This is a genomic window from Tannerella sp., assembly GCF_052170195.1.
Taxonomy (GTDB): domain Bacteria; phylum Bacteroidota; class Bacteroidia; order Bacteroidales; family Tannerellaceae; genus Tannerella.
The window spans coordinates 1-51,458 of record NZ_JBQNAZ010000020.1 but is presented as its reverse complement, the minus strand read 5'-3'; the positions used below and the strand labels follow the sequence as shown (position 1 = coordinate 51,458).

The window sequence follows — 51,458 nt, the reverse complement described above, 5'->3', positions numbered from 1 at the left end:
GGATTGAACAGCAATCTAAGCAAACTCACAAAATACGTTTTAGAGGAAAGGTAGTTATTTTTTTAGGTTCATACTTGGAATGAAGCCATGAAAAACCGGTCCGGCGCTTGGACAGCCACAAAACTCTTCCTATCTTTACCGAGTATTAATCTTTTCATGATAAATAACAATGAAACAAACATTCCTTCTTGTAGCGCTTTGTTTATCCGGAGCGCTTTGTTCCGCACAAACACCTTATCCGTTGAACGAATACAACGAACTGACTGATCTCCGTCCACCTGTCGATGAAGGGCTTTGGTCGAAAGTGCCTATCATTCCTCCTCTGCGTTGGGGAAGTACGGATATACGTTACACGAAACACGACGTCCCTGCTATTCCACATCTTCCGATCTGGAAAGCTACAGCATGGAAAGGCGAACGTGTCAATGCGCAAGCTGTTTTATGGACGAGAAACTTTCACAAGGACGTCAGATTGGGAGTAAGTGAATTACGCAACGGAAGCTCGATCATTCCCACCGAAGCCATACAGCCGGCTTTCGTCCGTTATGTGATGACCGACGAATTGAACAAAGACGGCAAAAGCGGATGCAGCCAACGCCCCGACAAAGCTGAGTGGGATTCCTCGCTCGTGGCCGATGTGCTGGACCCTGCCGCACGCCTTTGTATCGATGCCTGTACCACACAGCCCATTTGGCTCACCATCAGCATTCCTTCGGATGCACGTCCGGGCGTCTACAAAGGCACGTTGACCGTCTCGACCGACGATATGACGGCACAACAACTGCCGTTCGAAATCAACGTGATCGACCGTAGACTTCCCGCAGCCAAAGACTGGGCGTTCCATCTCGACCTGTGGCAGAATCCCTATTCTGTAGCACGATATTATCAGGTGCCTCTCTGGAGTCAGGCACACTTCGATGCCATGCGCCCCGTCATGAAACTGCTGGCTGACGCCGGACAGAAGGTCATCACCGCCTCCATCATGCACAAGCCTTGGAACGGACAGACAGAAGATGCCTTCGACAGTATGATCGCTAAGATAAAGAAAATCGACGGCACATGGTCATACGACTATACGGTCTTCGACAAATGGGTGGAATTTATGATGAACGAAATCGGCATCGACCGCCAGATCAATTGCTACACCATGATACCGTGGGCGCTCCGTTTTGATTACTTCGATCAGGCTACCGGGCGGATTCTGTTCATTGAAGCCCAACCGGGCGAACCGGCTTACAACGAATATTGGGGGGCTTTTTTGCAAGATTTCGCCACGCACCTGCGCACCAAAGGATGGTTCGAAAAGACCACCATCGCCATGGACGAACGTGGTCTCGACGCGATGCAGGAAGCTATCAAGGTGATCCGCAAGGCAGATCCGGACTACAAAATCTCTCTGGCAGGCAATTACCATAGCGAAATAGAACATGAGCTGCACGATCTTTGCCTGGCTTATACGCACCCCTTCCCTGCCGAAGTTAAAACCGCACGGCAAAAGGCCGGCAAGGTGAGCACCGTCTACACCTGCTGCGCCGAAGCACGTCCCAATACGTTCACGTTTTCTCCACCCTACGAAGCGACATGGATCGGATGGCATGTCATGGCCGGAAACTACGACGGCTACCTGCGCTGGGCATACAACAGCTGGACAGCCGACCCGTTGCGCGACTCGCGTTTCCGCTCATGGGCCGCGGGCGACTGCTACCTGATCTATCCGGAAGCACGCAGCAGCATCCGCATGGAACGGCTGATCGAAGGTATTCAGGACGCGGAAAAAATACGCCTCTTGCGCGAGGAGTTTACACGCAAGAAAGCCAGCGGAAAACTACAGAAACTGAATCGTATTGTGTCGGAGTTCTCCTCCGAAGGCATGTTACGACCCGATCCGGCAGCTCGATTAAAAAATGCCCGAGAAGCGCTGAACAAATTCTAAGCTTATTTCTCCCGGATAAATACCTGAATCGGTGTACCCAGAAAATCCCAGTGCTCGCGTAGTTTATTTTCGAGAAAACGCTTGTAAGGCTCTTTTACCCACTGCGGCAGATTGCAGAAAAACGCAAACGACGGGACACTGCCTGCCGGCAGTTGGGTAACATATTTAATTTTGATGTATTTCCCTTTCCACGCGGGAGGAGGTGTCTTTTCAATAATCGGAAGCATCGTCTCGTTCAGCTTGCGGGTCGGTACACGCCGACGACGATTGTCATACACGGCCTTAGCCGTCTCGAGCACTTTCAAGATACGTTGTTTCGTCAGCGCAGAAATAAACAAAATGGGGAAATCGGTAAACGGCGCCATCCGCTCGCGAATCGCACGTTCATACGTCTTGATGACAGCCGTACTCTTATCCTCCACAAGATCCCACTTGTTTACACAAACAATCAGCCCTTTCTTATTCTTTTGGATTATGGAGAAAATATTCAAGTCCTGACTCTCGACACCGCGTGTCGCATCAAGCATTAAAACACAGACGTCGGAATTTTCGATGGCACGGATGGAACGAATCACCGAATAATATTCAAGGTCTTCATTCACTTTTCCTCTCTTACGGATACCGGCCGTATCGACCAGATAGAAGTCGAGGCCAAACTTATTGTATCGCGTATAAATCGAATCGCGTGTCGTGCCCGCTATATCGGTGACGATATGACGCTCCTCGCCGATAAACGCATTGATCAGCGATGATTTTCCCGCATTCGGACGTCCCACGACGGCAATTCGGGGTAACGCCTCCTCGAGCATCTCCGGAGCTTCTGAGGGTAGCAACTCAATGATATGATCCAACAAATCGCCCGTGTACGAACCGTTCATCGCCGAAATACAATACGGGTCGCCCAGTCCGAAACGGTAAAACTCGGCTGCCACCGCATGCCAGTCGTAAGTGTCGGCCTTATTGGGCACAAGCACCACCGGCTTCTTGCTGCGACGCAGGATATGAGCGACCTCATCGTCGAGATCGGTCACGCCATTTTGCACATCGACCACGAAAAGAATCACATCCGCCTCTTCGATCGCGATCTGCACCTGCTTGTTAATCTCTCCTTCAAAGACGTCTTCGGAATTGACAACCCAGCCCCCCGTGTCGATAATCGAAAATTCGCGCCCTGTCCATTCTACTTTCCCGTACTGACGGTCACGTGTCGTTCCCGCCTCCTCATTGACGATGGCCTGACGCGACTGCGTCAAGCGGTTAAATAGGGTGGACTTGCCGACATTCGGCCGTCCGACGATTGCTACCACATTTCCCATATCCTTTTTTGATTTACATGTTTCATCTTACGAACCGGAAGAAACAAAGGAACGCATCTGCTGCGCCCCATAAAGTTAATCCAGCTTATAGCCAAATGATTTCAGCAAATTGTCGCGGTTGCGCCAGTCCGATACCACCTTGACAAACAACTCGAGAAAAATCTTCTTCTCGAAAAATCGCTCCATATCCTTGCGCGCCATCATACCGACCTTCTTCAGCGCTTGCCCGCCATGTCCGATGATGATGCCTTTCTGCGTTTCACGCTCGACAATGATCAGCGCCTTGATATGCACGCGCGTCGGCTCTTCGATAAACTGCTCTACAACGACCTCCGTAGCATACGGAATCTCTTTCTGATAGTAAAGCAAGATCTTTTCACGAATAATCTCCGTGACAAAAAAACGCGCCGGACGGTCGGTCAACGCATCTTTCTCAAAATATGGCGGCGAGTCGGGAATCAGCTCCCGGATACGCTTCTTCAACGGCTCGATATTGAATTTCGACGTAGCCGATATCGGGATAATCTCCGCCTCGGGCAACAACGCATGCCATTCCTCGACCAAGGTCTCCAGCTTCGGCTGGTCGGCCAAATCAATTTTATTAATCAGGAGCAGGACAGGACATTTCGCCTGTCGTACCCGTTGCAGGAAATCGTCGTTCTTATCTGTCTTCTCGATTACATCAGTCACATAAAGCAAAACATCCGCATCGCCCAAGGCTGATTCCGACGATTCCCGCATCGTCTCCTGCAATTTATAGTTAGGACGCAATACTCCGGGCGTATCCGAATAGACAATCTGCATATCGTCGGTATTGACGATCCCCAAAATACGATGACGCGTTGTTTGCGCCTTCGATGTGATGATCGATATGCGTTCACCCACCAACTGATTCATCAGGGTGGATTTGCCAACATTCGGATTTCCGATGATATTGACAAAGCCGGACTTATGCTTCCGATCCGTCATAGGCCCACTTCACATAGTTGGCGCCCCATGTCCAACCGGCTCCAAAAGCAGCCATGACGATGTTGTCCCCCTTTTTCAGTTTCTTCTCCCATTCCCAGAGGCATAACGGGATCGTTGCCGAACTGGTATTTCCATATTTCCGAATGTTCACCATCACCTTCGAGTCGCCGACTCCCAAACGTCGAGCCGCCGCGTCAATGATGCGAAGATTGGCCTGATGGGGAACAATCCAGTCGATTTCATCTTTTGTCAGGCCATTGCGTCTCACGATCTCTTCTGCTGCATCGGCCATATCAATGACGGCTCGTTTGAATACGGCCTGTCCCTCCTGATACACAAAATGCTCACGCTTATCAATCGTCTCGTACGAAGGCATTCGAACAGCCCCGCCGGCCTTCATGATCAAATGTGATTTTCCGGTACCTTCAGCACGAAGAATCGTGTCCATAACCCCATAATCTTCACAGGTTGGCTCTAAAAGAGCAACCCCGCAACCATCGCCGAAAAGGGGACACGTCGACCGGTCCTGATAGTCGGTGATCGCCGACATTTTCTCACTTGAGACAACAAGCATCCGCTTATAACGTCCCGAACGAATAAAATTAGACGCAGTTTCCAATGCATAGATAAATCCTGCACAGGCAGCCTGTATATCAAAGGCAAATGCGTTCTTGCAACCTGCTTCATACGCAATAATAGAGGCTGTACTCGGAAAATGATAGTCGGCCGTCGACGTCGAACATATAATTCCGTCTATCGTTTCCGGGTCAATTCCTTTCTTGCGGACGAGTCGGCCGACAGCTTGCGCCCCCATATAAGCAGCCCCTAATTCAGGGTCTTTCAAGATACGTCTTTCCTTAATCCCGACCCGTGTCATAATCCATTCATCAGTCGTATCGACCATCTTTGACAAATCGGCATTTGTCAATACATCGTCCGGAACATATCCGTCGACCCCCGTAATCACTGCATTTATCTTGTCCATAATCGCGGTTCTTTAAAAAAATAGCCCTTAAAGATTCAGGGCTATCTTTCTTCGTTTTTACATCAAATTTGGTCCGAAGTGTTTCTATTAAAGGGCAGCTTCTTTTTCAATGGCCAGCTTACCTCGATAATATCCGCATTCGTTACAAACGGTGTGATACACATGCCATGCACCGCAATTCGGGCAGATGGCCATTGTCGGAGTCACTGCATGATCATGCGATCTTCTCTTGGCAGTTCTCGCGCTTCCTTGTCTTCTTTTAGGATGTGCCATAATCTTATTTTTATTTTAAATTCATTCTTCATTCTTCAGTTTTTTCAGAGCATCCCAACGAGGGTCTGTCGCAGTATCCTCATACTCATCCGACAGTATGTTATCGTCGTCCTCCACCTCATCCTCCGCATTATCGCTTTCATCAGAGCGATGCGCAGAGTGTTTGCGTAATCGGGCCGACATCGCCTTGTTACATTTTCCCGGCGCGTGCACATGCTTCATCGGAATGTTCAATGCGACAAACTCGTAAAGGAACCATGCCAGATTTACACGACCTTCATCTTCCGAGATAACCAATATTTCATCGCTTTCCTCGGCATATTCTTTACCAAACTTCACCATCAAGCGATTATCCGAAGCAATCACTTGTTCCATGTCGTCCAGACACCGGTCGCACGATACGATCACCATACCGGATAAATGAAACGTCATCTCAAATGAAGACACTTTACGCTCCACTTTCAACGAAACATTTACTTTTCCGCGCTGAACTTCGGCACCGTCAATATCCGTAAAAAACTGATTATCCAAAAAGTATTCGTATGTACGAACTTCTTCCGGATTCATATTTTTCAAATCAACCCAATATGCACCGAATTTGCCCAAAGCCTATAATCTCCAAAAAAACGCTGCAAAGGTATATTTTTTTTGTATAGAAAAAGAATTATTCCTTATATTTTTCAGCAACAATCAAATTATAACCATCTTACAAAGCTATGTTGTCCGACAGAATAAATTTGTTTTATTTCATTCATTATCCTCACTGCGTCATTGAATACGGTTTTTCGTAGGCCGACGATTTTTTATTCGGACGAGCGCACATCTCGAATTCGATCTCACCGCCACCAAGGATATCGGCATGAGTGATATAAGCTTTTCGGTATGGCCGGCCGTTAAGCGTAATCGATTTGACATAGACGTTCTTCGGCGAAGCATACCTGGTCTTCACGGTAAACGTCTTGCCGTTTTCGAGTTGCACAACCGCCTCTTTCACAAAAGGCGAACCGATAACGTACTGGTCCGTTCCGGGACAGACAGGATAAAATCCGAGCGCCGAAAAGATGTACCATGCCGACATCTGTCCGCAGTCGTCGTTACCCGACAATCCATCGATCCGGTTGCGGTACATCCTGCGCATAATCTCGTGAAGACGCGCTTCCGATTTCCAAGGTTTGTCCGTCCATTTATACAGATAAGGCACATGATGGCTCGGTTCGTTACCGTGCACGTAGTTGCCCATCAGCCCTTCTTCGTTTATATCTTCCGTATGTTCAAAATATTTGGCAGGCAGGTGCATCGTAAAGAGCGAGTCGAGACGACGCACAAACCGTTTCTCTCCGCCCATCAGACGCATCAATTCGTTGACATCGTGCGGTACGAAGAACGAATAGTTCCACGAATTGCCTTCGATAAAACCCTGTCCGTGCGTATCGAGCAAGTCAAAACCTTTTTTGAACGTCTCGTCCTGATGTTTCGGGCGGGCAAAACCCAGCGACGGATCAAAAATATTGCGATAACTGCACGCACGTTTCGCATATTCTTCCTCTACATACTGAACCTTCATCCGCTTAGCCAGCTCACTGATTGCCCAATCGTCGTAACTGTATTCGAGCGTGACCGAAGCTGCCGAACCGCTGCGTTCGAGCGGTACATAACCCAGCTTCTTATATTCGGCAATACCATCGTAGTAATCCAGATTCGAACTGTTTATACAAGCATCCAGTGCAAGTTTTTTATCCACCTCCAACCCTTTCGTGAAGGCATCGGCCACGACCGAAACGGAGTGATACCCGATCATACACCAGTTTTCATTGCCCATGTGCGACCAAACCGGCAAGGCACGGTGTACACTCTGTCGGTAATGATTGAGCATGGAGTGAACGAACTGCACGCTGCGCGACGGTTTAATCAGGTTCATCAGTGGATGCTGGGCGCGAAACGTATCCCAAACGGAAAAGACCGTATAGTTGGTTTGCCCTTCGGCCGCCTGATGGATATTGTGGTCAACGCCGCGATAACGCCCGTCTACGTCCTGATATACGGAAGGATTGATCATCGTATGATACAAGGCCGTGTAGAATACGGCTTTCGTATCGTCGTCAGCTTCTATACGGATGCAGCTCAACTCCTTCTCCCACTTCGCCTGCGTAGCCTTCCGAACTTCATCGAATGACTTCCCTCCCGTTTCGGCCTCCAGATTCTTTCGTGCGCCCAGACAATCGACCGGCGAGAGAGCGACCTGCACCTCGAGCGGACGGCCATCGGAGAAATCAAATTCAAAATAAGCCGTAAGGCGTTTGCCGAACATCTCCGGGAAATTCTTCGTCATGTCGAACCTGCGCCAGAATCCTTTATAAAGCACCTCTTCGTTATTGCGACAGCCGTAAGCGGTAATCGGCTTCGAAAACTTCACGGCAAAATGAGTGTAATTCATCCGAGACCAGCCACGGGTGATACGGTAGCCGGTAAGCGTACACGAATCCTCCACACGAACATTGGCCATCAGCACCTTACCATCGTAGTGATAAATGCCGTAATCGAGGTCGAGTACGATGTGCCCTGCCTGAGTACCTTTCGGAAAGGTGTAACGATGCACACCAACCCGTTCCGTAGCGGTCATCTCGGCACGGATGCCGTAATCTTCGAGCAACACAGAATAATATCCGGCTTCGGCCTTTTCGTGCTCGTGGCTGAAGCGTGAACGATAGCCACTTTCGGGATGTTCTGCCGTACCTTTGTCGAGTTTTACCTCACCTGTTGCAGGCATAACTAAAATATCGCCCAAATCGGAGTGCCCCGTGCCGTTGAAATGGGTATGACTGAACCCGACAATCGTTTTATCATCATACTGATAACCTGTGCAATACCGATAAGCATCGGGTTGATAGACTCCGCCGATGTTGTGCGGAACCATTTCCGTATCAGGACTTAACTGCACCAGACCGAACGGAGCGCAGGCTCCGGGGAACGTATGTCCCATGCTTTTTGTTCCTACCATCGGGTTAACGTATGGCAGCAAATCGCCCGCCGATGCGTTAAATATTTCAGTGACTGCTAGATAACCGATCACGATTCCGATTTTTATATGTATGTTCATACTGCGTATTTTTTCTTCTTCATAATCATGGTTCAACATGTATCCCCGACGAGCGGTGACGTACGATTTCGTCTTTATGCGCCGACTCCGGAATGGAAATCTTCATCTTTTTAAAGACAGCATTGTGTACATCGTCGAGCACGACGGCCGGGCGATAGTCCGCTTTCTGGGCGACAAACGTCACATTATTAAACCGGATGTCCTTAGCATGCCGGATATAAAAGCCCCATGCCGGGAGCTCCTTAAACATCGAAAATTCCGGATACTTATTCTCCATCTCGGGAACACTGTCCAACTCCTCCAATCCCACTTTGGCATACAGTGCATTGCCCCCTCCGGGATACCGGATTTCGATATTTTCCAACGTCACGTTTTCGATGGGGATAGACGGAATACCGGCGATGATGCAGGGAGAGATGTTGCGCGGCAAATCTTCAATCGGCCCTTCGTAGCGATAACCGGCATCGGGCTTGGTGGCCGGCACTTCGGCATAGACATTGGATATCCTGATATTTCGCAGACAAGGCCTGTTACGCACCGTGCGAGTTCCTGTACGAAGAAAAATCACATTGCCCGTGTTGATCGAAACAAGACTATCCACCGTCACATTGTCTATTACCGCTCCATCGACGGAGGCAAAGGTGATGGCTGAACGATATGTATTGAAGACCGTGTTTTTGATGATACGGATATTGCGAAACCCTCCGGCTGAAGCAGTGCCAAATTTGATGCCGCTGGCACTTGTGCGCACCGTATTGTTGTAAATGTAAATATTGCTGCATTCGTGGTCGGCGCTATGCGACTTCAGGCAGATACCGTCGTCAGCCGCATCGAAGTAAGAATTTCGGATAATCACGCTATCGCAATCCACAATATCGATTCCGTCGTTGTTCCAATACGCTTTGCTGTCGGTCGTAATTTCTTCGACAAGCATGTTGCGACACTGTTCGTACTGTTGATTCCAGCTTGCCGGATCTTTCAGCAGAATACCCTGTATATGAATATCCCGGCATTTTTTGAAATAAATATTCTGCGGACGGCGAAATTCGCGAGGACGATCGAGCAACAACGCATCTTCAAAGATTCCATTATTAATCAGCGAAATCAGATTGTTGGCCACCTCGTACCCCCTTCCGTCGATCACGCCTTGACCTGTAATGCCGATATGGTGCTGCTCGTGCGCTACCACAAGCGCCGTCCAGTTCCAGTTCTCACCGATGTCGTAATCGAGCGGATTGGTAGAGCCCAGCAGTACGGCACCTTCTTTCAGGTGAAGCGTAACGTTCGATTTCAGATAAATCGTTCCCGTAAGGTAACGTCCGACAGAGAAAACAAGCCTGCCGCCTCCCTTGTCGTGGATATGGTCGATGGCCTTTTGAATGGAGCGTGTGTTGAGCGTTGCTCCGTCGGACCGGATACCGAACAATGAAGCGTTGTAATCTTTTGCGACGAGTTGATTGCACAGCACAGCCGAGAAACAGAAAATAATTGATTTCAGAATTTTCATTGGAAGTATATTTTAAAAATTTATGAATGGATATACATGGTAACCGGCCCTACCAGTCCCATCGACCGAATCGGCTGATCTTTCGATTTAAGAACGGTAAATTTTTGCGCCGTAAGGTTTTCCTTGAGCGTTTTCATATAATTCCCCATCGTAGTAACGACATGTACTTCGAGTCGGTTGATACCTTTTTTCAGGAACGGACCGAGGGCGTAAATCCGCCGACCGTACCACTTCACGCCGCACGATTGTCCGTTGAGAAACACTTCGCAGACACCATGCACCTTACCGAGATTCAGGCACACGTCCTTTCGGCCGTCCGCCTCAAATGTCCGGCGATAGACCGCTATTCCCGTGAAATTGACCCACTCGGTTTCTTTGAGGTCTTTCAGGGTCTCCATCGGGTAAGTTTTCACCCATCCTTCGCGACTGTGGCGTAGCTCGACCTCCCAGGCGCCGTCAAGCGTACGTTTTTCCTTTCCGCTTGTCGGAAGGGGATGCCACGGCTTGCCGTGTTTATCGCGGCTCCATACGATCAGGCATGTTTCCGCCGGCCCCAATTCGAGGGTAATGGTATTTCCTTCAGGATGTATGCGATAACGTTCACCCGTTTCGGCATCCCACACCCACGGGAATCGCCGGGCAGTTATTTCGGCGGCGAAAGTGATATTCGTCGTATAGGACTGATTACGATGCGTATTCGCAAAGAAGAACAGTTCATCGTGTGTGTCGCTGCGATAGCGGTTTTGCGTCACAAAACGGTCAGGATATTCAATATCAAGATAATGAGAAATTCGGTATTGTTGCATCACCTCACGGTACCATTCAAGGAAACGATCGTCTTCGGGCTTGCGAAGCAGGATAAAACGATCGGGGAATTGCTTCAGTTTCTCCACCCATTGCTCCACCAGCTGGTCTCTTTCGCGAAAATCCTGCAAACCAAGCGATTTTTCCGGATATTTCTCTATGCAGAAAATCCGTCCGCCATCAGCTACAAAAGCATATAATTTGGCCAATACTTCCGGATTGATTCCGCTCACCTCGACTAAGAAAAGTGTACCGTAAGCCTTGGAACCGTAGCAGAGCTTTCCGTTCCTGACCGTCGATTCGCGGAGGACAATCTCCGAGGTGTAGTCCGCCCCGCCGCCGTTCTTATGAATGGCCTCCCATACAAGCGAGGTGTAGGGAACGTTCAGCTTTTCAGGGAACGGATCGGTCTGCACGCCCATTTCGCTCCATAAATCGTACGTAGCCGGGAGGATGGCGATATCGGTGTACATATCGGCATTTGTCAGTACCGACGAGAGACGCGCTTTATAACGGTTCAGGTACTTGACGTAAGGCCACCAGTTATTGTTTTCGTTATGATATGTACCGTATTGCACCCAGCCGGGAAAAGGTGCGTCGGGCGGGGAATAATTAAAACCGTGCCAGACGGAATGGGTCACGCCCGACATGATGCTGTGATCGGAGCCGATCTTCAACAGTTCCAATGTGGCGTTAAAAACATCGTAGGTATTTGTCATCTCTTCGCAGCTCACCACTCGCTTACCGGTGAGGTGAGCGGCCGAAGAGACGAATTTATTGATCATCGTGTAAGCTCGTCCTCGGCGATAATCTTCGTCCGGCATCTCTTCGCCCGGCCGATGTTTGAGCCAATTCGTTGTCCACGATTCACCCTCGGGGATGTCGAATTTCAGGCTGCTTTCGAGCGGAAAGAAGCCGCGTCCGTAAGCCTGCGCCCTCGATTGCACGCCCTGCTCCCTGCACCATTGCAGATATGTTTCGGTAAATCGCTCCCGCAGCAACTCAGCTTTGGTCAGTTCGAAATCGAACCGCACGCGATTCAGTATGTCTGCAAACCCGGGTGTTTTCTCCGCCCCATATGTATCATCCACGACCGCCCCCAACCGTCCGACCTTGAACAGGATAAACGGAAGGTAAGGCATCAGATCGTAGCCACGACGTTGCCGAAAAGTTTCCGCCAAATCGTCAGTCCAGTTACATCCTTCCAGCTCCATCGAATCACAGAAGAACGCACGCAGATGTTTTGAGAGCGCACCGGTTTTTTTCCGTATCGTGTCGGACATGCGGTCGAGGTAACTGCGCACAGCCTCCCGATTCATATGATTGAGTATATGTCCTGCTGCACCCGGAGCACCATTGATAACGGATGCAAAGGAATCGACCTTCACCAGTGCATAAAGCACATGTCTGCCTTCGGGGATCTCGATACGGACAACCTGGTCCCTGCACCGGTCGGAGAAGTCGACGACTTGTTCCAGCCCGCTCATCGGATCGGGAACAACCTGCAGAGAAAGGAGTTCGAACGTACGTGACGGATCAGGTACGGTCACACTGGGATCAACCGCCTTGAAAAGGTGAAACCGTGACGCTTCGTACATCATCGGACCTTCGAGTTTCTCGGCATAAACGAGCACCACCTGTGCCCGCTCGGCACCTTGTAATGTCTCAGCACCAAACGGCCACCCCGACCCGACAATCAAATCGCATGTCATTCCGAGACGTTTGGCCTCATCGAAAGCCACTTGCAACATGTCGATCCATTCATCGCCCAACCACGTAAGCGACTTCTTGCCCAAATCATCGCCCGACGAAGGAAAAGCGATCGGGTTGATCTCCACGCCGCCCACGCCGGCATCTTTCAGCAGACGAAGCTCCCGGACAATCTCCGACGCCTCAACCTTATTGCCGTTCCACCACCAACGCACAAACGGCGCATAACGTGAAGCGGGATGTTGAAATAAAGCAAACAGTCCGGACGGCCTCTGAAGATGCTCAACCAATGCCATCCCCTCTTCTATGGAAGCCGACACCTTGTCGGCCACCATCCCGGCAGGAATCCACACCCCCTGACGGATAAATGTTCTACGGTTCATAAAAAGATCTCAATCTTTTACAATATATAAGGCGGTGTGTCATAACGGGCGAACTGCTTCGTTGCTTGCATTTCACCCATGCTTACACACCCAAAGAGGGTGTGCCCAAACATTGCGTTTTGACACACCTTCTTGTTTTTTATTTACTGTTATCGTAGGTACCGCCGTCGTATCCTGTATTTTGAGGAATCACACTTCCTGTATTCGCTTGAATAAATCCAATTGGTAATGGAAACACATATTGATGATCTCCGATATTGGGTCGTGTAATACCGTCTGTTGCATTCGGATAATCCCACCCGTACTTTTTCACGCGGTTAACCAACACATTTCCTTTATTCAGATGATTGTTTCCTGCCAAGTTGGGATTATTGGACAAACGAGAAAGGGTCACCCAACGATGTTCTTCTGCAAACAATTCACGAGCACGCTCATCAAGAATATAGTCCAGATTCACATCTGCCGCCGAACAGGCCTTCGCTCCCACACGAGCACGAACTTCATTGATATCAGTTGCGGCGGCGGCAAGATTGCCCTTACCCAAATATGCCTCAGCACGGAGCAAAAACGTCTCCGAAAGACGGATGATATACCAGTCCACATCATATTGTTGCCAACTATCTCCGGCAGTACTGGTGCCACGTTTGTCGGTAGAAAGCTTCCACAGACGCGGCCAGATTCCTACGGTATCGGCAGCCGTTGCTACTTTTGGATATTTTTGAAACGCTTCTTTAATCGCCTGAGGCCACGTCTTATTTCCATAGATTAAATACGTATTCCTCTGAATCATTGCTTCGGAACCTCGAAAATCATTCTTATCGTCCTTCCACACGTTATACAAAAAATAATTTGTGGGACGTAATGCAGGCCCATATACTCCTATGGTGCCCAAAGAGTCAGGGCGAAGCCCACTCGATGATACTCTTTCACCGTCTTCCCAAATGTAGATCGCGGAGTCACCATATAGATTAAATGGTTTTCCATTATTATAGGCTGCATTCGTTTTTTGCCTATTCTGGTAACGAATGTTGGAATTAAAAGCAGCTTCGGCCTGATTATACCGGCAACGCCACCACGAATTTCCCCCTCCACCGATACTGTAGGTACCATAATTATACTGACATACCCATATCGCTTCTTTATTTCCGGATGATGCATAGTTCTGATTCCCTATCTGAAACAAATCCCAATACGGGTTCAATGTGTGCCCATAACGATCTGCGGCTTCTGAAGATCGAGAGCCAAAACGTGTTTTCATCAAATGATAATCACCGTCTGTACCATCAATCACACGAGTTGCAGCAGCAATAGCCCCATCAAAATCACCCAAACTATTACATATTTCTGCCAACAAATGATCTGCTGCAGCTCTAACTGCGCGCCCGGGATGTTCCGTCGTCTTAGGCAAATGAGCGGCCGCATACTCCAAATCCTTTCTTATCATTTGCCAACATTCTGAGCGTGTACTACGTGGAAAGTCGATCGGAATACCATCGGAAACTTCTGTAACCATCGGTACACCTCCAAAAAGCCCCACTAAGTTCCGATAGAACCAGGCACGCAAGAAAAGAGCCTCCGCCCGATATTCTTGTTTTTGGGTCTCAGTCGTCCATACGATATTTTTCGTATCAATAGCCTGAACAACTTTGTTTATATCATAAATGACATAGTATTGGTTCCTAAACCAATGATCCACAAAACCATCCGAAGAAGTTAATCCTTGGACAAAATTAGTACTCCCTATACCATTCTGACCGGTTCCGTTAAAAGTATCCAACCCGGCCCCCATGAGCAGCCAGGAACAATTGTTATGCATTACACCCATCAACATATACTGAATTCTTGCATAACCATAGTTCAATGCCATCTCAATATCAGCAGGACTATTATAAAAAGTAGAAGTATTTAACGTATATGATTTTTCTTCAAGGAATCTGTCATCACTCTCACAGCCTGTAACTCCCGCCAGAATAACAGCAGCTGTTACGGTCCCGAATATATATTTTCTTACATCCATCTTATTACTTGTTTAAAAAGTTATATTTACACCTAAAGATACGGTTTTATATGTTGGGGTCATCCCGTAGCGTGTACTCGACATATTAGCCGCCGTAGTACCTCCATCTTCGGGATCAAGCCCCGACCACCCCGTGATCGTGAATAAGTCCGTTGAAGCGACATACAATTGCAACGCCTGAATTTTAGCCTTCTCCAGCAATGCTTTATCAACGTTATAAGCAAGAGATAGATCCTTCAACTTTAAAAAGGTCCGAGAATTCCAGAAATTGTAATTCAACGAATTGTTATATCCGTAACGCGGATATTTATCCGTATGATTATCTTTTGTCCAAGGTTCGATATTTAACTGGTTATTGGATGCATCAATCTGGAAACCATTGGGATCATAGCCTAAGAAATGCGTATCACTCCCCTGCATCCATCGAAAACTGAAATAGAGCGATAAATTTTTCCAAGACAATGTATTCCCAAAGTTCACAGTGAAGAGAGGATCCATATCTCCAATCCAATGTCTGTCATTCGTATTAATTTTTCCATCTTGGTTATAATCTAAGAATTTCAGATCTCCGGGCTTAGCATTCGGTTGAATAAGTTTCCCATCAGCACTTCTATAATTGTCGATTTCTTCCTGGCTTTGGAAAATACCCAGTTTTTTATAATCATAAGCAGATGTAATAGAATAGCCAACCATTAAAGCATAGTAAGAATCATATCCATAAGTAGTAACAGATGAATAATCATCGTTGTTATTATCATCGAACAATTTCTTTATCTTATTACGATTTAAATCGAATATCAGATTAGACTCCCAACGTAGCGTTTGATTACCATCACCTTGCACATTCACCGTATTTAAACTCAACTCCACACCTTTATTGGTAACCTTACCGGCATTTGCATCGACTTTCGGAAAACCGGCAACATAAGGGATCGAACGATTGAGCACCATATCTGTTGTAGCAGATGTATAGAAATCCAAACTACCATTGATCCGATTGTTTATAAATGCAAAATCAAGGCCGACATTCCATTTAGAAGTAGTGGCCCACGTAAGATTTCTATTTGTCAACGATTTCACATACAATGCGTATGCATTCTTATCACCAAACCAAGTATATGTCTTGTTCATGGCTGCAATGGTAGAATAGGCACCGATACCTCCACGTGAGCCGTTCTGTCCCCACGACAAACGCAGCTTCATGAAATCAAGCCAATCTTTCGTTCTTTCCATAAAGTTTTCCGACGAGATAACCCAGGCTCCAGATACTCCAAAGAAGTTACCCCATTTATGTCCTTCGGCAAAAGCTGAGAATCCATCTCGACGAAAATTCCCTGTTAAATAATAACGGTTGGCAAAATGATAATTCAAACGGGCAAGATATGCCACAGATTGCGTACTCATGCGCTGACGAGCAGCAAGAAGATTATCGGCATTTGATAAATCCAATCCATAAGTCCCGAGCGTCGTGGCAGCAGGAATATCGAATCCTTTAAAATCAATACGAATATGTTCCGAATTATAGGCCTCACGTGTATAGCCTAACAAAGCGTCAACGTGATGTTTACCAATGTCGGTCGTATAAGTCAACAAATTATCTGCATTCCAATTAGAAACATGATAATCTCGCACATAGCCGGTCACATTCCCTATTTTACTGTACGGATTCTTTAAATCCGCCAATGTGCGGGTATCTACCCATAACTGCGAGTTATTAATCAGATCAGTCTGAGAAGTATTCCGCTGAGCATTCAACGTAAACTTATATGTTAAACCTTTTAAGAACGGGAAATCAATTTGAGCATAAGCTATACCACCAACATTATAGTCAACCGTCTTGGTGTCAGTCCACAAATAACTTGCATTTTCACGTCCCCACAATGGATTTATCTGCCCGTCCGCACCAGTAGGATATTCTTCTATCCAGTGTGTGTAACCATCAAAACGGACATTTCTATAGGCAAAAGGACTCATCCATGTTGCTGCCTGCATCGAGGGTTTAGCGCCCCAACCTTTTGCACCGAGATAACTGCCTTTTAATCCGACTTTAAGCCATGAATTGATTTTACTATCCATCTTTACCATCACCGTATATTTTTCATAGTCGTCGCCTTTTAACACACCTTTTGTACGATCATAGCCTGTCGATGCATAATAAGATATCATTTTGGACTTACCGGACACATTCACTCCATAAGTCTGTGAAGGAGCCTTTTGCGACACTTCATCCAGCCAATCGATCCAGCCTCCGGCATTATATACCTCCAATTCTTCCGCCGTCAGGTCTGCCGCAGGATCAACAGGGGTGCCTTCAGCCAACGACCCTCCGGCTATCTTGGCCAAATGACGATGTTCCAAAAATTTATCCTTATCCGTCTGCAGATTCGGCTTCCTTGCCCAAGAATTCCATTTATAACTTGCATTAAAATTAACTACCGGCTTTTCAGAGACACCATTCTTCGTCGTAATGATAATCACTCCGTTTGCAGCACGAGAGCCGTATATAGCTGCAGAAGAAGCGTCTTTCATTACATCAATATTCTGAATGTCAGAATTCTGAATTTCGGAAATAGATCCATAAAAGATGGAACCATCCACAATAATTAATGGCGCATTTACCCCCTGTTTATCATCGGATGATGCCTCGGGAATGGAATTCCGGCCACGAAGAGACATGGTAGACAAGTTATTTCCACTCGACGACTTCGTAGGCAAATAATGTAAACCGGCCACTTTACTGCTTAAAGCTGCAAAGGCATTGGGGTTTGGTAATGTTGCAATCGGGGTTTCCGTAAATTTCACATTCGAAACGGCACCCGACAAATCTTTTTTACGTACAGTTCCATAGCCAATCACTACGACTTCTTCCAAAGCCTGCGTGTCTTCCCGCAGGGTGATATTCACGGAAGTTTTTCCGGAAACCTGAACCTCTTCGTCTAAATACCCGATATACGATATATGCAGTACGCCGTTCGGCGCTACGGACAACGAGAAACGGCCGTCGGCATCCGTTACCGTACCGTTTGTCGTTCCTTTTTCAACGACATTGGCGCCGATCACCGGCTCGCCCTGCTCGTCGACGATCCGGCCGCTCACGGTTTTCTGTTGCTGAATCTCTTTCGCTCCCGACCTTGCCGAAGCACGCATACTCATGGGAGAAAGCACGATTTGTGTACCTTTAACCTCATAATCCACGTCGCCCGAAGCAAATAAATCCTCCAGAATCGCAGCTACCGGCTTGTTCTTCGCACGCACGTTCACCTTACGCTCTACATTGATCAACCGACTGTTGTACAGAAAATAATAATCCGACTTCTCCTCGATAGACTGTAAAACTTCTTCGATGGTGACATCGCTCATATCCATCGATATCTTCTGTTTCTGAGGATCGGCCTGCAGCTTCGGCAACGAAATGGCCAGCAGACATAACAAGAGCGACATGCCCCTGAATAGACGGGGAAGTTTACGGAATACGACACATTCCCCAAGTGCCTTTTTCATTGAATCATCCATATTTCACACGCTTATTAGATTGTATGTAAGTATTTTTTCACCGCCTTTTCCTGTCTGTTTTTCGCGCCGGCAGCAATGCACGAAAAAAAAGACTGTCCTTCTACCTGTTTCTGCTTTTCTTTCCTCCTCCTATTATTACTTGATTGATTATGACGGTTTGTTTTAATACATCGTCTTTATGGAGACCGTCCGCCGGGTGTACGTATGATTACCGAGCTGTCGCTGTCCCGAAATCGTATATGTCAGAGGCGCCGAGCGTTTGAGCAGATCGAGGATATCTTCGAGCGATTCGTCCGTAAACGTAGCCGTGTACACATAGTCTTTCAACTTATCGTCTTCAAGGCGGATCGTTACCCCGAACTTGCGCGAGAGCTTCTCGGCAATATGATCGAGATGCCGACGGCGGAATACCATCTTCCCGTCTTTCCATGCCGTATCGGCATACGTATCGGCCGGCTGTTTCGACATCGTCCCGCTTTCAGGGCGGAACAATGCTTTCTGTCCCGCATCCAGCGTGACCATACCCTGCGAGCCGACGGCCGATACGTCTACATTTCCGCGTGCCAATGTTACTTCATAACACGAATCTCCGGGATGAGCATAAACATTAAACTCCGTCCCGTATGCACTCACCTTCATCTGTCCGCCGGGAGTAAGCACATCGAAGCGATTCTTCCGGTCTGATGTGACCTTGAAATACGCCTCTCCGGTCAGCCTGACTGTCCGCTCCCGACCGGCAAAGCGACTCGGGTATGAAAGCGAGCTGCCGGCATTGAGCCACACCTGACTGCCGTCGGGGAGGGTCGTTCGTACCACCATCCCGGGTACCGCTGTGATGGTTACGATCTCTTCGGGACGTGAACGCTCCTGCCACGGAATCCATACATATTGATAAATCAGCCATAATGGCAGTAAAACAGCGGCAGCTGTACGAGCGAGGTTCCACGCCTTGCCCAAAAATAAAGAACGAGCGACCTTGCGCGACACGATTCGCCAAGCCGCAGGCGTATCGATGTTTCGTTGTTCGTTGCGCAGACCGGACAAATGCCATAACCGACTCAGGTCGGCAACCGTTTGTTGCAGATCGGACGAGACGCTCATCTGCTGCTCGAACACCCGCCGTTCCTCATCCGGTAATTTGCCCTCAATATACATTATTATATATGATTCGTCTATATTGACTGTTTCTTCCACTTTCTACTTTTTTTCCTATTTGACGCTTAATCCAGCAAACACCCTATGATAAATTTATTTTTTAAAACTATTTCCTTAGAAATCGCCTACATTTCAGGTCGCTGAATTGCTATCGCTTTCTCACCGTTAAGTCTGATAAAAAGCGGTTCAATTTTTCCCATCCATGTTTTTGCCTTGTGTCGCGTCTTTTTTTCGGGATGAAACATGGCTTATTCAAAATCTCAACGGATATTGCCCGTCCCGATAAATGATCAGAATGACTTTCAGCAAGAAAACAAACAAAGAATCAAAAACTTACCAAACAGCATCCCATAGATATAAAGAGGAATCGTGCCTGATCACATCATCAAGAAAACGAAAACACTCACGATAAAACCGGCGGTTATTATCTATCCCTTTAATGCCATGTCCCAACCCTTCAAATTCTACATAGCGGTGCGGCAGTTTCAGATGCGTGAGCATACGATGCATCAGGCGTGAACCTTCGACATGGACTCGGTTGTCATGATTGCCATGCAGTAACAACAGTGGCCCTGTGAGGTTCGCCGCATGATACAGAGGAGAGCGCTCGATGAGCCGTGCAGCCTCCTTCTGCGGGTCGCCGGCCTCAAGCATGGTCCAGTCCGGAATATTAGAATGTGTATGCTGATAGATAATATCACAAAAACCGGCCGTTTCGATTCCAAAACCAAAACGAAAAGAGCCCTTATGTCCATTCACTTCACCGGGAAAAGTCAACAGGCGCATCGTCGCATAACCTCCATGACTCATCCCAAAGACCCCGATACGTTCAGACGGAATATTCCTTTTTTCGGATATATACGACGCACAATAAATAATGTCAAGAATCTCATTGCCTCCGAGATCTTTGTCATTCATTGCTGCAAAATCGCGTCCGAAGCCTGTGCTTCCTCTCGGCGAAGGACTGAGCACGGTAATACCTGCCGCATTGAGAATTTGATACTCTGCATTGTATCGATTATCACCACCATAAAAGGATTCGATCATCAGCAACTCCTTTCCCTCAGGAAGCGGGTGCTTCGGTTTATAAAGATAAGCATGCAGCGTACGTGTTTTGCCCGTGTTCGGATCAACATCAAATGTCGGAATGGAAAGTCGCTCCACATCCGAATGAATTAGTCTGGCATTCAATTCGTCTGAAAGCTCGAGCACTTCAGAAAGCACCATTTCCTTTTGACCGACCCGAGCGTCAATAATCCGAAAGACCACAGATGCCGCATTCGCAAGCAAACGTACGCGGTCACCCTGTACGGCACCGATGGATAATGACAAATCCGAGGAATGTTTATACAGGATTTTTCCGGTTGCGATATCCATCAGCATCAATGACGTTTCTACGGGATTGCTTTGCAGAAGAAACAGATATTTCTTCTTACCCACCGTCACGAAACGTGCATCGTCTATATCCGATGTGAAACGTGTTACTTGTTCCGTTTTCATCGTCCGACGGTCGAAACGATAGAGGTTCTTATACCCGTCCTGATCGGAGAAAAAGAAACATACGTCATCCGAGAACCATCGCTCCATGACTGAAGTCCCGGCATAACTACCCGGTTTGGAAGGATCGGTAAGCACCGTAGTCTGCTTCGTTTCAGTATCAACATAAATAATGTTTGCGTACGTACGGTCGGCATCTTTCAGCGCCAACAACATCAACCCTTTACCTTGAGGTTGCCAACTGATATCGCCCCAGGTGTAACGGAAATCCGGTTTATCCTGACAGACCAGCGTGTCTCTTCCGGTTCGCAGATCAAGCATCCGCAATTCATCCAACCGTTTTTCGTTTTGAGCCAATCGAGCGACATAAGCAATGCGCGTTCTGTCAGGACTGAAATCCCAAGCATAAATATAAGGCACATCGGTAAGTTTTTCGACTCCAGGTGCGAGAAGATTGCAACGGTAAATGTTGATAATCTCCTCGTTCCTTTCGTCTCCGATCCAATACACGCAACCATCTTTCTCATTGTAGATGGGTTGCCAGCAATTACGTTTCGAAAAGTCGAGATCAACCGCATCGGTAGCCTTCGAGAAATCTTTTTCTTTCGTAATATCAAGCCATTGCAATTTATTCTGTTCGGAAGTCTTAAAGAAGAATAACTTCTCCCCATCCTCACTGAGAGAGAATTGCGAATAAGGGAAATCCTCGAAGAACGGAGCTATATCGACATGGCGTTCCTGAAATTTCAGGAGCAGATCAGACCTTTTGTGTTGAGCTGACGAGGCCACGCAGACCATCGTCAGCATCATGATAATCCATCGTTTTGTCTTCATCCTTTCGTTTCTTTGCTAATTTCTCCAATATTCATTCTGATCTTCAGCGGTCAACTGTTTATTATAAAGCATCTCGGTTTCCGGTATCGGCAGCATGAACCGCGGACTGTTTGCCGGCAATTCTTTCACCCCTGCCCATTGATCTTTACCGGTTCGTTTCAGTGACATGCTCAAACGTTTGATATCATTTAGGGCAAACCCTTCGCCATAAAGTTCCTTCCGTCTCTCTTTCCAAATCAACTCCACGGTTGCTTCCGTAGGAGTTGCTCCACGGGCTTTCTGCAATATATTCAACACTTTCTTCGCTTCGGCGGCGTTACCCAACCCAAGCTCAGCCTCCGCCTTGATCAAATAACCTTCGGCTATACGGCAGAATGGCGATTCGGCATCGCCGATGTTTTTACGATGTCCGAATTTGCTGATGAAGAAACCGTCTTCTTCATAGGCATAACCGGGGAAGAGTTTACGGCAATCCGAATCTTCAAACATGTCGCGGAACGAAGCACTGGCACGTACCGTACTGTATCCTTTAAGAATATTCTTAGCCTTACCCTCGATATCTTGTGAGGCTATTTTCGCTCCGTACGGATAGCCTTCGAATGAAGAGCAATACCAATAGAATGAAGGAATCGAAGCATACAGATTACATGTATTGGGAGTAAAGTTAAAGAACCAGAGCCACTCTTTGTTTCGGTCTTTGAAACCGGCACGGTATTCGTCCTTCGTCATGAGATTGCTTCCATCATATAAGCCGACAGCATCCGTCGCATATTTAACGGCATTGGCATAATCTCCCATATTCAAATAAGTACGCGCAAGCAACAACGCGGCTCCCCGCCGGTTCACAAACTGAGCATCTTCTCCCGAACAATGCTCGTAAGCATACATCAGATCGGAGAGGATTTGTTTGTAAGCTTCGCGTACGGATGTTCGGGGCACATTACGAGATTCGTCGTTCGAACCCGGTTCGAGGCGCAACAAGATACCTTTCGAATCCGGCTGATCGGTATAAGCCCTCGCAAAGAGCTGTGTTAAAAGCAAAAAGTTATAGGCTCGCAGTCCGTAAGCCTGTGCAATCAGATCTTCCTTTTCAGCGCCTTCGGGCTTTAGCGCCTTGGCATTGACGATAATCGTATTAGCCTGGTCAATGGACTTATACGCATAACGCCAGATATAATTGGCATACCCCGTCCACCACGGACTTATCACAGGTGTTTGGGCATACTGATACGAAAAGACGAGCCAGTTATACGTAGAAAAACCATAGGCTCCACTGGTCATGGTCAAATCTTGCCCCATCACATCGGAAGTAATCGTTGCCAATGTATGATAACGATAATCTCCTAATTGGGCATACGCTCCCATAAGAGCTGTCCTTGCAGCAACCACCTCCGTCATGATTTGTTCGTCGGAGACGGAGGTCGACGGTTTCTGATTCAACAGATCGTCCGAACAGGAAAAGCATATCGGGAGAGCCAGGAAAAGTAACAGATATTTTATTTTCATCTCGTTTGAATTTAAATGTTTATATGATCAAAAAGTCAGATTAAAACCCATCGTTAATGTCGTGGGCACAGGGATTGCCGTTAAGGTATTGTATCCTCCGATCCCGAAAATATCGATATCGGAATACCCTTTCCAGTCGTCCTTAAACCAAGTAAACAGATTGTCGGCACTGACAAATATTCTCGCTCCTTTCAACACATCCGATACCGGTTTCAGGCCGGATGGAAGCGTATAAGACAAGGTGACGTTCTTGAGCTTGATATTGGTCGCATCGTAAAGAAAACGAGTGGAGACACCATCCGAAGCATTCGTGTTGTTATTGACATATTTCGGTACATTCGTATTCGTGCTCGACGATGTCCAAGCCTTCAGTTCATCTTTATGCATCTGTGCACCGGCCTGATTACCGTCATGCATAATCTGCGCGTATAACGCATCATAGACCAGCCCTCCCCAACTGTAAGCAAACAATACGGACAAGTCAAATCCCCGGTAAGAAAGATTCGTACTCAAGCCCCCATAGAAATCCGGGGTGGCACGTCCCTGTTTCTCATAAGTGGCCTGACTGTAAACATTCGTCGTACCACGACTCCCTGAAGCATCGATTTTTACCCACTGCGGGTCTCCGTTAGTAGGATTTACCCCGGCCCAAGTCGGCATGTAGAATTCATACTGACTATATCCTTTCGACCATATCTTCTTTGTGTTCGAAATGATTTGATCGTCTCCCACAAGGTCTTTAATCTCATCACGTATAGCCGACAAATTAAAATCGATATTCCACTTAAGGGGGGTGTCACGCAAAACATGGGCGCCTAAGGTTAATTCCACACCGTAATTGGCGACCTTCGCCATATTCATCATGATCGATTCAAAACCATTCGATGCAGCAAGCGGATATTTATAAAGCAAATCTTTCGAGCTTTTATAAAAATATTCGGCCGATCCGTAGAAACGATTCAGGAAACGAAAGTCGACACCGACGTTAAACATAGCCTGCTTTTCCCATTTCAAATGCGGATTCGCCAGTTGCGTATGTCCCGTACCGGACGACGTCCCGTAGATGTAGTCGGAGCTGCTATCCCACAACCCTAACGATTGATAACGATCCAGCCCCTGATTATTTCCGGAGGTACCGTAGCTTAAGCGCAGCTTGAGCTGATCGAGCCAGTCAAGAGACTTCATCAAGTTTTCCTGTTCGATTCTCCAGGATGCTCCCGCGCTCCAGAACGTTCCCCATTTGTTATCAACACCAAAAATCGATGAACCGTCGCTACGCAGACTGACCGAGAAATTATAACGGTCGCTATGCGTATATTCAACACGTCCGAAATAAGAGATCAGGGTCTCTTTCGTCGATTTGGACTGAGGACTCAGCGCTGAAGCCCCGGAACTTAACTCATGCATATTATTCAGAGGAAACGTGGTTACCCCTGCCTCTACTCTCTCATAATCACTCTGCCAATACTCGAAACCTGCCATTGCATTAAAGAGATGTCGTTCCGCAAAACGATTCGTATAGTTCAGCGTATTGGTGAACGTATACACCAGATCGGTCGTATGATAACGGTCTGCACGTCCGTTATAAGCAGGTCCGTTACCATGTTCTTTATTCCAGTATCTCGACTCCGAGTAATGAATATAATCGGGAGCAAAAACAGTCTTGAAGTTTAAGCCCTCATACAGTTTGAAATCAAGAAACGCAGAGGCCAGAAAACGGTAGTTTTTACTGCGATTCAAATCCATCTGAGGTATAGCTATCGGATTAAAATCCAACGAGGTAGGATTCGTAAAATTATATTGTTTGTTCCCGGATGAATCGAGGATCGGATTCCCGTCTCTGTCTGTCAGATAAACCGGCACCCCGTTGGGAAACAGTAAAGCGTTGTACAGCGGACTCGCTCCGGCACCTCCTCCTACTTCGGAATGCTGTATCGAATGAGAAAACGTGATGTTCATTCCGGCTTTCAACCACGGGACAACATCTGTCGATATCGTTCCTTTTCCGGAATATCGTTTGTACAAAGCCGAAGGCGTCACTCCCTCCTGGTCGTAATAACCGGCCGAGAAAAAATAATTCGTCTTCTCATTCCCTCCATGAACATTTACATTGTAATCTTGCGTCAGCGCCGTTTTAAATATCTCATCCTGCCAGTCTGTATCGACAATGATCCGCGCGCCGTTTACCAAATTCCCGTTGGCATCGATCGGCTGATCCACATTATACGGATTAAACGTGATGGCCCCTTGAGCAAACGCATTGGCAGAAACGGCTGCTTTTTCAGGACTCTCACCGGCTTCACGTTTCTGTTCATAATGCGAAAGCCATTTCATCCGATAGAATTCGGCCGAACTCATCATATCGTAAGCTTTGGGAACAGACGCCAATCCGAATTGGGTATGAAACGAAACGGAAGCCTTGCCCAGCTTTCCGTTTTTCGTGGTTATCAATACCACGCCGTTGGCCGCACGCGAACCGTATAAAGAGGCGGCCGAAGCATCCTTCAAGACCGTAACAGACTCGATATCTTGCGGGTTCAACGTAGCCAGAATACTGGATGAGTTGCTGTTATCCTCGGCTAATTTACTGTATTTTGTGTTGGCCGAGATCGGTACGCCGTCCACAACATACAACGGTTCATTCGAAGCATTCAACGAGCCCGAGCCACGAATACGAAACGACGAGGTAGAGCCCGGCTGTCCGGAAGCAGACATCACCTGCAATCCGGCTACCTGTCCTTGTAACGATTTATCGAACGAAGCATTGGGACTCTGCAGTTTGGTATGGTCTACACTCGCCGCTGAGCCTGTGAATACCGACCTCTTACTCGTACCGTACGCAACCACTACCACCTCTTCCAGCGATTTCGTGTCTTCCCGCAAGGTGATATTCACGGAAGTTCTTCCGGAGATCTGAACCTCTTCGTCTAAATACCCGATATACGACACATGCAATACACAGTTCGACGCCACAGACAGTGAAAAACGACCGTCGGCATCCGTTACCGTACCGTTTGTCGTTCCCTTTTCAACGACATTGGCGCCGATCACCGGATCACCCTGCTCGTCGACGATCCGGCCGCTGACGGTTTTCTGTTGCTGAATCTCCTTCGCTCCCGACCTTGTCGTTCCATGCATATTCATGGACGAGAACACGATTTTTTCTCCGGGAACCATGTCCCCCATTTCCATCGATATCTTCTGTTTCCAGGGATCGGCCTGCCCCTCCGGCAACGAAATGGCCAGCAAACATAACAAGAGCGACATGCCCCTGATCAAATGGGGAAGTTTACGGAATACGACACATTCCCCAAGTGCCTTTTTCATTGAATCATCCATATTTCACACGCTTATTAGATTGTATGTAAGTATTTTTTCACCGCCTTTTCCTGTCTGTTTTTCATGCCGGCAGCACTGCACGAAAAAAAAATCATCCTTCTACTTGTTCCTGTTTTTCTTCCCTCCTATCGTTACATTGTTCATTTATGACGGTTTATTTAACGCATTGCCTTTATGGTGACCGCACTTCGGGCACACGCATCGCCCTCAAACTTCCGCTATCCGAAAATAAGACAGAAAAAATGCATCGAACATTTTTTCACTTTTATCTACTTGACGTACATTTCGCCAAACACCCTCTCCGAAAATTTATTTTTTTCACCGAAACAGCTTCAAAAATTTAAAATTTAAATATTTTTGCCACTTTTACTATCATACAAGCAGAAGACAAAACTTTATACGTACAACTCGAATCAGATAAAAACCTCGCACAAAAAACTTTTTTTTATTTTTCCTTGGATACATTTGAAAAATATGCCATAACTTTGAGGCCAACAAGTCGGTAAATAACGAGAGACAAATAAAAAAAACAGACCATAAAAAAGAACAAACTTTGGCCGCTTACGCTTTTTGTTGTAATTTTGAAGACGCGTAACAGAAACAAATATCATTGAATAAAACAAATATCGTATGAAATTTTTTATCGACACGGCCAATCTGGAGCAAATCCGCGAGGCCAACGACATGGGAGTATTGGACGGCGTGACGACGAACCCCTCGCTGATGGCCAAAGAAGGCATCCGGGGAGAGGAAGCGATTCACCGCCATTATGTAGAAATCTGCCGGATGGTAGAAGGCGATGTGAGCGCCGAGGTAATCGCCACCGATTACAAAGGGATGATTGCCGAGGGCGAGGTGCTAGCCGCGCTGCATCCCCACATCGTAGTGAAAGTGCCTTGTACGGCCGACGGCATTAAGGCCATCAAACACTTCGGCACGAAAGGCATCCGTACCAACTGCACGCTCGTGTTCTCGCCCGGACAGGCACTGCTGGCGGCCAAGGCCGGAGCCACATACGTCTCTCCGTTCGTAGGACGCCTCGACGATATCTCGAGCGACGGCATCGAACTCGTATCGAAAATCGTAGACATGTACGCGTACTATGAGTTCGAGACGCAAGTGCTGGCTGCCTCGATCCGACACACGCAACACATCATACAGTGTATCGAAGCCGGCGCCGACGTAGCCACCTGCCCCCTGAGCGCCATCAAAGGACTGCTGAAACACCCGCTGACAGACAGCGGACTGGCCACCTTCCTGGCCGACTACCAAAAAGTGAACGGCTGAGCACCTAAACACTGAAATACAATACTTCGTACTCCACTTTCATGAAAAAAGCAATTGATTTATTGGAAAGATTTCAGCTAATGACCAAACTGATTGTAGAGGAGAAAACAGGAAAGCCCGAAGAATTCGCTCGCTGACTAGGTATATCTCGCAGTACAATGTATGAGATGCTAGAAGAACTGAGGTTTCATGATGCAGATATTCGGTTTTCACGCTCCAAGAATTCATTCGTTTTTATCAATGAGATGGATATAGACATTCATTTCTCTATAAAACCTCTGACATGCAACGAAAAGAAAAATATTTCCGGAGGATTCCTATCATGGCATATCCATATTGGGGTTTATTTTCCTACAAAATAGTCGTTCGAAAAAGAGGGAAGGTAAATATTTTTTCTTCTGTCCGGAAATTCCGGACAGAGGGTCTCTAAATTTGCAGTCGAATAAAAAATCTAATGCGCGCAAGATTTATTTATTCAAAAATTCATTGTTTAATTTAAAAGAATAGCGAATATGTTAGGGAAAGAACAATTAGCCACATACAAAGTGGCAGAAATGAGCGAATTTGAAATGATAAGCACCGCCGGTGGTGCCTATTTATGTTTAAGAGTTAATGTCTTAACCGGAGAAAAAGGCTACTTCATAACTGATAGTGCTAATGTTGCTGCTGCATGGGGCAATGTCTGGCTTGCTATGGGAGAGGGCTGGGAATGTGACATTTTCACGTACAATCCGGGAGGATATAAAGCTTGTTGATGTGCTTTAAAACACACAAACCATGTCAGAACTGATCCTTGTCCTGACATGGTTTTTCATGACTCGCAATAAAATAACAGTTTAAGATGAAGAATGCCATCATATTGCTACTCATAAGTATTTTTCACTTCAGTACACGGCATCATGCTTCCGCACAAGAAGGTATCATAGAAATCGACTTAACAAAAAGCATTGAAACGGATTTACCGATGAGCCGCATATTCGAGAACATAGAATACATTCGTCTTGAGACAACCGAAAACTGTCGGTTAAAAAATGCATCCCTCTATGTCACTTCAGAATATATTATTGCCGCGAATACGTTCAGAGGCGTTTTTGTATTTGATCGTAAAACAGGCAAGTTTCTGCATGAAGTTGCTTCACCCTCGCAATATGCATACAGTATGGGGACTTTCTTTTTCGATGAAAAGAAAAATCTATACCCATTTTGGAATATGGACCATTGGAAAATTTTCAATGTAAAAACCAATCAAGAAGAATATCTTATCCGTAATCCCTTGCATGCAAAAAGGCAAACCCCTCTTCTTACTTCTCCCGTATTCTTGAATGATAGCATTCTCGCTATCCATATCGATAACGAATCCGGAATAGAACCGTATAAACTACTTTTATTTAACCGCAATGGCGTTATAAAAAGAGCTTATCCCAATCATTTGCTCTACGAGGTTTTCGGCCAGAATACAACTCCGACCCATGCCTTTTACCGATACGGAAATCATCTCTTCTTTAAAGAAAGCGAATATAACGATACCGTTTTCCGAGTTACGGAAAATCAATTAATACCTCATATCACTTTCAAATTAGGCAATAAAAAACCGTCTTTCCCCACAGAATCTCGATTTTTGAAATCCGCCCAATCAGAAAAACAGGGAGGCTTCACGATCGCGTCGAGCCCGGACGGAGGCTGGAATGTAAAAGTAGATTTTGAAACGGATCATTACGTATTTCTCTCTGCCTATGTAAAAGAAGGACTTGCAGCATCCGGATATTTCCTTGCATATTATGATAAAAAAGAACACCGGACATACAGAACCAAGCTGACCTCCAATGATAAAGTAAAAGAAAAAGGATATATCAACGATATAGACCTTCTGCCAAACTTCTGTCCCGTAACGAAAAACGAGGAAGATGAAATTGCAGGCTGCATCGAAGCCCAAGTATTGCTTGAGTATATGACAAAACACGAAAAACAAAAAAAACGAGACAAAATAAAAAACCTCTCCGATATACGGATCAATGACAACCCGATCATTGTCATCGCCAAAATTAAAAGATGACTTATAGCTTCCTCCGTTTCGCCTGTTTGACGTTCCGTTTCACGCGAAGAGGTGTTCCGTTATACAAATTTGGTCTTCCGTTTCACCTCGAACAATAAAAATATCACCTTTTTGATTAAACGGAACACCACCGAGACGAAACAGATCACCCCCGAAGGTGAAATAGAACGTCAAAAAGGTTGTATGGAACCTGAAAAACGTGATCCGGAAGACCAAAAAGGTCATCCGGAACACTAAACAGGTGAAACGGAACCCCAAAAAGCACTTCCGAATCATCCAAACCCTGAAACGGAACGTGCGAAAGGGATCATCGAACATCTCCGGAATAGGACGAAGCATAAGACATCTGTTCCGAAAGCGCAGAAATATCCGGCGGGAAATCGGAAAAACACATCGAAATCAAAAAAAAATCGATTTTTATTTGGAAAAGAACAAAACACGACGTATATTTACGCGCAAATCGATTTTACGAATCTAAAGAAAAGGAGGTAGAAATGTCGACGATGAAAAACTTAATGGCAGCACATCCGGGCGAAGAGCAATTGGAACGCACCCATGTCTTGATGACGAATTTGGAAAACGAACTGTCCGGACTGATCGTCAATCTGACCGGAGACGACCGGAGCCGTTACGGACGAGTAAACGAGCAGAACAAATTGCTGATCAACAAAGTCAGAGACTATGCACAAATCAGTCCGTCGTTGCGCAGCCCCGATGTCGATTGGGTGGAATTCGAGCGAGATTATCAGTCACGTAACTCGATTGAAGACCTGATTCTGCGGCTGCAAAATCTGGTGACAGGACTGAAAAATAACAAGACATTGCACGATTTCGATAATTATCAGGCAGCCCTCGACGATTATTCCTATACGTGCTATAAAGCCAAAACGTCCGTACCCGGATTCGAAGACAAACGCAAAGAACTGAAACAATTCTTTCCGCGTAATCGAAAAACATCCGAAACACCGGCACCGGACGATAACAACCAACCTGTTTAAATATATCCTTTTTTTTAGGGTGGAGTATATTTAACTATGGACGACGGGTGTTGGGGAGTGAGTCTTCGACACCCGTTTTATTTATTCCCCCCGATCTCGTATCTTTGCCCCGTCAAGCAAATACAAACCCAGACTCGAAAAGAGCGGAAAGCAACAGAATTAAATAAACGAGGAAAATAATAATGGAAATCAAAAGTGCGGAATTTGTCATCAGCAATACCGACGTGCAGCAATGCCCCGACGGTACACGTGCGGAATATGCCTTTATCGGGCGGTCGAACGTCGGCAAGTCGTCGTTGATCAATATGCTCACCGCACGCAAACGATTGGCCATGACCTCGCAAAAGCCCGGCAAAACGCAACTGATCAATCACTTCATCATCAACAACGACTGGTATCTCGTCGACCTGCCCGGCTACGGCTATGCACAGCGCGGCAAAGAAAACCGCGAAAACCTGCGACGCATCATCGAATCGTACATCCTGCTCCGCCCCCAGCTCACCTGCCTCTTCGTGTTGCTCGACTGCCGTCACGCACCGCAGAAAATCGACCTCGAATTTATGGAATGGCTCGGCGAAAACGAAGTACCCTTTGCCATCATCTTTACCAAAACCGACAAAATCAGCAAAGGACGCCTGCAGGAAAATCTCGACGCCTATCGCCGAAAAATGCTCGAAACATGGGAAGAACTGCCGAATATCCTTACCTCCTCGTCCGAAAACAAAGACGGACGCGAAGAAATTCTCCATTATATCGACGAAATTAATCGACAAACCAAAACCTCCTGATTTAACTTTTTTATGTATCTTTGCGGGCATTAACAGAACAAAGAAAAAATGAAAAAGATCATCGGAGTACTTTCGTTGGCGCTGCTTATCGGATGCTCCTCGTCGGGGAACAGGAAAAACGATACCTGTAACAATTCGGAATGGTACGGATACGTAAACATCTGCCTCCCCACCATCGACGGGATGAAAGAATGTCGCCTTCACCCTCGTGTGCAGGCCTTCACGCAGAAATATCGCGAAAGCGGCCCCCTGCTCGGATACTATCTGAACGACAAAATACATCAACGGATCGACAGCCTGGGAACGTTTTCGTTCGATAATTATTTCATGCTCTACGGCGACTACAATCGCGAAAACTACGAAGCCACGGCCACCGACCTGCCCCTCATGCAACAGCAACTCGAGCAAAGCCTCGTAGGCACCAACTGGCAGGAACTGGGCAGACAAGTCGAAGACGTATATAATACCTTGATGATCGGACAGCCTGCCATCATCGAGAAATACAGCCCCTGCCCCAACGTACTGACGATGATCGTCCTGATGAAATACCGGCAGGAAAACGGTCAGGAATCGACCGTGATCAGCGCAGCCAACTGCATTCTGGTAAAAAAACGTCTGCTCAATATGGCCTATTACATGGCGTACGACGGAGGCAAAACCATCGACCTGCTCAAAGAGCGTAACGATGCCGCCGTACAAAAACTGATGCAGCTCAACCCATAACCCAATCTCTCGAAAAGCAATCCGTAGAACAATGGAAAGCAGAAGTGCATGCGTGTTTGCCAAACAACGAGACGGTCAGCAAGCCTCTCTCTTCGAAGGAGGTAACCCCCTGCCCTTCTTTTGGCTCATGCTTTTAAGCGAAGACGATATCCGGCACTACAGCGAAAAAATCAAACAGGCGGTACACTCCCATACGATACCCGACGATACAAGCATGGCGCTCGATAAACTGAAAGCCCTCATACGGGCTACGGGACGACGAGGCTACATCGAAAAATATTACACCTCGTGCCTGCCTCTGTTCGACGACTGGATTCACTTCCTGCAAATCTCCGACTTCGCCGACATGAAAATCTACGTCGATCTGTACGAAGTAAGCACCTGCTACCCAAACCCCGACGCTTTCGAAGAAAGCCTGCAACGCGCTATCGCCGGCTTCGACAAGAATGAACAGGCATGGTACGAGAATACCGTCGCCGGCACTTGCGGCTACGAAGCACGCAACAAAAACAAAAGACGATTCGCCGACTTCTCCGGAAGCTACCGGGACAAAAATAAAAAAGACATCTACGGCCATTTCGATCAGCGCATACACTTGGGCAAAACCATGTCGCCCCGTAAACGTATGCTGCTCACCGTGCTTGTGCTCACAGCAATCGTCTTTCTGATCATTGGTATCGTAGCCTTATTATATTGGATGAAATAAAAAATGAACATAAATATGGAAACAGTAGTAAGCGGCATCCGCCCCACAGGCAATTTGCATCTGGGCAATTACTTCGGAGCGGTCAAAAGTTTTCTGCGCATGCAGGATGAGTATCGGTGTTTTTTCTTTATCGCCGACTGGCACTCACTCACCACCCATCCGCGCCCGGAACATATCCGTCAAAGCGTGAAGACCATCCTCGCCGAATATCTGGCCTGCGGCCTCGACCCGCAAAAAGCCACCATCTATGTGCAAAGCGATGTGCACGAGGTACTCGAACTGTATCTCTACCTCAATATGAATGCCTATCTGGGCGAGTTGGAACGCGTGACGACGTTCAAGGAAAAAGTACGCACACAACCTAACAACGTCAACGCAGGACTCCTGACCTACCCCACCCTCATGGCTTCCGATATCCTGATCCATCGCGCGGCCAAAGTGCCTGTCGGGAAAGATCAGGAACAAAACATGGAAATGGCACGTAAATGCGCCCGACGATTCAACATGATTTACGAAGTCGACTTCTTCCCCGAACCGGCATCGTTCTACCTCTCCGACAAGGCCGTAAAAGTTCCCGGGCTCGATGGGTCGGGCAAGATGGGGAAAAGCGAAGGCAATGCCATCTATCTGAAGGATGACGAAAAAACGATCCATAAGAAAGTGATGAAAGCCGTGACAGACTCCGGCCCCACTGTGCCTGACAGCGAGAAACCGGAAGTGATTCAGAACCTCTTCACCATGATGGAGATCGTATCGACTCAAGAGACATATAACTATTTCGACGAGAAATATAACAACTGCGAAATCCGCTACGGCGACATGAAAAAGCAGCTCGCCGCCGATATCAATGCGTTTTGTGCGCCGATTCGCGAGCGCATCAACGACATCGCGGCCGATGAAACTTATCTCGACAAGATCGCAGCCGAAGGAGCCGAAAAAGCATCGGCCAGCGCAGCGGTCACCCTCGATGAAGTACGTCGCATCATCGGATTCAAATCCTACCGATAAACATTCATGAACAAAGAAAGAAATATTTATTATTACGACTGTTACTAATTTAAAACATAAATGAAAGATGAAAAAGACTGTATTATTATTGATGGTTATTGCACTGATCGGAACGTTGTCGTGCAATGGAGGAAAAAGTGTGGACACCGATACGTTATGTGCCGAAAAAGTAGCGGCCGCCGTACAGGCTGCCTGTGATTCGATTCGTTCGGCTCAGCCTGTGAGAGAGACGAAAATCATCGTGGCACGCGTTACCGTAAAGAGCGGAAAAGAAAAAGCGTTCCTTGAAGTGGCAAAGAAACTGGTCGAAGCTACTCGCGCCGAAGAGGGTAATGTCAGCTATACCCTTTATCAGTCGCCCGAACAGCCTGTCGCCTTTATCTTTTACGAAGAATATAAAGATGCAGCGGCATTCGAGGCACATGCTTCGTCCGAACATTTCAAAGCCTTTGCCGATGCCATTACCGATTTGCTCGACGGCGATTTGCTTGTTGAGCAATTTTAACCGGTCAATTCATACGGACAAAAACGCTTTTTTTAAAGGTGAAAAGAAAAAAATATTTTTTTTATGTTGTAAAACTTTTTTTTTCTTTTTACCTTTGCCGCGAAAATAAAAAACATCAATCAGGATTTTAAATTTTTAAAGAGATGAAAAAGATTTCAATGTTTATGATGGCTTCGGCCATGGTTATGATGGTTGCTTGCGGTGGTAAGAAAGCTGAAACAACCGAAGGTGAAACGACAGAACCCGTAGCAACGGAAGCTCCTGCTACCGAAACTGCTCCTGCCGAAGGAAGTGCTTTGGACCAGTACCTGAGCCTTGTTGATGAAATCGTACCTCTGTACGAAAAAGTAGCTGCCGGCGATGCTGAAGCAACACAGAAAATGGCTGAACTCGGTCAGAAAGTGCAGAACTTGGCTGCTGATCTGCAGAAAGAAATGGCTAACTTGACTCCGGAACAAGCTCAGAAATTTCAGGATGCTGCTCAGAAACTCGCAGAAGCAGCTCAGAAAATGACATCGAAATAAATATCTATTTTTCGAATATCGAAAAAAGGCTGTCTTTTCTTAAACGGAAAAGGTAGCCTTTTTTCGTTATCGCTGGTCTACACGAAAAAAACAACTCCTCTCACATCCCCAAAAACGCCATCTCTTGCTCGGTTACGAACCCTCCGAACAGAACAAATCCCTATCTCACAAGGTTTCCCATAGAGACAGGGATTTTCATTAGCATACAAAAACGCTCAATGGTTGAGCATAAACTGCTCACTTATGGTTTTCTGCCTTCTCCCGAAAGCCGATAAACATATCTCTCCGGGAGCAATCAATTTTTTATAAATGAGGGTTTACTTTATTCCACTCTGCAACCGGAGGCAAGACACCGAATCCGATCACTTCGTCGCGCATTGCGCAAAGATGCTCGTAGCTCTTTTTCAGGTCGGCCATCTCAGAAGGCGTACCTTGTACATCTTTATATGCACATCCGTCTTTCGTGATTTCAACAGGCATTGCCATCATGATATGGTCAAATCCGCCTGATGACACATAAGTACCTGCCGGCCAACGGAACGCCTCTCCACCCATGGCTGCACGTATCATCTCGACCGATACGTAAGCAGGGCTTTGGAACGAAGAACGTCCGCGCAGGTTGATAATATTAGCACCTCCCTTGGTCACGCGCTGTTGCAATGCAGCCCACTCTTCGGCCGGTAATTTGTCTGTCCCGATCAGGTCAACCAGCGGTGTACCATTGATTTTTGCTGTCGAAGCAAAAACAGCCATCTGTTCGCCGTGTCCGCCAAACGTACAACATCCCGTAACAGCGCTCTGCGGCAAGTTGAAGTGCTTGGCCAGTTCGCTTTGCAGACGTGTCGAATCAAGTCCTGCAAGCGTCGTCACCTGCGAAGGTTTCAAACCGGAATAAACGAGGGTGATCAACCCCGTGATATCTGCCGGATTAAAGATTACGACAACATGCTTACAATCCGGGCAGTATTCTTTGATGTTCTTACCCAGTTCTTCGGCTACTTCGGCGTTACCTTTAAGCAAATCTTCGCGTGTCATACCGGCTTTACGCGCAGCACCACCCGACGAAATCACATATTTCGCATCTTTGAAAGCTTCGGCCGGACATGTGGTATACGTGAAATTCATGCCTTCGAATCCGCAGTGACGCATCTCTTCATACACTCCCTCCAGAGCAGGTTCATAGACATCCTGCAAACAAATGTTCGGAGTCAGTTTCATCATCGCAGCCGTCTGTGCCATATTGGAACCGATCATTCCGCCGGCACCGACAATCGTCAATTTTTCGTTCGTTAAGAATCCCATAGTCTTGTTTATTTTTATGTTAGTAAAATGTTTCAGAACGCTACAAAAATACGGTTTGATTTTTGAATAAAGAAATTTTTCCGTATTGAATTTGCTTCGAAAAGATAAAAATCAAGGGAATCCTCCTGAATAATATCGGAAGAATCTGAAAAAAACCGAGCAAAGACAGTTGAGAATCAGGCTCGATCAGCCTTATTCACAAAACAGAACTGTTTGATTTTACGGTCTGATCTGTCTTTGGAGACGCTTCTTGATACGATTTTCAGAACGATTTGTCATTTTTATCTACACTAAATTCCGTAAATTTGCAAAAAAAAGAAAGAAAAGATGACTACAAACAGGCAGGAAAGCTTATTGGAACAAATTCACTTTCCGTCCGATCTACGGAACCTGCCGGTTGATCGGCTCGAAGACGTATGTGAAGAGTTGCGACGGTATATCATCGACGTGTTGTCTAAGACACCCGGACATTTAGGGGCCAACTTGGGCACAGTCGAATTGGCTGTAGCATTGCATTACGTATTCGATACGCCTTATGATCGGATCGTGTGGGACGTAGGACATCAGGCCTACGGACACAAGATATTGACCGGACGACGCGAAGCGTTCCAAACGTTACGACAATATAAAGGGCTCAGCGGTTTCCCGAACCCGCAGGAAAGCGAGTACGACGCTTTTATCGCAGGACACGCCTCCAACTCCATCTCGGCGGCACTCGGTATGGCGACCGCTTTTGAAATAAACAATGAATCCGACCGCCACGTCGTAGCGGTTATCGGCGATGGCGCCATGACAGGAGGGCTTGCTTTCGAAGGATTAAACAACGCATCGGCCAACCCAAACAATTTGCTGATTATCTTAAATGATAACGATATGTCTATCGATAACAGCGTCGGTGGGCTGAGCCGCTATCTTGTCGATATCACCACGAGCCAGACGTACAATAAGATTCGCTATGATGTGTATCGTAAACTCCGAAAGCTCAATTTGATCTCCGAAGACCGGCGAGAGAATATTCTGCGTTTCAACAACAGTCTGAAGGCGTTGATCAATCGCCAGCACAACCTGTTCGAAGGATTCAGTATTCGCTATTTTGGTCCGGTCGACGGACACGACGTAAACAATTTGGTACAGAAGCTCAAAGACATCAAAGACATGCAAGGGCCTAAGCTATTGCATCTCAAGACGAAGAAAGGGAAAGGCTTTGAGCCGGCCGAACAGTCTGCTATCGAGTGGCACGCACCCGGCTGTTTCGATAAGGAGACCGGACGGCGCATCGTGCCCGAACGTCTCAATCAGCCGCAACTCTATCAGGATGTGTTCGGACATACGTTAGTAGAACTAGCCGAAAAAGACAAACGCATCGCAGGAATCACCCCGGCCATGCCGACAGGTTGCTCAATGGGCTTCATGATGAAGGCTTTTCCCAACCGTGCTTTCGACGTCGGCATCGCCGAAGGACACGCCGTAACATTCTCCGCTGGGTTGGCGAAGGAAGGGATGATTCCTTTCTGCAACATCTACTCCTCGTTCATGCAACGCGGGTATGATGAAGTGATTCATGACGTAGCCATCCTGAAATTGCATGTCATTTTTTGCCTTGATCGGGCAGGGTTGGTGGGTGAAGACGGCATGACGCATCACGGCGCTTTCGATCTGGCTTACCTGCGTCCGATACCCAATCTCGTCATCTCTTCGCCGCTGAACGAAATCGACTTGCGCAACTTGATGTACACGGCGTATCAGACTCCGGACGGGCCGTTCGTCATCCGCTATCCCCGAGGAAAGGGAGAACTGGAGAATTGGCAAAATACGATGGAATTACTTCCTATCGGAAAAGGCAGACAACTGCACGAGGGAAGCGACGTGGCTGTGCTCTCGATCGGCTCGATCGGTAACGAAGTGATCAAAGCGATCAAAATGGCCGAGAAAGAAGGCATATCGGTCGCTCATTATGACATGATCTTCCTCAAACCGCTCGACGAAGCCCTTCTGCACGACATCGGAAAACGATTCGCGCACATCATCACCGTCGAGAACGGAACCGTTATCGGCGGTTTGGGTACTGCCGTCGCCGAATTTATGTGTGAACACGGTTATACGCCGCGCATCAGACGCATCGGTATTCCGGACGCATTCATCGAACACGGAAGCATACCGGAACTGTTTCGACAATGTGGTATGGATGCCGAAAGCATTCTTCAAACACTCCGTTTAACCCGGAAAGAAAACAAACAAGCCGTAATAGAAATATGAGAGTCCTTATTGCAGGTGCAGGGGAGGTCGGTACTCATCTGGCCAAAATGCTGTCGAAAGAAAAGCATGACATCACGCTCATGGATACAGACGATCACAAGCTGGCTTTTGCTCGCTCAGGAATGGAAATTCTGCCGTTTACGGGCAATCCGACGTCGCTCCGCGACCTCGAAGAAGCCGGTGTTAACAAGGCGAACTTGTTTGTCAGCGTAACGCCCGAAGAGACTACGAACATCACGGCGTGCATGTTGGGGCACAATTTGGGCGCCCAGAAAACATTTGCCCGAATCAATAACTACGAATATCTCCTGCCCAAGAATATGGAACTGTTTCAGAAAATCGGTGTCGATTCCATGATTTATCCGGAGATGCTGGCGGCCAAAGAGATCGTGACAGCGATCAAACGCCCTTGGACACGTCAGTATTGGGAGTTGTTCGGAGGAAACCTGATCCTGCTCGGCATCAAGGTGCGCGACGATGCGCCGATCATCAACCAGACCCTCGTGCAACTGTTATCGAACAACCGGAAACTCTATCATATCGTCGCCATTCAGCGGGGACACGAGATGATCATTCCCGGCGGACGAGACCATATCGAATCGGGAGATCTTGTTTTTGTCACGACTACACGCGAATGGGTCGAAGAGGTACGGAAGCAAACGGGCAAGCAGAACCCGGAAGTAAAGAATATCATCATCATGGGAGGAGGACGTATTGCCATCCGGGCCAGCCAGTATATGCCGGATAACATTCACATCAAGATCATCGAAACCGACCGGGAGAAGTGTGTGCAGATATCGGAGAAAGTACCCAAAAACGTGCTGATTATCCATGGCGACGGGCGCGATACCGACCTGCTGCGACAGGAAGGAATCCTCAACACACAGGCATTTATCGCCCTGACGGAAAATTCAAGCACGAATATTCTGGCTTGTCTGGCTGCCAAACGATTCGGGGTTTATAAAACAATCGCGCAAGTCGAGAATCTCGATTATGTTCCGTTGGCTTCGAAGATGGATATCGGTTCGGTCATCAACAAAAAACTGATCGCAGCCAGCCATATCTATCAGTTTCTCCTCGACGCCGACGTCTCGAACGTAAAATGTCTCGCTTTCGCCAATACCGATGTGGCGGAGCTGGTGGCCAAGCCCGGCTCGCGTATCACGAGGAAACCGGTGAAAAACCTGCATCTGCCCAAGGATATGACACTCGGAGGATTGATCCGCGACAACGTCCCGATGATGGTGGAAGGTAACACGCAGATTCAGGCTAACGACCGTGTGATGGTCTTCTGTTTTGAATCGGCGATGCGTAAACTCAAAGATTATTTCAACTGAAAAGCGATGTTTAAACTGAATGTCCGGTACATTGTCAAGCTATTGGGGATGACCCATCTCCTCGAAAGTTTTTTTATGCTGGCGGCAACCGGAGTAGCCTTCGGATATGGCGGATGCGATTTTTACCCGCTCCTCATTTCGACGGGGATCATGTCCGGCACCGGACTTCTTCTGTACCTGATCGGGCGGAAAGGAAACGATTCTCGTGCCGGACGCAGGGAAGGGATGCTCAGCGTGGCATTCATGTGGACGATGTTTTCTTTCTTCGGCATGCTGCCTTACCTGATAAGCGGCTACATTGACAACGTCACGGATGCCTTCTTCGAAACGATGTCCGGCTTCACGACCACCGGAGCAACCATCCTCACCGATATCGAAGCCCTGCCGAAAGGACTATTGTTCTGGCGCAGCCTGACACAATGGCAAGGGGGCATCGGGATCATCGTATTTACCGTTGCCCTGATGCCGATTTTTGGCGGTACAGCCTCGCAGCTGTTCGATGCCGAAACGCCGAGCATTACGCACGAGCGCTTCCTGCCGCGCATCACGCAGGTGGCCAAACGCCTCTTCGGCATCTACCTGCTACTGACAGGACTGATCTTCGGACTGCTCTGGATCGGGCCGATGAACGCCTACGATGCGATCAATCACGCGCTGACAACCGTTTCGACCGGTGGATATTCAACCAAGAACGCCAGTATCGCGTATTGGCAGTCGCCCTATATTGAGTATGTCATCTGTTTCGGGATGTGCATCGGCGCAACGAATATCACCTTACTTTATTTCTCGCTGCGCAGGCATTGGCATAAGCTCGTACACGACGAAGAACTTCATTGGTTTTATGGCATAGTGGCTACGGCTACCGTCATCGTAACGGCATGGCTGCTTATTCATCAGCATGAGACGAGCATCGAGAAAGCATTCCGTCAATCACTCTTTCAAGTGGCCTCGCTCATTTCGACTACCGGCTACCTGACGGTCGATTACGCAAATTGGGGCGCCTTCTTTACCATCATCGCACTCTTTGTTTCGGTCGTAGCCGGATGTGCCGGATCGACCAGCGGCGGACTGAAGATGGGACGTTTCGTAATCCTGATCAAAAACATGTTCAACGAGTTTAAGAAGCAAACGCATCCGAATGCCATACTTCCGATCCGAATGAGCGGCCAAATCATACCCTCTCATATCGTACAGCGGGTTTCGACCTTCGCATTCGTCTATATGGGCTTGATTCTGCTCGGAGGAGCCATACTGATTCTCGACGGTCTGAATTTTGAAGAAGCACTCGGCATATCCGTCAGTGCGGTAAGTAATGTTGGGCCGGCGCTCGGGCAATATACCGACGGCAATTTCTCCGCCCTGTCGGCTTTTCCCAAATGGATACTCTCGTTCCTGATGATGATCGGACGTCTGGAGATCTTTACCGTTCTGACGATTCTCCTGCCCGGGTTCTGGAAACGATAAAGCAAAAAAGGTGACGTCACTTCTTATTATCCTTTACTACTTTGACTGCTTTACTCCCCTACCTTGTCATTCAGAGCGAAGCGAAGAATCTCTTTTCCTCTTCCCCGCAAGATTCCTCACTGCGTTCGGAATGACAAAGGGGAGAAGCATTCGGATTAATTGTTAATTGTCTGTGATTTTGTTGCAACGAGTAAGTTTTTGAAGAACAATGATATATTTTATTTACACTAAAACATTAATTCTCCTATATTGCTGATTATCAAACAACTGATTCTTTTTAGAATATTTTTAATATGCACCTATATCCTTTGATAATCAGACATCAACCATTGCAACAAAATCATTGTTAATTATGCAAATCTACCCCAGCGCCACGTCGAGCACCATCATAAGCACGAATCCGAGTGCTACGCCCACAGTGCCGATGTTGGTATGCACGCCGCTCTGCGACTCGGGGATCAACTCTTCGACTACGACGTAGATCATGGCTCCGGCGGCGAAAGCCAGCAGATAAGGCAGCACAGGAAGCAGGATGTGGGTGAGCAGGATGGTGATGATACCGGCTATCGGTTCGACGATGCCGGAGAGTGCGCCATACGTGAAGGCTTTCATACGCGAGCGCCCGGCGCTTTTAAGAGGCATGGAGACGATGGCGCCTTCAGGGAAGTTCTGTATGGCGATACCGACCGAGAGCGCCATGGCGCCGGCCAGCGAAATGTTCGTCGAGCCTTCCATCAGACCGGCCAGCACAACACCCACGGCCATCCCTTCGGGGATATTATGTAAGGTGACGGCGAAAATGAGCATCGTCATCCGTTTCAGTCCGGGCGTCCTCATCCCTTCGGGTTGATCGGAATGAAGATGAAGGTGAGGGATGACACTGTCAAGCAGGAGCAGGAAGGCGATACCGCCCAGAAAACCGACGGCAGCAGGCAACCACGCCGGCACACCGCTGTCACTCCCGACCATCTCGATCGACGGAATAAGCAGCGACCAAACGGAGGCCGCAATCATGACGCCCGCCGCGAAACCGAGCATTAGTTTTTGCAGGCGCGGCGAAATTTCGTCCTTCAGCAGAAAGACCATCGCCGCGCCCAGAAACGTTCCCAGAAAAGGGATGAGCAGACCGATCGCAATGTTAACATTCATCTGTTTTCGGAAGAGGCGTTCATTCGTTCGATGCCGGATTTTCGGCCGGCGGAGCAGCGTTCGTTCTGTACATTTCTACGATGCGTTTCGTTAACGTGCTAACAGCTGCAGCCCGCATGTTTGTTTTCACTTTCAAAATCATAACATTCTCTCTCAATGATTAAACATCATAAAAAACTATTCCCTTCTTCCTTTAATATCGTTTAATGAATTACCGTCGGGAGTTCCCGGCGCGTTTTCAGCGTTTAATAAAAAGAGGTACGACGAGAAAAAATCATTCACCTTAAAAGATATTACCATAGAAATCCAATAGCCAAAACTCTACGTCGCACACTCTCTTTTCTAAACTATGGACAAAGTTAAAAGAAAGAAATCTTAACGACAAAAAAAAAGATGTTTTTTTGCAGTTGGAAAAGCCTGTAAAGAAAAAACCAGCTCGGCAACAGAACGACGACGAAAAAGAAAAATCACATGCCATGGCAAAGTTTAATTTTCATATAAATTTAAGGTAATAAGAAAAAAACACTATCTTTGCAAAGAAAAAAGAATAACTATCCATTCTTATTTCTATTTATTTCTCAATAATTTTAAACTTTAAAAAGTATGAAACGTAATTTTATTTTGACTTGCTTCTTCTTGACGGTATTCTCGACGTTGGGGCTTGTGAATGCACAAGTGAAGGATGTAAGCGTAACCGTATCGCCTTTGATCGAATATCAATGGTGGAATAAAAATATCAACTTAAAGGACAACATGTTTTACGGCGTACGTGCCGGCTTTGGTTTCGGTCCTCACTTCGAGCTGCGGGCTGTGGCCGAAAAATCGTTCGATATTCAAAGCAAACTGAAAAGTTCGAAATGGAACCTGAGCGAAAGTTTGCTCAGCAAGCTCCCCGATCATACGGTCGATATTACACGGCTGAGCGGAGAAGCGAAACTGAACATTCTCTCGGGCGTAGGTATCTCGCCGTATATTCTGGCCGGCGCGGGTGTGCAGTATTTCAAATACGACCCGTTTACCGAAGGACTGGATGCCAGAGATTATAAGGAACAGCAGATTTTCGCTTCATGGGGAGCCGGAATCAAGATCAACCTCTCTCCGCGCATCGTGTTCTCGTTAGAAGGGAAGCAAATGCTCTTTAATATGGATCCGCAGAACGCGTACTTTAATCCCAACATGCGCAACAAGGACAAACGTTTAGCGAACTACGCGGCCATGGCATCGCTCGATATTTATTTGGGTGGCTCGAATCCGTCGTTCACCAGCCGTCTCGACAAGCGAGTGCGCGACAGTTACACGTCAGGCTTCGTTAACGGGTTGAAGTTCGTACTCGAACCGGGCGTGGCATACGTGAATTTCAACGAGAAACTTCCGTACACCGATCAGTGGTTCGTGGGAGGATCGGCCGGCGTCGACTTCTCGTCGCTCGTAGGTCTTCGCGCATACTACTATCAGGCAACGGAAGACCCAGCGAAGCTCTCGTTCAAATTCAACGATAACCTGCGCATGTACGGGCTCAATTTGATTGCCCGCCTCAACCAGCCGCGCGGCATCGTGCCGTACCTCCAATTCGGTGGTGGTTATCTGGATTCGAAAGGATACAACTTCTTCAACTCGAATGAGGTAAAAGAAAACTTCGATAAGAACAACCTCTTTCTGCAACTCGGTGGAGGAATTGAAATTCCGGTGTCGCGCTATTTCGCGCTCTTCGGAACGGGAAATGCGATGATGATGTCGCAAAAAGGTGTTTCGCCCGAAGATATCGTGAAACCGTCGCAAATCAGAACGAGCATGATGTACACGGCCGGCGTGCGTATCAATCTGGGCGCTCCGGTGAAAGGCGGATCGCAGCTGTATGCCTCGGCGCTGGAGTCGGAAAGAGAAAAAAATCGCGACAAGATCAACGCGATGCGCGCCGAATATGAAGAAAAACTGAATGCCGTCAACGCCGAACTGGCCGAGGCACTCGAAAAAGGAGAAAACGAGCGCGTAGAAGTACTGCTCGAAGCACGTAAAGAACTCTCGGAAGAGAAAACAGCCATCGAAGCCGGCGAACCGGTCAAAACGCAAGAGACGATGACGGCCGGCGAGTTCGAAGAACTCGTGAACCGGATGATCGAGAAGGTGCTGAACGAGAAAAAATCACGCACCTCGAGCACTCTGTCAGACAACGATTTCGGACTGGTGCTCGAAGCCCTTCGGCAGGACAAACCGGCAGGAATCGCCGCAACCTCCTCGACTAACGACGCGCTGCTGATCGAACTCAAAGCACTGGCTTCAAAAATGGACCGCAATTACGAAACGCTACTCCGCGCCAACACTCAGACGCAGACAGCGGGAGGTACTACCACCGTAGTCGTTCCTTCTCAGCCGAGCACACAAATCATCACGCCGACACAGACTCCGGTCGTAACGGTCGATCAGGCCGGTAACGTAGCCGACTCGCGCGTCATGGCAAGAGAAGACGGAACGGGTTCGGACCGCCGCGCCTTCCTTAAATATAACAGACTGGCACCGATGTTCGGCGTTAACTTCGGCGAACAAGTGACAGCCAACATCGGCCTGAGAGGCTATCTGCAAGTGAGCAATACGCATTTCGACTTCGTACCCGAGTTTTTCCTTGCCCTCGGAAGCAAAACGGGATACGGCCTTTCCGGAAACGTGCTCTACAATATCCAGCTCGCGAAAGATGCTCCCCTTCACCCCTATGTCGGTCTGGGACTCGGGCTGTTCAAACAATACAAAACGCTCAGAGCCGGTTCGAACATCATCGTGGGTACTAATTTCAACTTCGGAAACAATGCCTTCTTCGTCGATTATTCGATTCGCAATCTCTTCAAGAACAATCAATTTTCGGTAGGCTATCGTTTCGTATTCTAACCGTATAAATTTCGTTAGATGATGAAAAAGATTTTTATTATAGCAACGATTCTCCTCTCGTTACCGCTGATGGCGATGGCCCGGCAAACAGACGGCGGAGAGACTTCTCGCCCGGATACGCTGCGTCGACAGAGCCTTCTGTCGGCCGGCGATAAAGACCGGCTGATACCGGTCTCGCGCGAGCAGGCCGAAATACTCGTCACCAAGCTGATCACCGCAGCCCTCGAAGCCGATTCGATCGACAGGCAAAGAGAGTTGGACGAGCTGGTGATGCGTACGAAAATGGAAGCGCTCAAGCGCAAACTGATCGACGAAGCGCTGGCCCGGAGATACAACGCCGGACTGGAACAGCGCTTGGACCGTCTCGAAAAACTGCTGATGCTTCAATTAGTGAACAATGCGAACGTCCCGGCGGACGTCTTGCAGACGATCCTTGCGCCGCAGACAAACACGACGGCTCCCGTAGTACAACCGGCTCCTCCCGCCGAGCCGGAGACGCAAAAAGCTCCGGCAACGGAAGAAAAAACAGCCCAGCCTGACAGTGCGGAAAAGAAATAAAGTTCCGTAGAATCATAATATCGAATAAGTCTAAGAGTATGTCTGGTCGAGAATCCGGACATACTTTTTTTTATGCACCGGAAACACGGTCTGCCTTGCGCCACCTCTCCTCGCAGAGACTCAAAGCTACGTGAAGACTACCCTCTCGCCATCGGCAAAGGCCGAAAACCGCGTGTCCGAAGCAACGACTCATTTTCGATGTGTATCTTTGCAGATCATTAATCGCCGCTACGCAGCGCAGACATGGGCTTGGTAAGGCATTTTCTGTCAGTTATATATAAGAGTTGAATATGAAGCACAGATGGATAACAGGGTTGACGATCGTCGCAGGGATGGCGGGGCTATGGTTCTTGGGAAAGCATGATAAGCCGCTTGACCGATCGCTGACGGTCGATAAGATTGTCGTCGAAAAAAGCAAACGGCGACTGAGCCTCTACTCCGGTGAGACCTTACTAAAAACGTATCCGATCTCACTCGGACAGCAGCCTGTCGGACATAAAGCATTCGAAGGAGATCGGCGTACGCCCGAAGGAAAGTATGTGATTCACGATAAAAATCCTCACAGCGGCTATTATAAGAATCTAGGTATCTCCTACCCCAACAAACGGGACATCGCACATGCGAAAGAAATCGGGAAAGCTCCTGGCGGACATATCAAAATACACGGACTGAAGAACGGCTGGGGCTGGATCGGAAAAATACACCTGCTCAAAGACTGGACAGCCGGCTGCATCGCCTTGACAAACGAAGAGGTCGAAGAGCTTTATCAAGCCGTACCGACAGGTACCCCGATCGAGATTAAGCCATAAATGCATCCTCTATCCAATAGTGTCCTAAATCTTTTTTTTTGGTTATGCGAGTTCTTAGTCTGAGCGTGGACTATCTCCGAGACGATCAATTTTTGATTTTAGAGGGATCCCCCCTGCCTATTCAAAGAGCTGATTTTCGCTCTCTAGTAGAGGAGTAAAAGGCTCATTGAGGCATTGCATCAGATCAATTTTGGTAAAAGTGTTGATCCGCAGGGAAGAACACCTACCATGCCACCTCAATCAATTCTGTTGCAAGTTCAACAGGCGATATTTGGACGAAAAACAGTTTGACAGATTATTAATCGCCGCTGTGAGTCATCCGCCAAACTTCAAATCAAGAATTTACAATAGAAAGAATTGCGGATAATCATTTAATAAAAATCAGTATACCTTTTTTTATCAACCACTTAAACAAACTATCAGCATCTACCCGCATATATTATTTATTGATTTTTTTTGTTTTTACACGATTTTTTTTCACCTTTGCCATACATTAAAAATAATGACTATGAACTTTTTGGCATTGACAAAGGCTCGTTTTTCCGTGCGAAAATACGATCCGACCCTGCAGCTTGAAAAAACGAAGTTGGATTATGTGATGGAATGTGTCCGAATGGCTCCTTCGGCCGTGAATTACCAGTCGTGGCATTTCCATATCATTACGGAAAAAGACGAACTGGAGAAAGCCTACGCTTGTTATGATCGCGATTGGATTCGCACAGCGCCGTGCGTGATTTTGGCCTGTATCGACCATACGCTTTCCTGGCGTCGGAAGAATTTCGACAATAAGGATCATGGCGATGCAGATATTTCCATTGCGGTGGAACATCTGTGTCTGGCAGCCGCTGAACAAGGCTTGGGGACTTGTTGGGTTTGCAATTTCGATACGGCGCTTTGCAAAAAATCGTTTAATCTCCCCCAAGATTGGGAACCGGTGGTCTTGATACCGATCGGATATGGAACGGATCCTTATCGGGAGAAAAACAGAAAAGAGATGCATGAGATTCTTTTTTGAATACGATCCCTTTCAAAAATATCTTTAAAGCAGATTGATCATCAAATTCATTTATCTTATGAGAAAAGATTTATTTTCAGTAGTTATTGGCATGATATCGTTGGTCTTTGCCGGTTGTTCACAAAGCCGGCAAATACAAGTATCTAACTTAAAGCTCGAGCAAATGGTAAAACCGCTCGGCGTTAACGTGACGCAGCCGCGTTTTTCGTGGCAGATTGCTTCGAGCACTCCCGACTTGGTGCAGACGACTTATCAGATTCAGGTGGCGGCAGATCCGGCAGAACTGAAGGCAGGCAAGAACTTGCTGTGGGATTCCGGTGTCGTAACTTCGGATGCTTCTATCTGGGTGTCTTACGGTGGGAAGGCTCTGGAGCCCGGAAAGTATTACTACTGGCGTGTTAAGATCGGCACGAACCAAGGGGCGACAGGCTGGTCGGAAATCGAACGCTGGTCGATGGCTCCCGATCCGGCTTCTTTGAAAGCCCTTTGGATCGGTGAAGATACGTTGTCGAATACCGGCGAGAATTTCGGTACGAAGGAGAATAACAAAACCAGAATCGCAGCTCGATACCTGAGAAAAGAGTTCGATTCGGATAAAAAAGATGTGGAAAGGGCGATGTTATACGTATCCGGACTCGGTTCGTCCGAGACTTATCTGAACGGAGAAAAAGTCAGTGAAGATATTTTTGCCCCGATGGTTTCTCAGTATGACAAACGAGTTTACTTCAACACCTACGATGTGACCGGTATGATCGCCGCGGGCAAAAATACCATCGGCGTGGTTTTAGGTGCCGGCCGCTTCTTTAATCTCCGTAATCCCGGACATACGATGTTCGGTTTGCCGAGATTGTTCGCTCAATTGGAAATCGAGTATACCGACGGGACAACCTCCCTGATCATCAGCGACACTTCGTGGAAAGTCACCTCAAAAGGGCCTATCATCGCCAATAACGAGTTCGACGGCGAGGAATACGATGCCCGTCTCGAGATGCCCGATTGGAACAGGAACGGCTATGATGACTCCGCTTGGCAGCAAGCCGACCGGATGGAAAGCCCTGCAGGGAAGTTGACGGCACAGCAGAATCCGAATTTGCAGATTCAGGATCGGTTGAAACCCGTCGCCGTCTTCCGGAATCACGAGGGGAACTATATACTCGATATGGGGCAGAACATGGTGGGGTGGCTGTCGATCGATCTGAACGGAAAGAAGGATCAACCTGTTCATCTCCGTTTTGCCGAAACGTTGAACCCGGACAGCACACTGTATGTAGCCAACCTTCGTACCGCCCGTGCGGAAGATATTTACATCCCTGCGGCCGACGGCAGGTTCCATTGGCATCCTTCGTTCGTCTATCACGGTTTCCGGTTCGTAGAAGTTTCCGGGCTCGACTATCAGCCCGATCCGGCGGATTTTACCGGAGATTGCATCTACGATAAGATGGAGACTACCGGTACCTTCGAGACCTCCGACAAATTGGTCACTCAGATATTTAAGAATGCGTACTGGGGAGTTCGCGACAACTATCGTGGTATGCCCACGGACTGCCCGCAGCGCGATGAACGCTTAGGCTGGATGGGAGACCGGGTGACCGGCACGTACGGCGAAGCTTATTTTCTGGATAACTCGCGCATGTATAACAAATGGCTGCAGGACGTAGAAGACGCCATGAGCCCGGAAGGCAGCATCTCGGTCGTATCACCGAGCTACTGGACCATTTATAACGATGATGTCACTTGGCCGGCGGCATTCTTCACCGTCGCCGATATGCTGCATCATCAATACGGCGACGATCAGGCCATTCGTCTGCACTATCCGGCAATGAAGAAATGGATGCGGCACATGGAATCAACCGCAATGAAGGATAATATCATCACCAAAGATACGTATGGCGACTGGTGCATGCCACCCGAATCGCCCGAGTTGATTCATTCGGCCGATCCGTCACGGATTACAAACGGCAGTTTGATGAGCACCGCGCTCTATTACGATTTACTCCGTTTGATGACCGAGTTCGCCTCCATCTGCGGACAGAGCGCCGACATCTCTCATTACAAAGAACTCGCAACCAAGATGAAAGAGGCTTACAATACCAAGTTCTTCGACCCGGCCACCGCGCAATACGATAATAATACGGTGACGGCCAACCTTCTCTCACTTCGTCTGGGCCTCGTGCCGCAAGGCTATGAGCGAAAGGTATTTCAAAACATCGTAGATAAGACGGAAAAAGAATTCAATAGCCATGTAAGTTGCGGCGTGCTCGGCATGCAGCATCTGATGCGCGGCCTATCTGAAAACGGCCGGACTGACCTCGCATACCGGATTCTGACCAATACCGACTATCCGAGCTTCGGGTATATGATTCGGAACGGCGCTACCACCATCTGGGAACTTTGGAACGGAAATACGGCAAATCCCGCCATGAATTCGGGTAACCATGTCATGCTGCTGGGCGATTTGATCATCTGGTATTACGAAGATCTGGCGGGCATCCGATGCTACCCGGGTACGATCGGATACAAGAAGCTGTTGATGAACCCGGTATTCCCTGATGGCCTGGATGAAATTGATGCTTCATACCAATCCGTTTATGGCGAGATCAGAAGCAGTTGGAGTCGGAAGAACGAACGCTTCAGCTGGGATATTACCATCCCCGGCAATACGAGCGCCGTCGTCCGTATACCGAAAACTTTTGGAGTGACTGTCGCTAAGGCCGCCGGTATTCACGCCATCACGGAAGGTGAGGACTATACGGAGGTTGAGATCGGTTCCGGACATTATCATTTCGGGAAATAATCTGAGTCTACCTTAAAGAAGAAAAGAGGGTGTGTCAAAACGCAATGTTTTGACACACCCTCTTTAGGCGTATAAGCATGGGTGAAATGCAAGGCACCAAAGATGAGGGCGAAGGAGCATAGTAAGGTATGTAACCGAGCTCGCATTCCGCAAGCAACGAAGCAGTTCGCCTGTTATGACACACCCCCTTTGAGCTCTGATGGACATGTATATTGTCTAATAGGGGATTGTCTCGAGTAAGCCTCAACAGCCTGAATCACATAGATAAAGGAAAGGATGTCCATCACGAGGTAAAACAAAATAACAAATGCGTGTATATCAAGTAATTAAAAATTAAAACCGACAAACTCTGATTTTAGTCGGTTAATAGTGATTTTTAATCTTTTTTATTGGTGTCCGATAAAACTACTGTTATGTTATCTATTAATTGACGGGTATAGTCTCTTTAGTTTGATTCTCGCATC

36 protein-coding genes and 1 pseudogene are annotated in these 51,458 nt (G+C 47.5%); 21 read left to right on the top strand and 16 right to left on the bottom strand.

The window, feature by feature from the left end; genetic code table 11:
• The first annotated feature begins 169 nt into the window (after positions 1-169).
• Positions 170-1,933: a glycoside hydrolase domain-containing protein gene (locus ACTTKA_RS07185; RefSeq protein WP_442724500.1), complete on the top strand. Its 1,764-nt coding sequence runs from the start codon at positions 170-172 to the stop codon at positions 1,931-1,933.
• Between the two features lie 2 nt (positions 1,934-1,935).
• Here ACTTKA_RS07185 and der read toward each other — a convergent pair whose 3' ends face one another.
• The 14 genes from der to ACTTKA_RS07115 form a co-directional block, all read right to left on the bottom strand.
• Positions 1,936-3,249: a ribosome biogenesis GTPase Der gene (der, locus tag ACTTKA_RS07180; protein WP_442724499.1), complete on the bottom strand. Its 1,314-nt coding sequence runs from the start codon at positions 3,247-3,249 to the stop codon at positions 1,936-1,938.
• Between the two features lie 75 nt (positions 3,250-3,324).
• Positions 3,325-4,218, bottom strand: a complete 894-nt coding sequence (gene era / locus ACTTKA_RS07175) for a GTPase Era (RefSeq protein ID WP_060827277.1) — start codon at positions 4,216-4,218, stop codon at positions 3,325-3,327.
• A complete protein-coding gene (locus tag ACTTKA_RS07170) occupies positions 4,199-5,203 on the bottom strand; it encodes a beta-ketoacyl-ACP synthase III (RefSeq protein ID WP_442713925.1) in 1,005 nt (334 codons plus the stop codon). The genes era and ACTTKA_RS07170 overlap by 20 nt, the downstream gene beginning before the upstream one ends.
• A gap of 87 nt (positions 5,204-5,290) precedes the next feature.
• Positions 5,291-5,476, bottom strand: coding sequence for a 50S ribosomal protein L32 (gene rpmF / locus ACTTKA_RS07165; RefSeq protein WP_074449431.1), 186 nt, complete (start codon positions 5,474-5,476; stop codon positions 5,291-5,293).
• A 21-nt stretch (positions 5,477-5,497) separates the two neighbouring features.
• Positions 5,498-6,082, bottom strand: a complete 585-nt coding sequence (locus ACTTKA_RS07160; RefSeq protein ID WP_442724498.1) for a YceD family protein — start codon at positions 6,080-6,082, stop codon at positions 5,498-5,500.
• A gap of 154 nt (positions 6,083-6,236) precedes the next feature.
• The gene (locus ACTTKA_RS07155) at positions 6,237-8,573 is read right to left on the bottom strand and encodes a GH92 family glycosyl hydrolase (protein ID WP_442724497.1); all 2,337 of its coding nucleotides are present in this window, start codon (positions 8,571-8,573) and stop codon (positions 6,237-6,239) included.
• Between the two features lie 25 nt (positions 8,574-8,598).
• Complete coding sequence (locus ACTTKA_RS07150; protein WP_442724496.1) at positions 8,599-10,080, bottom strand: glycoside hydrolase family 28 protein; 1,482 nt, start codon at positions 10,078-10,080, stop codon at positions 8,599-8,601.
• Between the two features lie 20 nt (positions 10,081-10,100).
• Positions 10,101-12,977, bottom strand: coding sequence for a glycosyl hydrolase (locus ACTTKA_RS07145; protein ID WP_442724495.1), 2,877 nt, complete (start codon positions 12,975-12,977; stop codon positions 10,101-10,103).
• A gap of 139 nt (positions 12,978-13,116) precedes the next feature.
• Complete coding sequence (locus ACTTKA_RS07140) at positions 13,117-14,994, bottom strand: RagB/SusD family nutrient uptake outer membrane protein (protein WP_442724494.1); 1,878 nt, start codon at positions 14,992-14,994, stop codon at positions 13,117-13,119.
• Between the two features lie 12 nt (positions 14,995-15,006).
• Complete coding sequence (locus tag ACTTKA_RS07135; RefSeq protein WP_442724493.1) at positions 15,007-18,507, bottom strand: TonB-dependent receptor; 3,501 nt, start codon at positions 18,505-18,507, stop codon at positions 15,007-15,009.
• 162 nt (positions 18,508-18,669) lie between these two features.
• Complete coding sequence (locus ACTTKA_RS07130; RefSeq protein ID WP_442724492.1) at positions 18,670-19,701, bottom strand: FecR family protein; 1,032 nt, start codon at positions 19,699-19,701, stop codon at positions 18,670-18,672.
• A 294-nt stretch (positions 19,702-19,995) separates the two neighbouring features.
• Complete coding sequence (locus tag ACTTKA_RS07125) at positions 19,996-21,993, bottom strand: prolyl oligopeptidase family serine peptidase (RefSeq protein WP_442724491.1); 1,998 nt, start codon at positions 21,991-21,993, stop codon at positions 19,996-19,998.
• Between the two features lie 15 nt (positions 21,994-22,008).
• Positions 22,009-23,499 carry a RagB/SusD family nutrient uptake outer membrane protein gene (locus ACTTKA_RS07120; protein WP_442724490.1) on the bottom strand — a complete coding sequence of 497 codons (1,491 nt, stop codon included), beginning with the start codon at positions 23,497-23,499 and terminating at the stop codon, positions 22,009-22,011.
• Positions 23,500-23,526: 27 nt separating this feature from the next.
• Positions 23,527-26,838 (bottom strand): SusC/RagA family TonB-linked outer membrane protein, encoded by a 3,312-nt coding sequence (locus ACTTKA_RS07115; RefSeq protein ID WP_442724489.1) that lies wholly within the window; start codon positions 26,836-26,838, stop codon positions 23,527-23,529.
• A gap of 630 nt (positions 26,839-27,468) precedes the next feature.
• On the opposite strand from ACTTKA_RS07115, the gene fsa reads away from it, so the two are divergent.
• From fsa to ACTTKA_RS07060, 11 genes are all read left to right on the top strand, one after another.
• Positions 27,469-28,125, top strand: a complete 657-nt coding sequence (gene fsa, locus ACTTKA_RS07110) for a fructose-6-phosphate aldolase (RefSeq protein ID WP_442724488.1) — start codon at positions 27,469-27,471, stop codon at positions 28,123-28,125.
• Positions 28,126-28,637: 512 nt separating this feature from the next.
• Positions 28,638-28,880: a hypothetical protein gene (locus tag ACTTKA_RS07105; protein ID WP_442724487.1), complete on the top strand. Its 243-nt coding sequence runs from the start codon at positions 28,638-28,640 to the stop codon at positions 28,878-28,880.
• Between the two features lie 86 nt (positions 28,881-28,966).
• On the top strand, positions 28,967-30,178 hold the full coding sequence (locus ACTTKA_RS07100) for a 6-bladed beta-propeller (RefSeq protein ID WP_442724486.1): 1,212 nt from the start codon (positions 28,967-28,969) through the stop codon (positions 30,176-30,178).
• A gap of 111 nt (positions 30,179-30,289) precedes the next feature.
• Complete coding sequence (locus tag ACTTKA_RS07095) at positions 30,290-30,415, top strand: hypothetical protein (protein ID WP_442724485.1); 126 nt, start codon at positions 30,290-30,292, stop codon at positions 30,413-30,415.
• 257 nt (positions 30,416-30,672) lie between these two features.
• Positions 30,673-31,176, top strand: a complete 504-nt coding sequence (locus tag ACTTKA_RS07090) for a hypothetical protein (RefSeq protein WP_442724484.1) — start codon at positions 30,673-30,675, stop codon at positions 31,174-31,176.
• 182 nt (positions 31,177-31,358) lie between these two features.
• On the top strand, positions 31,359-31,964 hold the full coding sequence (gene yihA / locus ACTTKA_RS07085) for a ribosome biogenesis GTP-binding protein YihA/YsxC (protein ID WP_442724483.1): 606 nt from the start codon (positions 31,359-31,361) through the stop codon (positions 31,962-31,964).
• A 48-nt stretch (positions 31,965-32,012) separates the two neighbouring features.
• Complete coding sequence (locus ACTTKA_RS07080; RefSeq protein ID WP_442724482.1) at positions 32,013-32,687, top strand: hypothetical protein; 675 nt, start codon at positions 32,013-32,015, stop codon at positions 32,685-32,687.
• A 31-nt stretch (positions 32,688-32,718) separates the two neighbouring features.
• Positions 32,719-33,393 (top strand): hypothetical protein, encoded by a 675-nt coding sequence (locus ACTTKA_RS07075; RefSeq protein ID WP_442713939.1) that lies wholly within the window; start codon positions 32,719-32,721, stop codon positions 33,391-33,393.
• 15 nt (positions 33,394-33,408) lie between these two features.
• Positions 33,409-34,401, top strand: coding sequence for a tryptophan--tRNA ligase (gene trpS, locus ACTTKA_RS07070; RefSeq protein ID WP_442724481.1), 993 nt, complete (start codon positions 33,409-33,411; stop codon positions 34,399-34,401).
• 67 nt (positions 34,402-34,468) lie between these two features.
• Complete coding sequence (locus tag ACTTKA_RS07065; protein WP_442713941.1) at positions 34,469-34,906, top strand: putative quinol monooxygenase; 438 nt, start codon at positions 34,469-34,471, stop codon at positions 34,904-34,906.
• 143 nt (positions 34,907-35,049) lie between these two features.
• A complete protein-coding gene (locus tag ACTTKA_RS07060; protein WP_442713942.1) occupies positions 35,050-35,430 on the top strand; it encodes a hypothetical protein in 381 nt (126 codons plus the stop codon).
• 303 nt (positions 35,431-35,733) lie between these two features.
• Here ACTTKA_RS07060 and ACTTKA_RS07055 read toward each other — a convergent pair whose 3' ends face one another.
• Entirely contained in the window at positions 35,734-36,732 is a 999-nt protein-coding gene (locus ACTTKA_RS07055; RefSeq protein ID WP_442713943.1) for a malate dehydrogenase, read from the bottom strand.
• Positions 36,733-37,059: 327 nt separating this feature from the next.
• Between ACTTKA_RS07055 and dxs the strand changes: the two genes are divergently transcribed.
• Genes dxs through ACTTKA_RS07040 form a run of 3 tightly spaced genes read left to right on the top strand, consistent with a single transcriptional unit; the run spans position 37,060 to position 41,789 of the window.
• Entirely contained in the window at positions 37,060-38,988 is a 1,929-nt protein-coding gene (gene dxs / locus ACTTKA_RS07050) for a 1-deoxy-D-xylulose-5-phosphate synthase (protein WP_442724480.1), read from the top strand.
• Complete coding sequence (gene trkA / locus ACTTKA_RS07045) at positions 38,985-40,325, top strand: Trk system potassium transporter TrkA (RefSeq protein ID WP_442724479.1); 1,341 nt, start codon at positions 38,985-38,987, stop codon at positions 40,323-40,325. Before dxs ends, trkA begins: the two co-directional genes overlap by 4 nt.
• Positions 40,326-40,331: 6 nt before the next feature.
• Positions 40,332-41,789, top strand: coding sequence for a TrkH family potassium uptake protein (locus ACTTKA_RS07040; RefSeq protein WP_442724478.1), 1,458 nt, complete (start codon positions 40,332-40,334; stop codon positions 41,787-41,789).
• Between the two features lie 360 nt (positions 41,790-42,149).
• Here ACTTKA_RS07040 and ACTTKA_RS07035 read toward each other — a convergent pair whose 3' ends face one another.
• Positions 42,150-42,938 (bottom strand): ZIP family metal transporter, encoded by a 789-nt coding sequence (locus ACTTKA_RS07035; RefSeq protein WP_442713947.1) that lies wholly within the window; start codon positions 42,936-42,938, stop codon positions 42,150-42,152.
• A 603-nt stretch (positions 42,939-43,541) separates the two neighbouring features.
• Between ACTTKA_RS07035 and ACTTKA_RS07030 the strand changes: the two genes are divergently transcribed.
• From ACTTKA_RS07030 to ACTTKA_RS07005, 6 genes and pseudogenes are all read left to right on the top strand, one after another.
• The gene (locus ACTTKA_RS07030) at positions 43,542-45,818 is read left to right on the top strand and encodes an outer membrane beta-barrel protein (RefSeq protein WP_442724477.1); all 2,277 of its coding nucleotides are present in this window, start codon (positions 43,542-43,544) and stop codon (positions 45,816-45,818) included.
• Between the two features lie 18 nt (positions 45,819-45,836).
• Positions 45,837-46,376, top strand: a complete 540-nt coding sequence (locus tag ACTTKA_RS07025; RefSeq protein ID WP_442724476.1) for a hypothetical protein — start codon at positions 45,837-45,839, stop codon at positions 46,374-46,376.
• A 290-nt stretch (positions 46,377-46,666) separates the two neighbouring features.
• Positions 46,667-47,185, top strand: a complete 519-nt coding sequence (locus ACTTKA_RS07020; protein ID WP_442724475.1) for a L,D-transpeptidase family protein — start codon at positions 46,667-46,669, stop codon at positions 47,183-47,185.
• A gap of 223 nt (positions 47,186-47,408) precedes the next feature.
• A pseudogene (locus ACTTKA_RS07015) lies at positions 47,409-47,552 on the top strand (IS1595 family transposase); the annotation flags it as partial.
• A gap of 141 nt (positions 47,553-47,693) precedes the next feature.
• The gene (locus tag ACTTKA_RS07010) at positions 47,694-48,200 is read left to right on the top strand and encodes a nitroreductase family protein (protein ID WP_442724501.1); all 507 of its coding nucleotides are present in this window, start codon (positions 47,694-47,696) and stop codon (positions 48,198-48,200) included.
• Positions 48,201-48,258: 58 nt separating this feature from the next.
• Positions 48,259-50,994 carry a family 78 glycoside hydrolase catalytic domain gene (locus tag ACTTKA_RS07005; RefSeq protein ID WP_442724474.1) on the top strand — a complete coding sequence of 912 codons (2,736 nt, stop codon included), beginning with the start codon at positions 48,259-48,261 and terminating at the stop codon, positions 50,992-50,994.
• The last annotated feature ends 464 nt before the right edge of the window (positions 50,995-51,458 follow it).

Coding starts and splice junctions, on each gene's coding strand:
- ACTTKA_RS07055 (WP_442713943.1), bottom strand. CDS start 36,732: ATGGGATTCTTAACGAACGAAAAATTGACGATTGTCGGTGCCGGCGGA.
- fsa (WP_442724488.1), top strand. CDS start 27,469: ATGAAATTTTTTATCGACACGGCCAATCTGGAGCAAATCCGCGAGGCC.
- ACTTKA_RS07060 (WP_442713942.1), top strand. CDS start 35,050: ATGAAAAAGATTTCAATGTTTATGATGGCTTCGGCCATGGTTATGATG.
- ACTTKA_RS07105 (WP_442724487.1), top strand. CDS start 28,638: ATGTTAGGGAAAGAACAATTAGCCACATACAAAGTGGCAGAAATGAGC.
- ACTTKA_RS07035 (WP_442713947.1), bottom strand. CDS start 42,938: ATGAATGTTAACATTGCGATCGGTCTGCTCATCCCTTTTCTGGGAACG.
- ACTTKA_RS07020 (WP_442724475.1), top strand. CDS start 46,667: ATGAAGCACAGATGGATAACAGGGTTGACGATCGTCGCAGGGATGGCG.
- ACTTKA_RS07040 (WP_442724478.1), top strand. CDS start 40,332: ATGTTTAAACTGAATGTCCGGTACATTGTCAAGCTATTGGGGATGACC.
- era (WP_060827277.1), bottom strand. CDS start 4,218: ATGACGGATCGGAAGCATAAGTCCGGCTTTGTCAATATCATCGGAAAT.
- ACTTKA_RS07100 (WP_442724486.1), top strand. CDS start 28,967: ATGAAGAATGCCATCATATTGCTACTCATAAGTATTTTTCACTTCAGT.
- yihA (WP_442724483.1), top strand. CDS start 31,359: ATGGAAATCAAAAGTGCGGAATTTGTCATCAGCAATACCGACGTGCAG.
- trpS (WP_442724481.1), top strand. CDS start 33,409: ATGGAAACAGTAGTAAGCGGCATCCGCCCCACAGGCAATTTGCATCTG.
- der (WP_442724499.1), bottom strand. CDS start 3,249: ATGGGAAATGTGGTAGCAATCGTCGGACGGCCGAATGTCGGCAAGTCC.
- ACTTKA_RS07155 (WP_442724497.1), bottom strand. CDS start 8,573: ATGAACATACATATAAAAATCGGAATCGTGATCGGTTATCTAGCAGTC.
- dxs (WP_442724480.1), top strand. CDS start 37,060: ATGACTACAAACAGGCAGGAAAGCTTATTGGAACAAATTCACTTTCCG.
- ACTTKA_RS07065 (WP_442713941.1), top strand. CDS start 34,469: ATGAAAAAGACTGTATTATTATTGATGGTTATTGCACTGATCGGAACG.
- ACTTKA_RS07030 (WP_442724477.1), top strand. CDS start 43,542: ATGAAACGTAATTTTATTTTGACTTGCTTCTTCTTGACGGTATTCTCG.
- rpmF (WP_074449431.1), bottom strand. CDS start 5,476: ATGGCACATCCTAAAAGAAGACAAGGAAGCGCGAGAACTGCCAAGAGA.
- ACTTKA_RS07150 (WP_442724496.1), bottom strand. CDS start 10,080: ATGAAAATTCTGAAATCAATTATTTTCTGTTTCTCGGCTGTGCTGTGC.
- ACTTKA_RS07005 (WP_442724474.1), top strand. CDS start 48,259: ATGAGAAAAGATTTATTTTCAGTAGTTATTGGCATGATATCGTTGGTC.
- trkA (WP_442724479.1), top strand. CDS start 38,985: ATGAGAGTCCTTATTGCAGGTGCAGGGGAGGTCGGTACTCATCTGGCC.
- ACTTKA_RS07090 (WP_442724484.1), top strand. CDS start 30,673: ATGTCGACGATGAAAAACTTAATGGCAGCACATCCGGGCGAAGAGCAA.
- ACTTKA_RS07135 (WP_442724493.1), bottom strand. CDS start 18,507: ATGGATGATTCAATGAAAAAGGCACTTGGGGAATGTGTCGTATTCCGT.
- ACTTKA_RS07080 (WP_442724482.1), top strand. CDS start 32,013: ATGAAAAAGATCATCGGAGTACTTTCGTTGGCGCTGCTTATCGGATGC.
- ACTTKA_RS07170 (WP_442713925.1), bottom strand. CDS start 5,203: ATGGACAAGATAAATGCAGTGATTACGGGGGTCGACGGATATGTTCCG.
- ACTTKA_RS07145 (WP_442724495.1), bottom strand. CDS start 12,977: ATGAACCGTAGAACATTTATCCGTCAGGGGGTGTGGATTCCTGCCGGG.
- ACTTKA_RS07185 (WP_442724500.1), top strand. CDS start 170: ATGAAACAAACATTCCTTCTTGTAGCGCTTTGTTTATCCGGAGCGCTT.
- ACTTKA_RS07115 (WP_442724489.1), bottom strand. CDS start 26,838: ATGGATGATTCAATGAAAAAGGCACTTGGGGAATGTGTCGTATTCCGT.
- ACTTKA_RS07025 (WP_442724476.1), top strand. CDS start 45,837: ATGATGAAAAAGATTTTTATTATAGCAACGATTCTCCTCTCGTTACCG.
- ACTTKA_RS07120 (WP_442724490.1), bottom strand. CDS start 23,499: ATGAAAATAAAATATCTGTTACTTTTCCTGGCTCTCCCGATATGCTTT.
- ACTTKA_RS07075 (WP_442713939.1), top strand. CDS start 32,719: ATGGAAAGCAGAAGTGCATGCGTGTTTGCCAAACAACGAGACGGTCAG.
- ACTTKA_RS07125 (WP_442724491.1), bottom strand. CDS start 21,993: ATGAAGACAAAACGATGGATTATCATGATGCTGACGATGGTCTGCGTG.
- ACTTKA_RS07010 (WP_442724501.1), top strand. CDS start 47,694: ATGAACTTTTTGGCATTGACAAAGGCTCGTTTTTCCGTGCGAAAATAC.
- ACTTKA_RS07140 (WP_442724494.1), bottom strand. CDS start 14,994: ATGGATGTAAGAAAATATATATTCGGGACCGTAACAGCTGCTGTTATT.